This is a genomic window from Dactylosporangium salmoneum, from assembly GCF_039532525.1.
GTDB classification, from domain to species: domain Bacteria; phylum Actinomycetota; class Actinomycetes; order Mycobacteriales; family Micromonosporaceae; genus Dactylosporangium; species Dactylosporangium salmoneum.
Genome location: NZ_BAAARV010000100.1, coordinates 57,672 through 103,266, shown reverse-complemented (window position 1 = coordinate 103,266; position 45,595 = coordinate 57,672). Strand labels below are relative to the sequence as shown.

The window sequence follows — 45,595 nt, the reverse complement described above, 5'->3', positions numbered from 1 at the left end:
GGCGGCGTGGCCGAGCCCGGCAGGGGCGGCGGCGTGGCCGAGCCCGGCAGGGGCGGCGGCGTGGCGACCGATCCGGGCAGCGGCGGAGGAGTGCCGGGCAGCGACGGCAGCGTGGCGGCCGACCCGGGCAGGGGCGGCGGCTGCACCCCTCCGAACGGGGACGCGGGCGGCGCGTCGGGGACGCCGTACGCGGGGGCCGGGGGAGCGTCCGCGGCCTGGAACGAACCGGGCTGCAACGGGCTGGGCTGGTACGGGCCACCGGGCTGGAACGGGCCACCAGGCTGGAACGGCGACGGCGACGGGAACGGCTGCGGGCGCGGCGGCGGCTCCGGCTGGGGGAGCGGCTGGGGCTCCGGACGCGGGAACGGTCCGGGCGTCGGCTCCGGGTGCGGGGTCGGCTCCGGCTGGGGGAAGGGCTCGGGCTCGGGCGCCGGCGGGTACGGGTGCGGGATCGGCTCCGGCGCCGGCGACGGCGGGAACGGGGTGGGCTCCGGCGTCGGAATCGGCTCCGGGCCCGGGAACGGCGACGGGGCCGGACCCGGGATGGCCGGATCGGCGGGCTCGTCCTCGTCGGGTTCCGGCTCCGGCTCACGGCCCGGCTCGGCCGGCGGCGCCGAGTCAGCCGGGAGGGCCGCCGCGGCCCACGGGTCAGCAGAGGGCGCCGGCCCGGACGGCGAGCCGGCGCCGGCGGACGGTGCGGCCCACGGAGCGGCGGGCGAGGCCGGGTCGGCGGCGGACGGCGCGGCCCACGGATCGGCAGAGGACGGCGGCCCGGACGGCGAGCCGACGCCGGCGGATGGTGCGGCCCACGGCGCGGCGGGTGAGCCCGGGTCGGCGGCGGGCGGGGTGGTGCCGACGGCCGACGGGTCGGTGCCACCCGCGCGGTACACCGTCGGGGTGGCCGTCGCGGCGCGGGCGGCCTGGGCCGCCTCCTCGGCGCTGACCGTGTGCAGGCCGGGGACCGAGGCGCTGGCCCGGGCGGCCGCGGCGCCCGCGCCGGCCCCGGCGATGAAGCCGGCGGCGATGCCGGCCCTCGACTGGGCGCCCGGCAACGACGCGTCCGGGCCGGCCGGCGGCTCAGCGCCGGCGGCCGGGGCGAGCGGGTCGGAGGCTGCGGCGAGCGGGTCAGAGGCCGGGACGAACGGGTCAGAGGCCGGCGGCAGACCGGAGGAGCGGGCCGCGAGGGGCTCGGGGGCCACCGGCGGCGGGTACGTGCCCGGGAACGCCGGCGGCTCGGCGGCCGCGGGCTCCGGGGTCGCGGGCTGGGCCGGCCGGCCCTGCGCCGCGAACGGGTGGCGGATCGCCGGGGGCTCGGGCGCCGACGGCTCGGGGAGCGGGTACGCGGCCGGGGCGGGCACCACCGGCGGCTCGTCGGTGGCCGACGGTTCCGGGGTGGGCAGCGGGTAGGCGGCCGGGGCCGGGACCTCCGGAGCCTCGAAGGCCGAGGGCTCGGGCAGCGGGTACGCGGCCGGAGCCGGCACGGCGGGGGGCTCCGACAGCGGGTACGCGGCCGGAGCCGGCACGGCCGGGGGCTCGGGCAGCGGGTACGCGGCCGGGGGCTCGGCGGACGACTCCGGGGCGGCCGACGGGGTGGCCTGGGCCGTCCACGGCAGGGCGAACGCGTCCCAGGAGGACTCGGCCTGCGGGCGCGGGGCGCGCACGCGGCTCGGCAGCGGCGTGGGCTCGTCGCCCGGCGACGTGCTCGAGGCGGCGGGGTCGCCCGAATCGGGTGAGCCGCCCGGGGTGTCGGCGGCGTCCGCGGAGTAGACGCCGGCGCGGTAGGTGCCGGCCCCGTGGCGTGCCTCTGGGAAGGAATCCTGCGGGGCACTGATGCCGGCAACCGTCGCGCGGCCCACGATCGGGGTCAGCGGGGTGCTGGAGGGGGAGTCGGAGTCCAGGTCCGCGGCCGGGGCGAAGCCGCTGACGGGCGCGGGTCCGAACGGGTCGGCCAGACCACCCGAATTTTCGTCCTCGCCGCGCGGGGCCGGCGGGGAGACCGGGGGCGGGGTCGGGTCGGTGGGGGGCGGGCCGTACACGTCCGCGGCCGGCGCCAGGCTCGGCAGCTGGAAGGCCGGGGCGTCGTCGACCGACGCGGAGATCACGGCCTCGTCCGGGTCCGCGGTCGAATCAGGCGATGAGCCCCACAACGAGCCCGAGGACGAGCCCGACGACGAGGGGGCCCCGGGCTGGGCGCCGGCGAAGGGCTCCGGGGTCGGGACCGTGAACGGCGAGGGCGCGTCGGCGGCAGGTTCGGACGAAACGGGCGAGGAAGAGACAGGCGCGGAGGAAACCGGCGCGGGGGAGACGGGCGCCGAGGAGACCGGTGCGGGGGCAGGGGGCGGCGCGGCAGGACCCGGGTCGGAGAAGGCGGCCATCAGGGCCGCGACCTCCGGGTCGTCCTCCTCGCCGGAGCCCCCGGCCGACTCGAACGGGTTGGCGCCGGGCCACAGGGCGCCGTCGACCGGCGTCGGCGGCGGCTCGTAGGCCCGGTCCGGGAGCTCATCGTCGCCCGGCTCCGGCGGGAGCTCGGCGCCGACCGGCGGCGGTGGCGGCAGCGGCGGCAGGTCGGCGGCGTCCCCCGGTTCGGCCGAGGCCTCAGCGGACCACCCGGCCGGGGAGCCGGCCGCCGGAGCAGCCGGGGAAGGAGCAGCCGGAGAAGGAGCAGCCGGAGAAGCGGAAGAAGACGAGGAGCCGGGCTGCACCGCCTCGCCGTAGGCGCCGTACCGGGGTTCCCGTTCGTCCATCGTTCGCCTCCAGAACCGGGTGCCCTCGCGGGCATCGTCGCGCGACCGGCGGGCCCCCGCTCCGTCGGTCAACGGGTCCACGGTGCCACATCAAGTCACGCAACGCTGGATCGGAGTGCGTCGGGTTTTGGATCTGGAACCGCGAGAAAGAGCCGTCTGGCCGTCGGCCACCGAGCCGGGGGTCGGCGCCCGAAAAACGTCAGTTGCCGGAGGCGCTCACCGAGGTCTGGGCCTTGGCGCTCGTGCTGGCAACGGCGGAGTGTTCGGCGGCCGCGGAGGTCGACGTCTGGGCCGGCGGCGGGTCGCTCGGCTCCTTCGACGGCGGCTTGGACTCGCCGGTGGACGGCTGGCTCGACGGCGTGGTCGGGTCCGGCGAAGGCGTCGTCGGGTCCGGTGAAGGCGTGGTCGGGTCCGGCGAAGGCGTCCCGCTGCTGGTCGCGGTCGGCGTGGGCGTGGCGCTGCCCGACGGGGACGCGGAGCCGGTGGGCGACGCGGAGCCCGTGGGGGACGCCGAGGTGGAGCCGCCACCCGTCGGCGGGGTGGTGTGCGTCGTTCCGGGGGCCGGCACGGCGTCGAAAATCCGGGTGGCGCCGAACAGGCGCGACCAGCGGACCTCGGCGATCTTGACCTTCTGGCCGCTCGTCGGGGCGTTGACCATCTTGCCGCCGCCGATGTAGATGCCCATGTGGTAGATCGAGCGCCAGTCGTTCATGTTGGTGGCGAAGTACACAAGGTCGCCGGGGAGCAGCTGGTCGCCCGGGCTCTTCTTGCTCGGCTGGATCGCGTGCGTGCCGTGGTACATGTCGGCGGCCACGCGCGGCACGCGCACCCCGACCTGGCCGTAGGCCCAGTAGGCCAGGCCCGAGCAGTCGAACGTGTCCGGGCCCTCGTCGCCCCAGACGTACCAGGCGATGCCGACCTTGCTGAGGGCGAAGTTGAGCGCCCGGATGGCGTTGGGGTTGGCCACCATGCCGTCGATGACCGGGCTGTCGACCAGGCCGGGGGACAGCGCCTGCTCGGCGCGGTCCTGCTGGGCCTCGAGCTGCAGCACCAGGGCCTCGTTCTCGGCCCGCATCTGGACGTACTTCGTGTTCTGGGCCTGGAAGTCGGTGTCGATCGGCGTGTACGTCGTCTGGGCCGACTCGGCGGCGGACTGGGCGGCCTGCAGCTCCTGGCGCGCGGCCGACTCCGTCTGCTGGGCGAAGAGCAGGTCGCGGGCGGCCTGCTGGTCGCCGCCCTGGCTGCCCAGGCCCGGCGCGAGCAGCCCGAACTGGTGCAGGTCGTTGGCGTAGCTGTCGAGCGGGCCCAGGCCGGTGGCGCGCTTGTAGGCCTCGGCGGCGGCCGAGTCGGCCTTCTCCTTGAGGTCGGCGACCTTCTGGCTCGCGGCGGCGAGCTTGGCCTGGGCGTCGGTCAGCGAGTTCTGCGCGGCGCTGAGGTCTTCGGAGGCCCGGTTGCGTTTCTCCCCCAGCTGGGCCACGACCAGCTCGAGCTGGGCCAGCTCGGCGGCCTTCGGCCCGCTCAGGGCGCCCGTGGTGGTGGCCGGCGGAGCGGCGGTGGCCCCGGTGCCAGGCAGCGTCAGTTGGCCGGAGGCGACCGGGCGGGAGCCGGTGTCGGGCACGTCGCCGGTCGGGTCGGCGTAGGCCGGCCGCGCGATCAGCGTGCACAGCATCGTGCAGACGACGGCAGCGGTCATCACCGGGCCGCGGCGCAGCCGCATCCCCGAGAACGCGCGCGTCCGGACAACCTGCTGCTCAGCCCGCTCCTGCCGTGGCGGTGACTCCGGGATATCGCCCGGAAAAGCCGCCCTCAGCACCAGCCCGCTCATCGCCACCGTCCCCAGTCGGTCAGCCATGCCAATGGTCGATCGTGGTCGATCGATCAGTCGGTCTGCCGCCCGACCGTGTTCCTGCCCACTTTTTCTTACCGCACGAATGCAACATGCGTCGAGGGGTGATCAATGTCAGCTTCGTCGAAGGTGGGTGAATGCGAGACGAACGGGGCGGCCGACGTACGCTGGCGGACGTGGATGAAGGGTTGAAGCGCGAACTCGAGGCCAAGGTCACCGCCGGGGAGCGGCTCAGCAGAGAGGACGGGATCGCCCTCTACGAGAGCGACGACCTCGTCTGGCTCGGGCGCCTGGCCCACCAGGTGCGGACCGAGAAGAACGGCGACCGGGTGATGTTCAACGTCAACCGGCACCTCAACCTGACCAACGTCTGCTCGGCCAGTTGCGCGTACTGCTCGTTCCAGCGCAAACCGGGCGAGAAGGACGCGTACACGATGCGCATCCACGAGGCCGTCGCCAAGGCCAAGGAGATGGAGGGCGAGCAGCTCACCGAGCTGCACATCGTCAACGGCCTTCACCCGACGCTGCCGTGGAAGTACTACCCGAAGGTCCTGCGCGAGCTGAAGGGCGCCCTGCCCGGGGTCAACCTCAAGGCGTTCACCGCGACCGAGATCCAATGGTTCGAGAAGATCTCCGGCCTGCCCGCCGACGAGATCCTCGACGAGCTCATGGACGCCGGCCTGGAGTCGCTGACCGGCGGCGGCGCGGAGATCTTCGACTGGGAGGTCCGCCAGCACATCGTCGACCACGCCACCCACTGGGAGGACTGGTCGCGCATCCACCGGCTGGCCCACACCAAGGGCCTGCGCACGCCGTCGACCATGCTCTACGGGCACATCGAGGAGCCCCGCCACCGCGTCGACCACGTGCTGCGGCTGCGCGAGCTGCAGGACGAGACCGGCGGCTTCAGCGTCTTCATCCCGCTGCGCTACCAGCACGACTTCGTCGACTCGGCGGACGGCAAGATCCGCAACCGGCTGCAGGCCCGCACCAAGATGGCCTCGCCGGCCGAGAGCCTCAAGACCTTCGCGGTCTCCCGGCTGCTCTTCGACAACGTCCCGCACGTCAAGTGCTTCTGGGTCATGCACGGCCTGTCGGTGGCCCAGCTGTCGCTGAACTTCGGCGTGGACGACCTGGACGGCTCGGTGGTCGAGTACAAGATCACGCACGACGCCGACAGCTACGGCACGCCCAACACCATGCACCGCGAGGACCTGCTCAACCTCATCTGGGACGCGGGCTTCCAGCCGGTCGAGCGCAACACGAAGTACGAGATCGTGCGCGAGTACGACAAGCCGACCCCCCAGGCGCAGCGCCGCGCCGAGCCGCAGCAGGTCTGGGCCTGACGTTACCCTGGGTACATCATGTCGCCGTTTCTGAAATACTCGCTGGCCCGGCTCGGGCTGTTCGGCCTCGTCGCCTGCGTGATGCTGGTCGTGCCGCTCGACATCAGCGTGTTCCTCAAGCTGATGATCGCCCTGCTGATCACCGCGCCGCTGGCCTACTTCCTCCTGGCCGGCCTGCGCGCGCAGGCGGCCGAGCACGTCGTGGGGATCTCCCAGCAGCGCTCCGATAAGCGCGAACGGCTGCGCGCCGCCCTCAATGGGGATGATGATGGGGGTGAAAGCGCCACCAAATCGGACTAAAGCCACTTAATCCTTGGATGGTGCTCGCCACAGTCCAAGGGGGCTTGTTCATGGGTCGCAGGATCCTTCCGATGCTGGCGCTGACGGTCGTGGGAGCGGTGACGCTCGTCTCGGCCACCTCGGCAGGCGCAAGTCCGACCAGTCCGATTTATGCGCAAAAATCGGCATCATACGTCGTCGTCGGCGTCCTGGACCAGGGCGACAGCGTGAGGATCGGCCGTACCGGCGCGGCAATCGACAGCGTCGAGGACGGCCGCGCCAACATCACGGCCACGCCGGCGGAGGCCCGCAAGATCGAGCGCCTCGGCTACCGGGTCACCAGGGTGCGGACCGAGGGCTTCCCGCTCGCCGACTCCGCGTACCACGACTACGCGGAGATGAACGCCGAGCTGGACAAGGTGGTCAAGGCCCACCCGGCGATCGTGCGCAAGCTCAGCCTCGGCAAGTCGTACGAGGGCCGGGACATGCCGCTGATCAAGATCTCGGACAACGTGGCCGTCGACGAGGACGAGCCCGAGATCCTGTACGGCGCCCACCAGCACGCCCGCGAGCACATCACCGTCGAGATGGCGCTGTACCTGGTGCACCTGTTCGCCGACAACTACGGCAAGGACGCCCGGATCACCCGCCTGGTCAACAGCCGCGAGATCTGGATCGTGCCGGACCTGAACCCCGACGGCGGCGAGTTCGACATCGCCGGCGGGCACTACCACAACTGGCGCAAGAACCGGCAGCCGCTCGGGCAGGGCTACTACGGCGTCGACCTCAACCGCAACTGGGGCTACAAGTTCGGCTGCTGCCAGGGCTCCTCGTCGAACGTGGCCTCGGAGATCTACCACGGGCCGTCGGCGTTCTGGGCGCCCGAGACGCAGCGGCTGCGCGACTTCGTGCTGAGCCGGCGCATCGGCGGCAAGCAGCAGATCACGGCCGCCATCGACTTCCACTCGTACTCCGAGCTCGTCCTCTGGCCGTTCGGGTACACCCAGGACGCGACCGCTCCCGGCCTGAACGCCGACCAGCAGCGGACGTTCGCGGCCCTGGGCGCGCTCATGGCCAAGAGCAACGGCTACACGCCGGAGCAGTCCAGCAGTCTGTACATCACCGACGGCTCCGTCATCGACTGGCTCTGGGCCACGCAGGGCATCTGGGCCTTCACCATCGAGATGTACCCGACCTCGCCCGAGAACGGCGGCTTCTACCCGCCGGGGAGCGTGCTGGCCGCCCAGACCGCGCGCAACAAGGAGGCGAGCCTGCTGCTGGCCGAGTACGGCGAGTGCACCTTCCGCGTGATCGGCAAGCAGGAGCAGTACTGCTAAAGCATCCAGTCCTCGGTGAACTCGATCACCGCGAAGTGGCCTCCGGCCGGGTCCGCCACCCGCGCGTAGTACCCGGCCGAGGCCGCCTGCGGGCGCCGGGCCACGGTGCCGCCCAGCTCCACCACCCGCTCGCAGGCGGCGGCGCAGTCCTCCACCATGAAGCAGACCGTCCAGTGGTCGGGCACGCCCGGCGGGAAACGGTGGTCGATCGGCACCAGGCCGCCGACGGTGTCGTTGAGGTGGTGCAGCTCGAAGTACGGCTCGCCCTCGCTGTCGGCCTCGACCGTGTGCCAGCCGAAGACCTCCTTGTAGAAGGCGCCGGTCGCCTCGAGGTCGTGCGTGGCCAGCTCGTACCAGCAGATGGCCCCCGGCTCGAAGGAGACCTGGGCGCCGCCGAACCGGCTGCGCAGCCAGGTGCCGAAGAGCGCGCCGCCGGAGTCGGAGAAGGTCGCGGCGGTACCGAGGTCGCGCACGCTGGCCGGCGGCACCCGCACGGCGCCGCCGCAGCGCTCGACCTCCGCCGCGGTGCCGGCCGGGTCGTCGGTGGAGATCGAGATCAGCCAGGCCGCAGACCGGTCCGGGCGCCCGGCCCGAAGACCCGCGGCGGCCCGCCCGTTCAGCGTGAAGTGCCCGTCGGCGTTGCGCGCCCAGCCGAACAACCCGGTGTAGAACTCGGCCGCCGCCTCGACATCCGGGCTGACAAGCTCCGCCCAGCACGGCGTCCCAGGCGCGTAACCCCGAACTCGCATGTCGGAGATCCTGACATCCGCTCGCGCGTCAGGACAATCCGTCCAGTGGAGCGGGAAGCGGACGCGAATGCAGCACGTCCAGCCGGGAGACGGCGCGGGTCAGCACGACGAACAGCCGGTTGAGCCCGCGCGGCTCGGCCGCCACGATGTCGGCCGGCTCCACCACGATGACGTGGTCGTACTCCAGGCCCTTGGCCAGCCCGGCCGGCAGCACGGTGACCCTGGCGGCGCCGTCCGTGTCCTCCGGCCCGGCGAGCGCGATCCCCGCCCCCCGCAGCGCCTCGGTCAGCCCGTCCACGGCCGCGTCGGCCGCGATGACGCCGACCGAGCCCGGCTGGCCCAGCGCCTCGCGGGCCGCGTCGACGACGGCCTTGTCGATCTCGGCGACGGTACTGAGGGTCAGCGCGCCGTCCGTGCGCAGCGAGCGCGCCGCGGGCACGTCCACGCCCAGGGCCGGCAGCAGCCGGTTGGCCAGCGCCACCACCGCGGCGGGCACCCGGAAGCCGGTGGTCAGCGGCACGACCCGGGCCCCGGGCTTGCCCAGGTGCGACAGCAGCGTGCCCCAGTCGCGGGCGGCCCACGGCGCGGTGCCCTGCGCGAGGTCGCCGAGCAGCGTGATCGACCCGTGCTCGCTGCGCCGGGCCAGCACCCGCGCCTGCATCGGGGAGAGGTCCTGCGCCTCGTCGACCACGACGTGTCCGAACGACGGCACCCGGTCGATGAGCCCGGCCGCCTCGTCGATCAGCACCGCGTCGGCCGCGCTCCACTTCGCCGACTTGGCCGACTTCGGCGGCTTGGCCCAGCGCAGCGCCTCCCGCTCGGCCTCGTCCAGCAGCTCGTCGTCCGGGTCGGGATCGCTCAGTGCCTCGAAGACCAGCTGCTCCGGCGTGCAGGCCGGCCAGACGTGGTCGAGCACCTCGACGACCGGCGCCGACTTGCCCATCCGCCGCTGCCAGCCCTCGCTCGGCGAGTCCCCGCGCCGCGCCTCCGACTGGCGCATGAGCAGCGAGACGATCCGCGCCCGCACCCGCTCCCGCCCGATCGCGTACGGCGGGGCCTCCCGCCGCACGTCGTCGACGACCCGCCGCAGCGCGTCGACCGAGATCCGCCACCGGTACGACCCGTCGGCCACGGTGAGCGGCTCCTCGGGCCTCTGGATCTTGCTGAGCAGGCGCTTTCGCAGTACCAGTGCCATCTTCTCGTGGTTTTTCACCGCGGCCGCCGCGTCGGCGTCGACCCCCTTGACGGGCGTGCCCAGCAGCCCGTCGATCGTCGACTGCCGCACCTCGAGCTCCCCGAGGGTGGGAAGGACACTGGCGATGTACTGCAGGAATGCGCTGTTCGGCCCGACGATGAGCACCCCGGCCCGGCGCAGCCGCTCGCGGTGCAGGTAGAGCAGGTACGCGGCCCGGTGCAGCCCGACCGCCGTCTTCCCGGTCCCGGGCGCCCCCTGTACGCAGATGGATTCGTCCAGTTCGGCCCGTACGAGTGCGTCCTGTTCGGGTTGGATGGTGGCGACGATGTCGCGCATGGGCCCGACGCGGGGTCGTTCGATCTCGTCGAGCAGGATCTGGCTGGTGCCCTGTTCCTCGCCCCGGCCGAGGTGTTCGTCCTCGAAGCTGGTGAGCTCGCCCTTGACGAACCCGAACCGCCGGCGCACGTCCACGTCCTGCGGTTCGGCGGCGCTGGCCTGGTAGAACCGGCGCGACAGGGGCGCCCGCCAGTCGAGCACCATCGGTTCCCCGGCCGTGTCCGTGACGTGCCGCCGCCCGACGTGGTACTCGTGCTTCTCGATGTCGAGGCGCCCGAAGAACAGTGGCGTGTCGGGGTTGTCGGCGAGGTCGGCGATGCGCCGGGCGAGCGTTCGTCCGAGTGTCTCGGCGGCGAACGGGTCGCCGGCCACTTGGTCTCCGGTGGCGAAGAGGTCTTCGGCGCGTTCACGCATGCGGCGCAGCGCTATTCGTGATGCGTCGAGGTGGGCGCGCTCGGCGGCGAGCTCGGTTTCCAGTGCGGGCACGGTGATCCTCTTGGAGGTCCGGGTCGGCTCGCTCGCGTATCCGGGGGTTGTGCACCCGGCGCGTGGGGACGTCCGCTGCGGTGGCTACCTCACCGCGGCCGTCAAGCGGCCCACCAGCTTACGCGCTGCTGCGGGGTTGGCTCCACCGATTTACACGGTCGCCTGGTTGAACCGGTACTGCTCCCTTTCGGGGCGGCCGGCGTGGCACCCTTGTGGCAGGATCCGTCAGGGGGTGAGTCGCCGATGAGCGTGGCCGTGCTCGAGCATGTCGGTCCGTGGAGCGAGGACGAATACTTCGCACTCGGCGAGACCACGAATCGGATCGAGTTGTTCGACGGGAGTCTGCTGGTGAGCCCGGCACCGACCACGCGCCATCAGCACATTTCCAGGCGACTGGCCAACTTGATCGATACGCCGGCCGACGCGGCTGGTCTCTGGGTCTACGAAGCGGTGAACGTCCGCCTGGCGAGTGGACGGATATTCATTCCCGATCTCGTGGTGACGCCCATCGAGAACGTTACGATGATCGACGCACCGGATGTTGCGCTGGTAGGCGAGGTTGTCTCGCCTGGCAACGCGGGTGCCGACCGGCTGTTGAAGATGCAGCTCTACGCCGCTGCGCGGATCGAGTGGTACCTGCTTGTCGAGCCCGAGCAGCCGGACTCGGTGACGTTGCGGCTGCTGCGCCTTGACGGCCAGCACTACGTCGAGCATGCGGTCGCGAAGGACGGCGAGTCACTGACCGCCGACGGTCCGTTCGCGATCGAAATCGACACTCGCGCCCTGCTACGTCGCCGATAACGTGACGTTCCTGGGAGCCCCGGAAGTGCGTCAAATTCCGGGGTTGGGGTTCCCGGTCCCGGGCGCCCCCTGTACGCAGACCGACTCGTCGATCTCGGCCCGTACGAGTGCGTCCTGTTCGGGTTGGATGGTGGCGACGATGTCGCGCATGGGCCCGACGCGGGGTCGTTCGATCTCGTCGAGCAGGATCTGGCTGGTGCCCTGTTCCTCGCCCCGGCCGAGGTGTTCGTCCTCGAAGCTGGTGAGCTCGCCTTTGACGAACCCGAACCGCCGGCGCACGTCGACGTCCTGGGGGTCGGCGGCGCTGGCCTGGTAGAACCGGCGCGACAGGGGCGCCCGCCAGTCGAGCACCATCGGTTCCCCGGCCGTGTCCGTGACGTGCCGCCGCCCGACGTGGTACTCGTGCTTCTCGATGTCGAGGCGCCCGAAGAACAGTGGCGTGTCGGGGTTGTCGGCGAGGTCGGCGATGCGCCGGGCGAGCGTTCGTCCGAGTGTCTCGGCGGCGAACGGGTCGCCGGCCACTTGGTCTCCGGTGGCGAAGAGGTCTTCGGCGCGTTCACGCATGCGGCGCAGCGCTTCTCGTGATGCGTCGAGGTGGGCTCGTTCGGCGGCGAGCTCGGTTTCGAGTGCGGGCACGGTGATCCTCTTGGAGGTCCGGGTCGGCTCGCTCGCGTATCCGGGGGTTGTGCACCCGGCGCGTGGGGACGTCCGCTGCGGTGGCTACCTCACCGCGGCCGTCAAGCGGCCATTCACTCTACGCGGCGCGGCCGCCGGCCTCCACCGAATTTATGGACGCCCCCGCGTCGCCCGGAGGTTAAGGATATTATTAACCTGGAGGTGGTGTCGCGGTGGAGTGGGAGATCCTGATGACCGCGCAGGTCGAGGAGTTCCTCGACGCGATCTACAGCGTCGACAGGGACACACATCGCCTGGTCAATCAGGCCATCCTGGTGTTGGAGCGGAACGGGCCGAGCGAGGGCCGGCCGCTCGTCGACAGCATCACCGCCTCAGCGATCACCAACATGAAGGAGCTGCGGCCGCCTTCGACCGGACGGAGCGAGATCAGGATTCTGTTCGTCTTCGATCCGCGATCCGCGATCCTGCTCGTCGCCGGTGACAAGTCCGGTCAATGGAGCCGGTGGTATCGGGAGGCCATACCGGAAGCGGAGCAGCTCTACGCCACATACTTGAAGGAGCGAGAGGGGGAGATCGGGGATGAGCGGCGTTAAGCGGTGGCGGGATACCGATCACCTGGGGCGTGCGATCGAAACCGCAGGCGGCCCCGAGGCGTTCGACACTGCGGTCGGCGCGATGCGTGACGAGGCTCGGGGTTGGCGGCTGGCCGAGTTGCGGAAGCGGCGTGAGATGACGCAGGACCAGGTCGCATCCCGGATGGGTGTCTCGGTGGCCCGGGTGTCGCAGATCGAGGCCGGCAGCGTCTCCACGCAGGAGGTGCTCGCGCGGTACATCGAGGCGCTCGGCGGCACGCTCAAGCTGATCGCCGACTTCGGCGATGAGCAGCTCAAGGTCGCCTGACGAGAGCCCTGCGGTAGTGGGTCGAAGTGGGCTCGTTCGGCGGCGAGCTCGGTTTCGAGTGCGGGCACGGTGATCCTCGTGGAGGTCCGGGTCGGCTCGCTCGCGTATCCGGGGGTTGTGCACCCGGCGCGTGGGGACGTCCGCTGCGGTGGCTACCTCACCGCGGCCGTCAAGCGGCCATTCACTCTACGCGGCGCGGCCGCCGCTCCACCGAATCACGATTGCTCCCGCGCGCTTCCACGTCGGCGGCGAGGCGTTCGGGCTGGGTACGACGCCCGGCGGCGCCGACACGGTGATGCTGGCTCGGCCCGTCATCAGCTGACACGTGGCTGTTCGGGGGACCTCGGACATGGGCGTTCCTCGCTATGATGCCGATTCACATTCCGCGGGGGAGGCAATGTCGCATGTCCATGCCCGGTTCCGAAACTCCTGAGGGTCCTCCTGCTTCGCAGGCCGCTGCTGCCCCGGCGCCGGGTGACTACCCGGCCCTTCCCGGCGCCGACCTGCCGTCCGGCGACGGCTTCGCGGTCGGTGACGGTCCGGCGCCGGTGGACGCGACCCTGCTCGCCGGCGTTCCCGTGTCCGCCGGGGTGATGCTCGCGGACGGAGCCCCGCTGCAGGACGGCCTCGCACCGGCCCCACTCAAGCCCCGCCGCCGCCTCGGCGCGATCCTGGCCGCTGCCGGCGTCGCCGCCGCGGTGCTCGTGGCCGGCGGCGCGTTCGCCGTCGTCCGCTACTGGAACGGCCCGGTCGGCACCCTCCCCGAGGCGGTCATGCCGGCCTCGGTCGCCGCGTTCGCCCGCCTGGACCTGGCGCCCGGCATCGGACAGCGGGTCAAGTTCGACGCCCTGCTGCGCCGCGCGGGCGGCAGCGGCCCGAAGTCGGTCGACGAGACCAAGCGCCAGGCGTTCGGCGACCTCCGTGCCCCGATCTCCTACGACGACGTCGCCGCCTGGTTCGACGACCGGATCGGCATCGCCGTCTGGCCGGACGCCGCCGGCAAGCCCACGGTGCTCGCCGCCGTCGCCGCGAAGGACTCGGCGAAGGCGAAGAAGAGCCTCGCCGCCGTACAGCAGAAGCAAGGATCCGACCACTTCGGCTTCGCCATGCTCGACGGCTACGCGCTGCTCGCCTTCGCGAAGAAGGACTCTCAGCAGGCCGCCGACGCCGCCGCGAAGGCCCCGCACCTGTCGGCCGACCCGGCCTTCACGGCCGCCCTCGCCAAGCTCCCCGCCGACCAGCCCGGCCTCGCCTGGGCCGACCTGAGCCGCGCCGCCGCCCTGGAGTCCTCCGTCTCCGACCTGGTCTTCGCCGAGTCCCTCGGCGGCCCGGGCGCACCGTTCGGCGGGCCGGGCGAGCTCACGGCCACCCCGAGCGCCGCACCCATGCCCGAGATGTCCGGCACCCTGATCGCCGGCCTGCAGGCCACCGACGACGCGCTCGAACTGCGTGCCCGGTTCATCAACACCAAGAACGTCCCCTTCACCGGCACGGGCAACGGTGCCGACCTCATCGCCAACCTCGGCGCGCTCCCTTCCGACGCGCGGATGGTCGCCGCGGCCGACAGCCTCTCCGGCGACCTGTCCGCGTTCGGCGCCGAGGGCATGACCCTCACCGCGTTCCTGTTCCCCGAGGCCCTCATGGGCGCCGACGACCCGACCGCCTCCGACGAGTTCCCGTTCAAGCTTCCGCCGAACATCGACCCGAACGACGACGAGGCCGTCGAGAAGTACCTCAACGAGCACCCCGAGCTCTTCACCGACCTCCTCAAGGGCTCCATGGGCGACCCCGCCGCACTCAAGGGCGGCGAGTCCCTGGCCAAGGCCCTCCCCACCGCCAAGTCCTTCACGCTGACCGTCGCCGGTCCGGACAGCGACGACCACGGCTTCCCGGTCCAGCTGGACCTCCAGCTCCCCAGCGCGGCCGCCGCCACCCAGCTCAAGAACGACCTGGACACCGTGGTGACCACCGCCAAGGCCACCTGCACCGTCCAGGGCGACCACCTGGTCCTGCGCACAGCCAGGTACGCCGGCGCCCAGACCCCCCTCTCCTCCACCCCGCTCTTCAAGCAGACGATGCAGGGTGCCCTCCAGAACCCGACGGCCGCGATCTACGTGCCCGGCTCCGCCGACACGGCCCCGATCAAGTCCATGGGCCTGACCACGGCCCGCGACGGCCAGGACACCGTGCTCCTGGCCCGCATCCTCCTCTGACCCTCCCCCTAACTGGCCACACCGGATCCGAACAGGTGCCACCGCTCCGAGCGGAGCGGTGGCACTTCCGTCTCAGACCCGAGCCTCACCGCGGCGTCAAGCGGCCCACCACCGAATAATCGCCGAGGTTCCGGTCAGAGGCTTTCCGTGGACGTGGATGACGTCGTGCCGTGTACCCGTGAGGGTGACCTGGCCCTGCTGCGGGCGTACGAGCCGGTGATCCGGTACACGGCCGGCGAGCTGTTCCTGCCGACGGCCGTCGACGCCTACGTCGGCCAGGCCGGCCTGTGGCGCCGGCGCCCGGGTGAGCGGCGCGACGAATGCCTGGCCCGGCCCGGTGAGGTGACGCTGGAGCGGCTGGCCGCGGAGGGCAAGCGGTTCGCCGGGGACGGCCTGTACCTGCGCCTCGTCGACAGCCCGATGCACGGTGCCGAGTACCGGCGGTGGCGCCGCGAGGGGGCGCAGCCGTCGTTCCGGCCGAGTAGCCGCTTCGCGGCCGTCGGGCTGTTCGCGCGGCTCGTCGACGCCGGGCTCCGGCTGTCCCTTCTCCTGCGCGGGACGGTGCCCGGCGGCACCCGGGCGGCGGCACACCGCCTGTACGTCACGCGTATGCGGGCGAACGATCACCCCTACTACGCGAGAGTGTCCCGCGACGGCGGCTATGTCGCCTTACAGTACTGGTACTTCTACCCGATGAACGACTGGCGCTCGACGTTCAGCGGGCTCAACGACCACGAGGCCGACTGGGAGCAGGTGACGATCTTCCTCGGTGAGACGCTCGACGGCTCGCTGCGGCCGGCCTGGGTGGCGTTCTCGGCCCACGACGAGGTCGGCGACGACCTGCGCCGGCGCTGGGACGATCCGGACATCGAGTTCGTCGGCACGCATCCGGTGGTGTACGCGGGGGCCGGATCGCACGCCGGCGCCTACCTACCCGGCGAGTACGTGACGACCGTCCCCCTGGAGTGGCCGAACCGCCTCGCGGCCGGGTGGCGGCGGGTGGTCCGGACCCTGCTGCCCTGGGCCAGGAACACGCCGGAGACGACCGCCGGCATCCCGTTCATCGACTACCACCGCGGCGATGGCCCGGGCATCGGTGTGGGCGAGCACCGGGCCTGGCGTTCCGTGCTGGTCGACGACGATACTGCCTGGGTCCGCGACTACCGAGGCCTGTGGGGCCTGGACACGCGGGACCACTTCGGCGGCGAGCGGGCACCGGCCGGGCCCCGGTACGAGCGCGACGGGACGGTCCGGCCGGGCTGGGCGAACCCGGTGGCGTGGGCCGGCCTCGACGAGGAGTACCCGACCGCCGAGCACGGCGCCGTGCTGCGGGAGAGCCGCGCGACCTGGCTGGAGGGCCGCCTCGCCGAGATCGCCGCCGAGATCGACGTCCGCCGGCGGGCGTCGCGGGAGTTGCGGGCCAGTGACCGGGCCAGGACGGCCTACGCGAGCGGCGCCGGTGCGGACAAGGCCGGCCGCCGGGACAGGACCCGGGACGGCAGGGAGACCATCGCGCGGCTGCACGCCGAGCAGACCGGGCTCCGCGAGGAACTCGACGCGATCGTCCGCGCGAGAAGCCAGCCGCCCGTCGAGGCCCCGCACGCCCACCTGCGCCGCCGCGCTCTTCCGCTCACCGCCGACGCCCCACGCCAGCGGTTTCTGGCGATATGGTCGGCCGCCTCGGTGTCGGTCATGCTGGCCGGCGTCGCGCTCGTGGTGATCAGCCCACCCATCGGACTGCTCTGGTCGTTCGCCGGCCTGATGGCGCTCATGCTCGCGATCGAGGCGGCCGCCCGCGGCCGGCTGGTGCGGTTCGCGGCGACGATGGCCGCGGTCGGCGCCGCCGTGTTCGCCGTCCTGGGCGCCGTCGAGGTCGTGGTCCGCAACTGGCGGGCCGGCGCGGCTGCGGTGCTGATCCTCGCGGCATGTGTCCTGCTCGTCGGCAACCTGCGCGCGTGGCTGACGACCCGCTGAGGCAACGCGGTGACCGCGTAGGGGGCGGGGTCGCCGGCCTTGTGGGCCGGCGACCCCACCTTTAGGTGCTATCGCACGACGTTGTACGCGTTGATTTCACCCGCGCCGTAGAAGCCGTTGCGGTTGCCGCCCGAGCAGGTCGCCTCGTAGCCCTGCAGGCGAGGGACTGGGTTGTACACGCCGCTGGGGCAGGGCAGCGCGTCGGCGGTCCGCTCCAGGAAGGACGCGAGGGCGCCCGGCTGCATGTTGGGGTGGGCGGAGAGCGCCAGCGCGGCGACGCCGGCCGCGTGCGGCCCGGCCATCGACGTGCCCTGCTTGTAGCCCCAGCCGTTGGTCTTCGTCACGGTGTTGAAGGTGCTCGACAGGACACCGTCGGCCGACGTCGACGAGGCGCCGAGGGTCCGGAAGCGGGTGTCGCCACCGGGCGCCGCGACGTCCACGACCCCCTGGCCGTACGACGAGTAGTAGCTCTTCGCCCGGGTCGGGCCGACGGCCGACACGGTCACCACGCCGGGCGCCTCGGCCGGCAGGTCGAGGCAGGCACCGGTGATCGTGCGGTCCTCGACCGGGAAGCTGTTGTCGTCCGGGCTGCCGCTGTCGACGAACTTGTGCTGCAGGTCGACGTTGGAGTTACCCGCCGAGGCGACGTTGAGCACGCCCTTGTTCTGCGAGTACCGGATCGCGCGCTGCACGGCCATCCAGACCGGGCGCTGGCGCACGTCGTTACGGCAGTTGAACTCCCACGGGTCGATGTAGTAGCTGTTGTTGGTGACCCGCATGCCGTGGTCGGCGGCCCACAGGAAGCCGCACACCGCGGCCTCGGGGTAGATGAAGCCGTCGTCGTTGACCACCTTGACGGAGGCGACCTTCACGCCGGGGGCGACACCGGCGATGCCGACACCGTTGATGGCGCCCGCGATCGTGCCGGCGACGTGCGTGCCGTGGTCGGAGGTGGTCGGGTTCCAGGCGGCCTCGGACGTGTCGACCACGCCGCCGATGCAGGACGCGCTCTTGTCCTTCGCGATCTGCGTGGCGAGGTCGGGGTGCGTGCTGGAGATGCCGCTGTCGAGGACCCCGACGACCACGTTCGGGCTGCCGATGGTCACCTTGTGCGCCTGCGGAACGCTGATCTGGGCCATGTCCCACTGCAGGCCCGCCAGCGGCTCGCTGGTCGCGTCGCCGGCGGCCTCCAGCACGGCCGGGTCGGTGACCTCCACGGTGGCGCCGTCGTCGAGCGCGCTGCCGAGGCCCGCCGTGGACGCGACGGCGTCCACGCCCGCGCCCGCGACCGCGGTCTGGAACGCCGGGTTGGTCGAGCGGACCACGAGCACGCCGATCTGGCTGTAGTTCGCGACGACCGTGCCACCGGCCGCGGCGACCCGGTTGGCCGCCTTGGCCGTCGACTGGCCGTTTGGTGCGAGCACGAGGTACGTGCTTTCCGGTCCGGCTGCCAGAGCCTGCGTCGGTAACGCTGCGGCGGCCAGGACGCCGGCACCGACCGCGGCGGCGGACGCCGCTGCCAGCACCTTGCGACGGGATAGTCTCACGCTGAACCCCTCCGTTTTCGGACTGTTCGATCGACGTCGCGCTGTAAACACAACGTTCGTGAACGAGCGCCGTCGGGCGGGTCAGCGTTACATCAGGGCCACCGAGTAGCGGTTATGTCGCGGTTGGTCATGGTTTCGGCGAGGCTGCCGAGCGCACCGAAGCCGCGGGCCGGGATCAGCCCAGGAGGTGGCGCAGCTCCGGGAGGAGCTCGATGACCAGGAAGGCGCCGCCCGTGGGGTCGATGACGTGGGCGGCGTGGCCGATGCCGGCGTCGACCGGGCCGGCCAGGACCTGACCGCCCAGCTCGCGGGTGCGCGCGATGAACGCCGCGCAGTCCTCGATCGAGAAGATCGTGCGCCAGTGCTGCGGGGTGCCCGGCGGGTACTGCTCGCCCATCGGGCTGATGCCGCCGACGACCCGGTTGGAGGCGATCCACTCGTGGTAGTGGGCGTCGACGTCGGCGGTGCCGTCCTGCTCGATCCAGCCGAAGATCTTGCCGTAGAAGGCAGCGGTCGCGGCCACGTCCCAGGTGACCGTCTCGCTCCAGCAGATGGCGCCGGGCTCGTTGGCCACCTGGGCGCCGGCGAAGCGGACCCGCTGCCAGACGCCGAAGACGCCGCCGGCCGGGTCGGCCAGCAGGGCGGCGCGCCCGCGCGGGAGGATGTCCGCCGAGGGCTGCAGGACCGTGCCGCCGTGCTCGGCGACCAGGGCGGCAGTCGCGTCGGCGTCCTCGGTGGCGATGTACGTCAGCCAGGCGGTGCGGTTGCCGCCCGAGTCGGCCAGGCCGGCGACGACCTGGTCGCGCAGGAGGAAGACGGTGGCGCCGTCCTCGGTGCGGGTGCTCGTCCAGCCGAAGACGTCGCAGTAGAACGCCTCGGCGGCGGCCGGGTCGCCGCTGCTCAGCACCGACCAGCACGGGGTGGCGGGGGCATACCCTCGTACTCGCACCTGGCGATCCTCTCTGCGGCGGGGAGCCAAAGAGTACGCGACGCCGGGGTTTTCTTGATCGTCTGAAGGGTCACAGATCGCGATCGGCTCAGTGCTGGGTCAGCAGCTGTTTCGTCACGTCCCGGCAGGTCTTCACGCCGTAGTCCTTGCCCAGCGAGCTCGGGTAGTGCGCCATGATCCCGATGCTCCAGCCGTCGCCGAGCGCCATGCAGGCGATGTGCCACTGGCCGTCGTCGCGGGCCAGCCAGCCGTTCTTGATCGCCGTGGTCTTCTGCACGTCCGCCGGCAGCACCTCGATCGGCCCGAACCGGCCCGGGCCGCGCACGTTGCGCATCTCGTTGAGCAGCCATCCGGTCCACTTCGGCCCAGCCGCGCGGCCGTCGCCGATGCACTTGGCCAGCCGGGCGACGTCCCGGGCCGACATCTGGGTCAGGCTCCAGGAGTTCTGCGTCCCCTTCGTCTCGGTGAGGCCGCAGGTGGTGATCATGCGCTTGATGGAGGTGAGATTGCCGTTCTCCACGTGGTACTTGAACGTGTTCTCGGTCTCCGAGTCGCGGATCATCCGGGTCAGCTCCGCCAGGGCCGTGCTGCTGGGCTGCTTGTTCATGTCGCCCTGCCGGCGCAGCCAGTCCGCCGCCACCCAGGCCTTGGCCATCGACGCCGTGTCGCTCGTGGTGTACGGCTGGGAGCCGTACAACTGGTCGGCCTTCAGATCGTAGTAGGCCCACGACCAGTACCCCTTGACGTTCATGGTGACCGTCTGGGTGGGCGTGAACAGCGGTCCGGCCACGGTCGGGCTCGGGCTCGTCGCCGCCGTCTCGCTCGCGACGTCCGACGGCACGTGGGAGGCGTTGACCGAGACCGGAGTGTTCTCCGCGTGCTTCTCGCACCCGGCCACGAGCAGCAGGACGACCGCGAGCACAGCGAGGGGGCGTCGCATTCCAAGAGGGTATCCGCTGTGACAATGGCCGCCCCGCCCGTGTGGCCGCCGCTCGTTGGGGCAACATGGGCGATGTGCCTGCACTGCAGCGGCCCCGCGTCGGCCACATCCAGTTCCTGAACTGCCTGCCTATCTACTGGGGCCTGATGCGGTCGGGCGCGCTGATCGACGTCGATCTGCACAAGGACTCCCCGGAGCGCCTCAACACGGCCCTCGTCGCCGGTGACCTCGACATCGGGCCGATCTCCCTGGTCGAGTACCTCCGCAACGCCGAGGACCTGCTGCTCCTGCCCGACCTCGCGGTCGGCAGCGACGGCCCGGTCCTGTCGGTGAACCTGGTCTCCACCGGCCCGCTGGAGTCGCTGGACGGCCGCCGGGTGGCGCTCGGCGCGACCTCGCGCACTGGCGTGCTCCTGGCCCAGATGTACCTCGAGTCGCGCGTCGGCGTGCGCCCGCAGTACTTCAACAGCCCGCCCGACCTGGCCCGCATGCTCGACGAGGCCGACGCCGCCGTCATCATCGGCGACGTGGCCCTCCGGGCGATGCACGACGCCCCGCAGCACGGCTGGCAGGTCACCGACCTGGGCCTGGCCTGGCGCGAGTGGACCGGCCTGCCGATGGTCTTCGCCGCCTGGGCCGTGCGCCGCGACTTCGCCGCCGCCCACCCGGGCCTGGTCAAGGACGTCCACGAGGCCTTCCTCCGCTCGCGCGAGCTGTGCCTGACCGAGCTCGACGAGGTGGCCGCGGCGGCGGCCCGCTGGGAGACCCTCTCGGCCGAGACCCTGGCCACCTATTTCCGCGTGCTCGACTTCTCCCTGGGCGAGCGCCAGGTGGCGGGCGTGCGTGAGTTCGCGCGGCGAGCGGCCGAGCGCGGCACCGTCCCCCCGCTGCCCACCGGCGGCCCGGCCTTCTTCGAGGGCTGACCGGGGCGGTGAAGGCTCAGGCCTGGAGCTGCTTCGTCACGCTGGCGCAGATGTTCTCGCCGTAGGCCTGGCCCTTTGAGGCCGGGTACACGGTCAGGACGCTCAGGACCCAGTCCGTGCCGATCGCCATGCAGTTGACGTGCCACTTGCCGTCGCTCCTGGCGATCCAGCCGTTCTTCACGGCGGTGGAGGCCTGGTCGGCGGCGGGCAGGGCCGGGGTGATGCCGAACTTCTGGTCCTTGGCCACGTTGCGCATCTCGTTGAGCAGCCAGTCGGTCCACTTCGGGCCGGCGGCGCGGCCGTCGCCGATGCAGGCGCCCATGAGGGCGGCGTCGCGGGCCGAGACCAGGGTGCTGGCCCAGTCGATGTAGGCCTTCGAGTCGCTCAGGCCGCACATCTGGACCAGGCGGGAGATGCTCGCCGACTTGCCGTCCAGGCCCCAGAAGTACGACGCCGCGGCGTTGTCGCTGTTGCGGATCATCTGGGTGAGCTGGGAGAGGTTGGACTTGCTCGGGCTCGGGGTGCGGCGCAGGTAGTCGGCGGCCAGCCAGGCCTTGATCATGGAGGCGGTCCGCTGGGCGACGTTGGCGTTGGCCGAGCCGGCGCTGACGCCCGTGCGGCGGTCCAGCACCGTCCACGACCAGAAGCCCGTCGCGTTCACCGCCACCGGGGCCGGGTGCAGCAGCGCCAGCGGGAGGGCGGGCGCGGTCGGGGCCGCAGGGGCCGCTTTGCGGGTCGGGGCCTCGCTCTCCTCGGGGCTCTCCGACACCCCCTCCGCCGGCGCGGCGGCGTCGGACGTGGTGTCGAGGATGTCGCTGCCCCAGACGAAGGGCACACCGACCAGCAGGGCGGCGACGAGCAGCACGAACGCGGACAGCCCGACTCGCTTGCGCATGAGGTCGGAGGTCCTCCTTCAAATAGCGACGATGCCTGCCCATCCTCTCGTTCAACGGCCGAGGCCGCAGTCCGGGAGGCCTCAAAAGTCCCTGGTAGTTGCGTCGAAGCGATGTGACAGCTTCTTGCAGGAAGTGTCGGCGGCTGTAACACTTGAGTCGTGTACGGCAACGACTTCGCCCCGCTGCTCGAGCAGGTGGACAGCGCTGAGCAGGAGCTGCGGGAGTCCTCGGCGCGCGCGGTGGCCACCAGCGACCGGCTCGAGGAGTACTTCGACGCGATCGTCGCCGCGGACCAGAAGGTGGAGCCGCGGGACTGGATGCCGGAGGCGTACCGCAAGACGCTGATCCGGCAGATCGCCCAGCATGCCCATTCCGAGATCATCGGCATGCAGCCAGAGGGCAACTGGATCTCGCGCGCGCCCTCGCTCAAGCGCAAGGCGATCCTGCTGGCCAAGGTGCAGGACGAGGCGGGGCACGGGCTGTATCTCTACGCCGCCGCCGAGACGCTCGGCATCTCCCGCGAGGAGCTGGTCGAGATGCTGCTCGAGGGGCGCCAGAAGTACAGCTCGATCTTCAATTATCCGACCCTGACCTGGGCGGACATCGGCGCGATCGGCTGGCTCGTCGATGGCGCGGCGATCGTCAACCAGGTGCCGCTGTGCCGGTGCTCCTACGGTCCCTACGCGCGGGCCATGATCCGCATCTGCAAGGAGGAGTCGTTCCACCAGCGGCAGGGGTACGAGATCCTGCACACCCTGGCCAACGGCTCCGACGCCCAGCGGGCAATGGCCCAGGACGCGGTGGACCGGTGGTGGTACCCGTCGCTGGCCATGTTCGGCCCGCCCGACGGCGACTCCACGCACTCCGAGCGCTCGATGGCCTGGAAGATCAAGCGGTTCACCAACGACGAGCTGCGCCAGCGGTTCGTCGACATGTGCGTCCAGCAGGCCGGGGTGCTCGGGCTGCGGCTGCCCGACCCCGACCTGCGCTGGAACGAGGAGCGGGGGGCTCATGACTACACGCAGCCGGACTGCGACGAGCTCATGCGGGTGATCAAGGGCGAGGGGCCGTGCAACCGCCAGCGCATGGCCCACCGCCGCCGCGCCTATGAAGAAGGTGCGTGGGTGCGCGAGGCGGCCCGCGCGCATGCGGAGAAGCAGCATGTCTGAGCCGCTTTGGGAGATCTTCGTGCGCCCTCGCCGCGGGCTGGCCCACCAGCACGTCGGCTCCCTGCACGCCCCCGACGCCGAGATGGCGCTGCGCAACGCCCGGGACGTCTACACCCGCCGCCAGGAGGGCGTGTCGATCTGGGTGGTGCCGGCCGGGGCGATCACCGCGAGCAGCCCGGACGAGAAGGACGCGTTCTTCGACCCGGCCGCCGACAAGGTGTACCGCCACCCGACCTTCTACTCCGTCCCCGAAGGCGCTGAGCACATATGACGGCGACCGTGGGGCGGGTGCTGGAGCTGGGCGACGACGCGCTCATCGCGGCGCAGCGCCTTTCCGAGTGGTGCTCCCGCGCGCCCGAGATGGAGGAGGACATCGCGCTGGCCAACATCGCGCTGGACCAGCTCGGTGCGGCCCGCCTGCTGCTGACCTACGCCGGTGAGCTGGAGGGGCGCGGCCGGGACGAGGACGACCTGGCCTACCTGCGCGAGGACCGGGAGTTCCGCAACGCCCTGCTGGTCGAGCTCGACAACGGCGACTTCGCGGTGACCATCGTCAAGCTGCTGTTCCTGTCGGTCTTCCAGCGCCTGGTGTACGACCGGTTGCGCGCCGGCGACGACCGGCGCCTGGCCGGCATCGCCGCCAAGGCGGTCAAGGAGTCGACCTACCACGCCGAGCACGCGGCCCTGTGGACCGTGCGCCTCGGCGACGGCACCGAGGAGTCCCACCGCCGCATGCAGGCGGCGGTCGACGCCCTGTGGCCGTACACCCACGAGCTCTTCGCCGGCGGGACCGAAGGGCTGCGCGAGCCCTGGCTGGCCGAGGTCGCCAAGGTGCTGGACGAGGCGACGCTGGACCGGCCGGCCGACGGCTGGGCGCCCTCCGGCGGGCGGAACGGCGTACACACGGAGGCCCTTTCCAAACTGCTCGCCGAGATGCAGGTGCTGCATCGCGCACACCCCGGGGCGACCTGGTGAGCGCGCGCGACCTGGTGGCGGCGGTGCTCGACCCCGAGCTGCGCGTGGTCACCATCGAGGAGCTGGGCATCCTGCGCGGCGTCGACGAGCGCGACGGGCGGGTCACGGTGACGATCACCCCGACGTACTCCGGCTGCCCCGCCATGGACGCCATCCGCGCCGACATCGCGGCGGCGCTGGACGCCGGCGGCTTCCGCGACGTCGCCGTCGAGACGGCGCTGGCCCAGCCGTGGAGCACCGACTGGATCACGGCGGAGGGCCGGGAGAAGCTGGCCGCGGCCGGGATCGCGCCGCCGGCCCCGGCGACCAAGGTCAGCCTGACGCTGAGCGTGCGCTGCCCGCGCTGCGGGTCGCCGGACACCGAGGAACTGTCCCGGTTCGGGGCCACCGCCTGCAAGGCACTGTGGCGCTGCCGGGCCTGCCGCGAGCCGTTCGAGCAGGTGAAGCCGCTGTGACCGTCTCCGAGATCCGCCGGCCGGCCAAGCGCCGGCCCATGTTCCACCGCCTGGCCGTGCTCGACGTGGAGCGGCTGACCGACGACGCCGTCGCGGTCACGTTCGACGTGCCGCCGCCGCTGCGCGAGGTGTTCGGCTTCCGGGCCGGGCAGCACCTGACCGTGCGGCGGCACACCGGCGAGGAGGAGATCCGCCGGTCGTACTCCATCTGCTCCACCCCCTCGCAGCTGCGCGACGAGGGGGTGCTGCGGGTCGGGATCAAGCGGGTGGCCGGCGGCGCGTTCTCCACCTACGCGCTGGCCGAGCTCGCACCGGGCGACGAGGTCGACGTGCTGCCGCCGCTGGGCCACTTCACCACCGCGTTCGAGCCGGACCGTGCGCGGCACTACGCGGCGGTCGCGGCCGGCTCCGGGATCACGCCGGTGCTGTCGCTGGCCGCCACCGCGCTGCAGACCGAGCCCGGGAGCCGGGTGACGCTGGTGTACGGCAACCGCGCCGCCGGCACCGTGATGTTCGCCGAGGAGCTGGCCGACCTCAAGGACCGCTACCCGCAGCGGCTGCACGTCGCGCACGTCCTCTCCCGTGAGGCGCAGGAGTCGCCGCTGCTGTCCGGCCGGCTGGACGAGGCGCGCATCGGCGCCATCCTCGACGCGCTGCTGCCGCCGGACACGGTCGACGAGTGGTTCCTCTGCGGGCCGCAGGGCATGGTGCTGGACGCGAAGGTGGCGCTCAGCGTGCGGGGGGTCGAGGATTCCGCCGTACACACGGAGCTCTTCCACGTCGAGGATGCGCCCGTCCGTCCGCGGCCGGCCCAGCCGGAGACGCCGGAGTCCGGCGCCGAGGTCGAGATCCTGCTCGACGGGCGCGCGACCACCCTCACCATGGCCCACGACGAGCGGATCCTGGACGCGGCGCTGCGGGCCCGGCCGGAGCTGCCGTACGCGTGCAAGGGCGGCGTCTGCTCGACCTGCCGGGCCAAGGTCGTCTCCGGGAAGGTCGAGATGGCCCGCAACTTCGCGCTGGAGCCCGACGAGCTCGCCGCCGGCTACGTCCTGACCTGCCAGGCGATGCCGATCACGGACAAGGTCGTGGTCGACTACGACGCCTGACGGCCTCGACCGAGCCGGGAGCCCGCCGGGGCTCCGGGACCCGGGCGCGATCTAGATGCCGGCCAGCTCGGCCATGTCCTCGGCGGTCGGCTGCCAGGCGGCCGCCGCGGCGTTGGCCGCCACCTGCTCGGCCGTGGTCGCGCCGGCGATCACGCTGGCCACCGCCGGCTTGGCGGCCAGGCCGCCGATCGCGACGGTCAGCAGGTCGAGCCCGCGCCGCTCGGCGAACGCGGCGAGGCGCTCGATGCGGTCCCACGGCGCGTCGGCCAGGACCTGCCCGAAGCCCTCGCCGGCCAGGCGGGTGCCGGGCGGCGGGGCGTCGCCGCGGCGGTACTTCCCGGTCAGCAGGCCCAGTTCCAGCGGGAAGAAGGGGAGCAGACCGAGGCCGAAGCGCTCCAGTGCCGGTACCAGATCCGTCTCCACGCCGCGGTCGAGCAGCGAGTAGCGGTTCTGCGCGCTCACGAACGGGGTCAGGTGGGCGGTCCGGGCGATCCAGGCCGCGTCGGCGGTCTGCCAGCCGGAGAAGTTGGAGTGCCCGATGTAGCGGACCTTGCCTGCCCGCACCAGGTCGTCGAGCGCGGCAAGCGTCTCCTCGATCGGGGTCTCCGGGTCGGGCCGATGGATCTGGTACAGGTCGATGTAGTCGGTGCCGAGCCGGCGCAGCGAGGCCTCGGCGGCCTGCACGATGTAGCGCCGGCCGCCGCGGGCGCCCCAGTCCGGCCCGTTCTGCCCCCGCGGGTCCATGCCGAACTTGGTGGCCACGATCGCCTCGTCGCGGCGGCCGCCGAGAGCGGCGCCGAGCGCCTCCTCCGAGGCGCCGGCCGGGTCGCCGTAGACGTCCGCGGTGTCGAACAGCGTGATGCCCTGGTCGAGGGCGGCGCCGACGACCTGCGCCGCGCGGGCCGCGTCGATGCGCCGCCCGAAGTTGTTGCAGCCGATGCCGACCACCGAAACGGTCAGCCCCGAGCGCCCGAGGCGCCGGTAGTGCATGTCAGTCACTCTCGTGATCCTAGGCACGCCCGCTCGACGGGAACGCGGCTCTGGGTACGCTCTGGGTGTGACGAATCCGGTGATCAGCGAGATTCTGCAGCGTGCCGCGGACGGCGGGCGGATCGGCCCGGACGAGGCGCTGCTGCTCTACACGGACGCCCCGTTCCACGAGCTCGGCGAGGCCGCCGACACGGTGCGCCGGCGCCGCTACCCGGACAACATCGTCACCTACATCATCGACCGCAACATCAACTACACCAACGTCTGCGTGACGGCCTGTAAGTTCTGCGCCTTCTACCGCGCGCCGAAGCACGCCGAGGGCTGGACCCACGACACCGAGGAGATCCTGCGCCGCTGCGCGGAGGCGGTCGACCTCGGCGCCACGCAGGTGATGCTGCAGGGCGGGCACCACCCGGACTACGGCGTCGAGTACTACGAGTCGCTGTTCTCCGCCGTGCACACCGAGTTCCCCGACCTGGTCATCCACTCGATCGGGCCGTCCGAGGTGCTGCACATGGCCAAGGTCTCCGACGTCTCGATCGACGAGGCCATCGCCCGGATCAAGGCGGCCGGCCTGGCCTCGATCGCCGGCGCCGGCGCGGAGATGCTGCCGGACCGCCCGCGCACGGCGATCGCCCCGCTCAAGGAGTCCGGCGCCCGCTGGCTGGAGGTCATGGCGGCGGCGCACCGGCAGGGCGTCTCCTCGACCGCGACGATGATGATGGGCACCGGCGAGACCAACGCCGAGCGCATCGAGCACCTGGGGCTGATCCGGGACGTGCAGGACCTGGCCGTGGCCAACGGCTACTCCGTCGAGGCCGACCTCGCTGTTTCTCATTTGGAGAAGACCGCCGGGGGTTTCCGCTCCTTCATCCCGTGGACCTACCAGCCGGAGAACAACCACCTCAAGGGGCGCACGCAGGCCACCAGCCTGGAGTACCTGCGGCTGGTCGCGGTGGCCCGGCTCTTCTTCGACAACATCCCCCACCTGCAGTCGAGCTGGCTCACGACGGGCAAGGACGTCGGGCAGGTCTCCCTGCACCTCGGCGTCGACGATCTGGGCTCGATCATGCTGGAGGAGAACGTGATCTCCTCCGCCGGCGCCCGGCACCGCTCCCGCCTCACCGAGCTGGTCCAGATGATCCGCGGCGCGGACCGCATCCCGGCGCAGCGCGACACGCAGTACCGGCACCTGCAGGTCCACTGGACCGAGGCCGACGACCCGACCGACGAGCGCGTGCAGTCCCACTTCTCCTCGATCGCCATCCCGGGCGGCGGCACGGGCCGCTCGCTCCCGCTCACCCCGGTGGCCTCGAAATGAGCCGCGCCTCCCTGGACAAGGAGCCGCGCGAGGTCGCGGCGATGTTCGACGGCGTGGCCCGCCGCTACGACCTGACCAACACCGTCATGTCCGGCGGCCGCGATCGCATGTGGCGCCGCGAGACCCGCATGGCCCTGGACCTCAAGCCCGGCGAGCTGGTCCTCGACCTGGGCGCCGGCACCGGCGTGTCGACCTCCGAGCTGGCCCGCTCCGGCGCGTTCGCGGTCGGCGCGGACATCTCGGTCGGCATGCTGCAGGCGGGCCGCGAGAAGCGCCCGGAGGTTCCGCTCCTGGCCGCCGACGCCCTCCACCTGCCCTTCGCCGACGCCACGTTCGACGCGATCACCATCTCCTTCGCGCTGCGCAACATCGCCGACACGGACGCCGCCCTGGCCGAGATGGCCCGCGTGACCAAGCCGGGCGGCCGTCTGGTGGTGTGCGAGTTCAGCAGCCCGACGTGGCGGCCGTTCCGGACCGTCTACCAGGGCTACCTGGTCGGCGCCATCCCGCAGATCGCCAAGCGGGTGTCGAGCAACCCGGACGCCTACGTGTACCTCGCCGAGTCCATCCGCGCCTGGCCGGACCAGCAGGGGCTGGCCGCGCGCATCGCGGCGAACGGGTGGCGCAAGGTGGCCTGGCGCAACCTGACGGGCGGCGTGGTGGCCATGCACCGGGGCTTCCGCATCTAGTTCGGGGGCTTTGCCCGAAAAGTCCGGTGCCTTGCGCCGCGACTTTTCGGGCTTTTCCGTGTCTCGGTCGGTCGGCCGCTCTCCTCGCCTTGGTCGGTCCGGCGCTTGCCGTGCCCCGGTCGGTCGGGCGCCTTCCGTGCGTCGGTCGGTCGGGTGTCCTCTGTGCCTCGGTCAGTCGGGCGCTTGCCTTGCCCCGGTTGTCGGGGGTCCTCCGCGCCTCGGTCAGTCGGGCCCTCGGGCGCCGTCGGCCGTCGTCGACCCTTCACTGCCGCCAGGCGCTCCACCGCCGCCGGCCTTCCACCTTCGTCGGCCTTCCGACCTCCGCTGGCCTTCGACTGCTGCCGGCCTTCCACCTTCGTCGGCCTTCCGACCTCCGCTGGCCTTCGACTGCTGCCGGCCTTCCACCTTCGTCGGCCTTCCAACCTCCGCCGGCCTTCCGCCGCGCCCTGCCTTCCGGCGCCGCCGGGCCTGCTGGTTTGCCCGCGCCGCGGGCGCCCGAGGACGGGCACCTTCAACCCGCGGCCCGCCTGCTTTCCGTCGCGCGCGCATGGCCCCGAGAATCCGCTCGAAACCGGATATAAGACCTGTCAGGCGAAAAGTCCGAAAAGTCGCGACACGGAGTGCCCGACTTTTCGGTATAACAGCCGATCTGCGTCTTTCGGGCGTTTGCCGACGTGGGGAACGCCACGTCCAGAGCCGTCGCCGACCGGCTGACCAGGCCGGAGTGCCGCGGAAAGCAAGGAGCGCCCCTACTCACGATTGCCGTGCGGTGACCGTCCGTAGACGTACAAGCTATGCCTGTGGACAACCTCACCCGCGCCGGGCGACAAGCCCGCCATGGTGACCGACCGGGTGAAAAATTAGGGTCGCCTTACCGACAGTGGGGCTGTTCACGGTTCTAGACTGCTCCACGGATGACTTTGTGAAGACTTTCACGAACGCAGAATGAGTGGCCAGAAGGGGGTGACAGACGTGACCGACATCAGGAAAGACGCGGATGTCATCGTCGTCGGCGCCGGGCCTGGCGGTTCCGCCACGGCGTTCCATCTGGCCCGCCACGGGCTGCAGGTCCTGCTGCTGGAGAAGACCGAGTTCCCGCGCGAGAAGGTGTGCGGCGACGGGCTGACGCCCCGCGCGGTCAAGCAGCTGATCAAGATGGGCATCGACACCACCGAGGAGAAGGGCTGGCTGCGCAACCGCGGCCTGCGCGTCATCGGCGGCGGGGTGCGCCTCGAGCTGGACTGGCCCGACCTCGCCAGCTTCCCGGACTACGGGCTGACCCGGACCCGGATGGACTTCGACCAGATGCTCGCCACCGCCGCGACCGACGCGGGCGCCGTGCTGCGGTGCGGGACGAACGTCACCGGGCCGATCCTGGACCGCACCGGGCGGGTCGTCGGGGTCACCGCGACCGGGCCCGACAAGGCGCCGCTGGAGTTCCGCGCGCCGCTGACCATCGCCGCCGACGGAGTGTCCGGCCGGCTCGCCCTCGCGCTGGGCATCGCCAAGCGCGACGACCGGCCGATGGGCGTGGCGGTACGGCAGTACTTCCGCAGCGAGACCCGCCACGACGACGACTACCTGGAGTCCTGGCTCGAGCTGCGCAGCCGGGAGTCCGGCGACAACCTCCTGCCGGGCTACGGCTGGATCTTCGGCCTCGGCGACGGCCGCGTCAACGTCGGCCTGGGCGTGCTGAACAGCAGCGTCGCCTACGGCAAGACCAACTACAAGACGCTGCTCGCCGACTGGCTGGACAACACGCCGGCCGACTGGGGCCTGTCCGACCCGGCCAATGCCGACGGCAAGGCCCAGGGTGCGGCGCTGCCGATGGGCTTCAACCGGGTGCCGCACTACTCCCGGGGCGTGCTGCTCGTCGGCGACACCGGTGGCATGGTCAACCCCTTCAATGGTGAGGGGATCGCCTACGCCATGGAGTCCGGCGAGCTGGCGGCGGAGATCGCCGTCCAGGCGATGGCCCGCCCGCAGGGCACCGCGCGCGAGCGGGTGCTCGCCAACTACCCCACCGAGCTCAAGGCCCGCTACGGCGGTTACTACCGGCTCGGGAACGTGTTCGTGAAGCTCATCGGCAATCCGCAGGTCATGCGGATCGCCACGAAGCACGGCATGCCACACCCAACCCTCATGCGGTTCGTGCTGAAGCTCCTCGCCAACCTCACCGACCCGCGGGGCGGCGACGCGATGGACCGCGTGATCAACGCGATGACCCGGCTGGCGCCAGCCGCCTGATCATTAAAGGCACTGGCCAAAGCCACATTTGGGGTCCCCCGGACGAAGCCGTCCAGGCATTACCGAATAGTGTTAAACCGCATACAGCTTGAGTGGTCCCCCGGGGCTGACTGCCTCATGGGCTCGCCGAAAGGACGGAGCAGCACGATGTCGCTCGCGCCGTACGTACCGATTATCGGGCTCTTCGCCCTCGCCGCCGCGTTCGCCTTGTTCTCGGTCGCGGTCGCGCCCTTCGTGGGGCCGCGCCGCTTCAACAAGGCCAAGCTGGACGCCTACGAGTGCGGCATCGAGCCCACCCCGCAGCCCGTCGGCGGGGGCCGCTTCCCGGTCAAGTTCTACCTGACCGCGATGCTGTTCATCGTCTTCGACATCGAGATCATCTTCCTGTACCCGTGGGCCGTGAACTACGACGCGCTCGGCCTCTTCGGGTTCGTGGAGATGGTGCTGTTCATCGTCACCGTGTTCGTCGCGTTCGCCTACGTGTGGCGCCGCGGCGGGCTGGATTGGGACTGAGCCATGGGCATCGAGGAAAAGGTACCGACCGGCGTCCTGCTGACGACCGTCGAGAAGCTGGTGAACTGGTCGCGCAAAGCCAGCTTCTGGCCGGCCACCTTCGGCCTGGCCTGCTGCGCCATCGAGATGATGGCGACCGGCGCCGCGCGCTACGACCTGGCGCGCTTCGGCATGGAGGTCTTCCGGGCCAGCCCCCGCCAGGCCGACCTGATGATCGTCGCCGGCCGGGTGAGCCAGAAGATGGCCCCGGTCCTGCGCCAGATCTACGACCAGATGCCGGAGCCCAAGTGGGTGCTCTCCATGGGCGTCTGCGCCTCCAGCGGCGGCATGTTCAACAACTACGCGATCGTCCAGGGCGTGGACCACATCGTCCCCGTGGACATGTACCTGCCGGGCTGCCCGCCGCGGCCGGAGATGCTCATCGACGCCATCCTGCGCCTGCACGACAAGGTCATGGCCGAGCCGCTGGGTGACCGGCGCCGCCGCATGATCGAGGCGCGGGTCGAGCGCGAGGGCGCGCCGGTGGTGGCCCCGGGCGCGATGCCGTCGAGCTACCGCTTCGACAAGGCCAAGCGCGCCGAGTGGACCAAGGCCGCCGCCTCGGGTCGCGAAGAGCAGCTGCGCATCCAGAAGTGGATGGAAGAGCGGGCGAACCTGTCCGGAGGATCGAAGTGACTGAAGTAGAGCCGGTCGGCGCCGAGCTCGGCGCCCCCGCCCAGACGCCGCCGTCGGGCGGGGCCGGGCGCGGCATGTTCGGCGTGCAGGGCACCGGCGACACCTCGGGCTTCGGCGGCCTGCGCCGCCGGCGCGCGGCCGAGCTCGACTCCCCGCGCCCGTTCGGCGGCGAGTTCGACGAGGTCGTCGACGCGCTGGAGGAGGCCTACCCGGGCTTCAACGACGCGATCGAGCGGATCGTGGTCGACCGCGGCGAGCTCACGCTGCACATCGTGCCGGAGCGCATCGCCGAGGTCTGCCAGGCGATGCGGGACGACGCGGCGCTGCGCTTCGAGCTGTGCTCCTCGGTGTCCGGCGTGGACTACCTGGGCTCCGACGGCCGTCGGCTGCACGCGGTCTACCACCTGACCTCGATGACCTTCCGCCGCCGGGTCCGCCTCGAGTGCGCGGTCACCGTCGAGGACCCGCACCTGCCGAGCGTCACGCAGATCTACCCGACCGCCGACTGGCAGGAGCGGGAGACGTACGACATGTTCGGCATCATCTTCGACGGCCACCCGAACCTGACCCGGATCCTGATGCCGGACGACTGGGAGGGCTTCCCGCAGCGGAAGGACTACCCGCTCGGCGGCGTCCCGGTCGAGTACAAGGGTGCGGAGATCCCGCCGCCGGACCAGCGGAGGAGTTACCAGTGACCACCGATTACGCGGCCTCCCGCGAGACCACCGAGGGCCGGGTCTTCACCGTCACCGGCGGGGACTGGGACTCGGTTGTCAACGAGGCCGGCTCCGAAGAGCGCATCGTCGTCAACATGGGCCCGCAGCACCCGTCCACGCACGGCGTGCTCCGCCTGGTCCTCGAGCTCGAGGGCGAGACCGTCATCGAGGCGAGGACCGTCATCGGGTACCTCCACACGGGCATCGAGAAGAACCTGGAGTTCCGCAACTGGACCCAGGGCACCACGTTCGTGACCCGCATGGACTACCTGGCGCCGATCTTCAACGAGGCCGGCTACTGCATGGCGGTGGAGAAGCTCCTCGGCATCGAGGACCAGATCACCCAGCGCGCCAAGACGATCCGCGTGCTCATGATGGAGCTCAACCGGATCTCGTCCCACCTGGTCTGGCTCGCCACGACCGGCATGGAGCTCGGCGCCCTGTCGATGATGATCTACGGGTTCCGCGAGCGCGAGTACATCCTCGACATCTTCGAGATGGTCTCCGGCCTGCGGATGAACATGGCGTACGTCCGCCCGGGCGGCCTGGCCCAGGACCTCACGGACGAGGCGATCGTCAAGATCCGCGAGCTGCTCGGCTGGATGCCCGACCGCATCGACATGTACGAGGACCTGCTCTCCGGCAACACGATCTGGCGCGAGCGGACGCAGGGCGTCGCGGTACTCGACGCGACCGGGTGCCTGGCCCTGGGCATCACCGGGCCGGTGCTGCGCTCGGCCGGGCTCGGCTGGGACATCCGCAAGCAGCAGCCGTACTGCGACTACGAGACCTACGACTTCGAGGTCCCCACGGAGCCGACCGGCGACGCCTGGGGCCGCTACAAGGTCCGGCTCAACGAGATGCGCCAGTCGCTGCGGATCGTTCAGCAGGCGATGGACCGGCTGGAGCCGGGTCCGATCATGATCGCCGACAAGAAGATCTCGTGGCCCGCGCAGCTCGCGGTGGGCGGCGACGGCCTGGGCAACTCCCTGGAGCACGTCGCGAAGATCATGGGCCAGTCGATGGAGGCCCTGATCCACCACTTCAAGCTGGTGACCGAGGGCTTCCGGGTGCCGGCCGGCCAGGTCTACGTGCCGATCGAGGCGCCCCGCGGCGAGCTCGGCGTGCACGCGATCTCCGACGGTGGCACGCGCCCGTTCCGGGTGCACTACCGGGAGCCCAGCTTCGTCAACCTGCAGGCGATCCCGGCGATGGCGGAGGGCGGCCTGCTGGCCGACGTCATCGTTGGCGGCGCCTCGCTCGACCCCGTCATGGGTGGGTGTGATCGTTAATGGTGTTCAGTGAGGTCACGCGCGAGCGCGCGCAGCAGATCATCGCGCGCTACCCCGAGGGCCGCTCGCGCTCCGCGCTCCTGCCGCTGCTGCACCTGGTGCAGTCGGAGGAGGGTTACGTGTCCCCGGACGGCGTCGCCTTCTGCGCCGAGATCCTGGGGATCACCAAGGCCCAGGTGGGCGCGGTCGCGACGTTCTACACCATGTACAAGCGCAAGCCGACCGGCGACTGGCTGGTGAGCGTCTGCACGAACACGATGTGCGGCGTGCTCGGTGGCGACAAGGCCTACCAGGCCCTGAGCGAGTACCTCGGGGTCGGGCACGACGAGACGACGGCCGACGGCAAGATCACCCTCGAGCACGCCGAGTGCCTCGCGGCCTGCGACTACGCGCCGGTCATGACGGTCAACTACGAGTTCTTCGACCAGGTGACCGACGAGACCGCGCTGTCGCTGGTCAAGCAGCTGCAGAACGGTGACCGGCCGCAGCCCACCCGCGGCACCCGGCTCTGCACGCTCAAGGAGATGGCGGTGCAGCTCGCGGGCTTCGCCGACGACCGGGGCGACGACGTCATCGCCGACGGGCCGGCCGGGGAGCCGACGCTCTCCGGTAACCGCCTGGCCGAGCGCTTCGGGATCGCGGTGCCGGGCTTCGACCCGGAGACGCCCATCGCCAAGAAGGACGAGGCGAAGTCATGACGTACCAGCCCTCGCAGGAGTCGCTGTCGAAGCTCACGCCGGTGCTGACCAAGCGCTGGCTGTCGCCGGACGCGTGGAAGATCGACGTGTACGAGCGGCTCGACGGCTACACGGCGCTGCGCAAGGCGCTCAAGGCCCACCCGGACGACCTCATCCAGCTGGTCAAGGACTCGGGCCTGCGCGGCCGCGGCGGCGCCGGCTTCCCGACCGGCATGAAGTGGGGCTTCATCCCGCAGAACGACGGCAAGCCGCACTACCTCGTGGTCAACGCCGACGAGGGCGAGCCGGGCACCTGCAAGGACCTGCCGCTGATGATGGCCGACCCGCACGCGCTGGTCGAGGGCGTCATCATCGCCTCGTACGCCATCCGCGCCAACTTCGCCGCGATCTACATCCGCGGCGAGGCGGTGCACGCGGCCCGCCGGCTGCGCGCGGCTGTCCAGCAGGCCTACGCCAAGGGGTACCTCGGCGAGAACATCCTCGGCAGCGGCTTCTCCCTGGACCTGGTCGTGCACAGCGGCGCGGGCGCGTACATCTGCGGCGAGGAGACCGCGCTGCTCGACTCGCTGGAGGGCTACCGCGGCCAGCCCCGGCTCCGGCCGCCCTTCCCGGCGACGCACGGCCTCTACGCCTCGCCCACGGTCGTCAACAACGTCGAGACGATCGCCAGCGTGCCGTACATCGTGCTCGGCGGCTCGGCGTGGTTCCGCAGCATGGGCACGGAGAAGTCGCCCGGCCCGAAGATCTACTCGATCTCCGGCCGGGTGAACCACCCCGGGCAGTACGAGTGCGGCCTCGGCGTCACGCTCCGCCAGCTCATCGACCTGGCGGGCGGGATGCAGCCCGGCCACACGCTGAAGTTCTGGACGCCGGGTGGCTCCTCGACGCCGCTGCTCACCGACGAGCACCTCGACACGCCGATGGACTTCGAGGGCATGGCGGGCGCCGGCACGATGCTCGGCACCACGGCGGTGCAGGTCTTCTCCGACCTCGACGACGTCGTCTACGCCACCTACCGCTGGATCGCGTTCTACCACCACGAGTCCTGCGGCAAGTGCACGCCGTGCCGCGAGGGCAACTACTGGATGGTCCGCATCCTGCACCGCATCCTGGCCGGTCAGGGCACCCACCAGGACCTCGAGACGCTGCTGGATGCGTGCGACAACCTGCTGGGCCGCTCGTTCTGCGCGCTCGGCGACGGTGCGACCAGCCCGGTGACGTCCTCGATCAAGTACTTCAAGCAGGACTACCTGGACTACATCGAGGGCCGCAAGGCGCCGATGTTCCACGGCGAGCTCGTAGGAGCCCACTGATGACCGACGTTGCACCGAAGGTCGATCTCGTCAAGCTGACGATCGACGGCGTCGAGGTGGAGGTGCCCAAGGGCACGCTCGTCATCCGGGCCGCCGAGCAGATCGGCATCTCCATCCCGCGCTTCTGCGACCACCCGCTGCTGGCCCCGGCCGGCGCCTGCCGCCAGTGCCTGGTCGACGTCGAGGGCCAGCGCAAGCCGGTCGCCTCGTGCACCCAGCCGGTGGCCGAGGGCATGGTGGTCAAGACCCAGGTGACCTCCGACGTGGCCAAGAAGGCCCAAGAGGGCATCATGGAGTTCCTCCTGATCAACCACCCGCTCGACTGCCCGGTCTGCGACAAGGGCGGCGAGTGCCCCCTGCAGAACCAGGCGATGAGCAACGGGCAGGCCGAGTCCCGGTTCGTGGAGCACAAGCGGGAGTACCCCAAGCCGCTGCCGATCAGCACCCAGGTGCTGCTCGACCGCGAGCGCTGCGTGCTGTGCCAGCGCTGCACCCGCTTCTCCGACGAGATCGCCGGCGACAAGTTCATCGACCTGATGGAGCGCTCGTCCAACGAGCAGATCGGCGTCTTCCGCGGCGACCCCGACTCGCCTGAGTCGGACGCGCCGTTCAACAGCTACTTCTCCGGCAACACCATCCAGATCTGCCCGGTCGGCGCGCTGACCAGCTCGCAGTACCGCTTCCGCGCCCGCCCCTTCGACCTGGTCTCCACGCCCAGCACCTGCGAGCACTGCGCCGCCGGCTGCGACCAGCGGGCCGACCACCGCCGGGGCAAGGTCATGCGCCGCCTCGCCGGCGACGACCCGGCGGTGAACGAGGAGTGGAACTGCGACAAGGGGCGCTTCGCGTTCCAGTACGTCACGGCCACCGACCGCCTCACCACCCCGCTGGTGCGCGACCGCAAGACCGGTGAGCTGCGCACGGCCAGCTGGCCGGAGGCGCTGACGGTGGCGGCCGAGGGGCTCGCCGCGGCGAAGGCCAACGGCGGCGTCGGGGTCCTGGCCGGCGGCCGGCTGACCGTCGAGGACGCCTACGCGTACTCCAAGTTCGCCCGGGTGGCGCTGGAGACCAACGACATCGACTTCCGCGCCCGGCCGCTGTCGGCGGAGGAGACCGAGTTCCTCGGCTCCCACGTCGTCGGGCGGACCGAGGTGACCTACGCGGACATCGAGCGGGCCCCCGCGGTGGTCTTCGTCGGGCTGGAGCCCGAGGAAGAGTGCCCGATCATCTTCCTGAGGACCCGCAAGGCGTACCTCAAGCGGGCCCTGCCGAGCTTCGCGGTGGCCCCGTTCGTGAGCCGCGGCTTCGCCAAGATCGGCGCGACCGTCCTGCTGACCGCGCCGGGCGCCGAGGCGGAGGTGCTCGGCCAGTCCGAGCAGCTGCGCGAGGCGCTCTCGGCCGAGGGCGCGATCCTCTTCGTCGGCGAGCGGCTGGCGAGCGTGCCCGGCGGCCTGTCCGCCGCGGCCCGGCTGGCCGAGTCCACCGGCGCCCGGCTGGCCTGGGTGCCGCGCCGGGCCGGCGACCGGGGCGCGGTCGAGGCCGGCGTCCTGCCGACCCTGCTCCCCGGCGGCCGCCAGGTCTTCGACCCGGCCGCGCGCAGCGAGGTCGCCATCGCCTGGTCGCTCGATGCGGGCGTGCTGCCCAGCGCCTCGGGCCGCGACACCGACGGCATCGTCGCCGCCGCCCGCGAGGGCCGGCTCGGCGCGCTGGTCGTCGGCGGCGTCGACCCGGCCGACCTGGCCGACCCGACCGCCGCCGAGGAGGCCCTCGACAACGTCGGCTTCCTGGTCAGCCTCGAGCTGCGGATGAGCGCGGTGTCCAAGCGGGCCGACGTGGTCCTGCCGATCGCCCCGGCGGTCGAGAAGGCCGGCTCCTACGTCAACTGGGAGGGCCGGGTCCGCCCGTTCGGCACGGTGCTGAAGACCCAGGCCATGAGCGACGCCCGCGTGCTCGACGCGCTGGGCCGCGAGCTCGGCGTCCAGCTCGGCGTCGGCGACGTGGCCGCGGTCCGCGCGCAGCTGGCGGCGCTCGCGCAGCTGCCGCTGCCGGGCACGGTCTCGACCGGCACGATCGGCGCGGGCAACCCGAGCATCGTGCGCGGCACGGCGCCGGACGTCGCCCCGGGCGAGCCGGTCCAGCCGGGCCGCGGGCAGGCGGTCCTCGCCTCCTGGCACCACCTGATCGACGGCGGCTCGCTGCAGGACGGCGACGGCCACCTGGCCGGCACCGCCCGCCCCGCCGTGGTCCGGCTCTCCAAGAGCACCGCGGCCGACCTGGGCGTGGTGGACGGGGACGCGGTAACCGTCGGCACCGAGCGGGGTGCGATCACCCTGCCGGCGCTCGTCACCGACATGGTCGACGGGGTTGTGTGGATCCCGACGAACTCACCGGGCTCGACCCTGCGCCGCACGCTCGGCGTCACCGAGGGCGCGCTGGTCGAGATCAGCACTGGGGGTAGCGCAAAATGACGCCTCTCGCCGCGTACGGCAACCTGGACCAGTTCGGCAAGGACCCCTGGTGGCTGGTGCTCGCGAAGGTCATCGTGATCTTCGCGTTCCTGGTCGTCATGACGCTCTTCGCCATCTGGTACGAGCGCCGGGTCGTCGCCCGGATGCAGGTTCGCCCCGGCCCGAACCGCAACGGCCCCTTCGGCCTGCTGCAGTCGCTGGCCGACGGCCTGAAGCTGGCCTTCAAGGAAGACATCATGCCGCGGCTGGCGGACAAGGTGGTGTTCTTCTTCGCGCCGGTCGTCTCGACCGTCACCGCGTTCACCGCCTTCTCGGTCATCCCGTTCGGCCCGTCGGTGTCGATCTTCGGCACCCACACGCCGCTGCAGCTCACCGATATCCCGGTGGCGGTCCTGCTGGTGCTGGCCTGCTCCTCGATGGGCATCTACGGCGTGGTGCTGGGCGGCTGGGCCTCCGGCTCGACGTACCCGCTGCTCGGCGGTCTTCGCTCGAGCGCCCAGATGATCTCCTACGAGGTCGCGATGGGCCTCTCGATCGTCTCGGTCTTCATGGTGTCCGGCTCGATGTCGACCTCGCAGATCGTGGCGGCCCAGGCGGGCAACGGCAGCGCCGAGTTCCTCGGCATGCACTGGGACCTCCCGGCCTGGTACGCCATCCTGCTGCTGCCCAGCTTCCTGATCTACTTCACGTCGGCGGTCGGCGAGACCAACCGCGCGCCGTTCGACCTCCCCGAGGCCGAGTCCGAGCTGGTCGGTGGCTTCCACACCGAGTACTCGTCGCTGAAGTTCGCGCTGTTCTTCCTGGCCGAGTACGTCAACATGGTCACCGTCTCGGGCCTGTGCACCACGCTGTTCCTCGGCGGCTGGCGCGCCCCGTGGCCGATCTCCCTCTGGGACGGCGCGAACCACGGATGGTGGCCCGTGCTGTGGTTCACCATCAAGGTGCTGCTGCTGCTGTTCGTGTTCGTCTGGCTCCGCGGCACCCTGCCCCGGCTGCGCTACGACCAGTTCATGCGCTTCGGCTGGAAGGTGCTCATCCCGGCCAACCTGGTCTGGATCCTGACGCTGTCCGGCGTCCGGCTCGTGACGGGGCACAACGAGCTGAGCGCCGGCACCAAGACGGGCGTGTGGGTCGGCATCGGCGCGCTGCTGCTGCTGGTGATCGTGCTGGTCGGCCTGCAGCGGGCGCGCCGCGCCCCGGTGGCGGAGTCGACGCCGGTGGACCCGGGCGGCCGCGTCGGCGGCGAGAAGGGCTTCCCGTTGCCGCCGCTGAACCTCGAGGTGCCGCCCAGCCCGCGGGCCAAGCGCGTGATCGTCGAGCGGGAAACCGTCCCGACCGGCAAGGAGAGCTGACGTGTCTATTGGTGGAACCCTGAAGGGCTTCGGGGTCACCTTCTCGCACATGTTCAAGAAGGTGGTCACCGAGGAGTACCCGGAGCAGCGCAAGCCGCCCGCCCCGCGGTACCACGGCCGGCACATTCTCAACCGCTGGCCGGACGGGCTGGAGAAGTGCATCGGCTGCGAGCTGTGCGCTTGGGCCTGCCCCGCTGACGCGATCTACGTCGAGGGCGCGGACAACACCGAGGACGAGCGGTTCTCGCCCGGTGAGCGCTACGCCCAGACGTACCAGATCAACTACGCCCGCTGCATCTTCTGCGGGCTGTGCATCGAGGCCTGCCCGACCCGCTCGCTCACCATGAGCAACGAGTATGAGCTGGCCCGCGACAACCGCCGCGACCTGATCTTCACCAAGGAGCAGCTGCTCGCGCCGCTGCTGCCGGGGATGGAGCGCCCGCCGCACGACATGCGCCTGGGCGACACCGAGAAGGACTACTACGTCGGCTCGCTGGAGAACCCCGGCACTTCCGCGGGGGCCGAGCGGTACAAGGGGGTCCACTCGTGACCACTGACCTGGCGGTGCACACGCTGGCCTCGGCCGGCGACGTGAAGGGCGGTGAGGCCGTCACCTTCTGGATCCTGGCCCCACTCGCCGTTCTCGGCGCCATCGGCATGGTCTGGGCCCGCAACGCCGTGCACTCGGCACTGTCGCTGATCATCACGATGCTGTCCCTGGGCGTGTTCTACATCCTCCAGGCCGGCCCGTTCATCGGCATGGTGCAGATCATCGTCTACACCGGCGCGATCATGATGCTGTTCCTGTTCGTGCTGATGCTGGTCGGTCGCGACTCCTCGGACTCGCTGATCGAGACCCTGCGCGGGCAGCGGATGGCGGCCAGCCTGCTGGGCATCGGCCTGGCGCTGCTGCTGGGCATCGGCCTCTACCGGGCGCTCGGCGACGTCAGCCCGAAGGGCCTGAGCGAGGCCAACGCGGCCGGCAACGTCATCGGCATCTCCCGGCTGCTGTTCACCCGGTACGTCTGGGTCTTCGAGGTCACCTCGGCGCTGCTGATCACCGCCGCCGTCGGCGCGATGATCCTGGCGCACGTCGAGAAGCGCAAGGAAGACAAGGTCAGCCAGCCGGAGCAGATGCTGGCCCGGTTCCGGCCCGGCAACTACCCGGCCCCGAAGCCCGGCCCCGGCGTCTTCGCCGGCTCGGACTCGGTGGCCACGCCGGCCCGGCTGCCCGACGGCACGCCGTCCGACCGCAGCATCTCCAAGATCCTGCCGACCCGGGAGTTGACGTCCGCTGACGTCGCACCGAAGGGGACCGAGAAGTGACACCGACGTACTACATCGTCCTCGCGGCGATCCTGTTCACGATCGGCGCGGTGGGCGTACTCATCCGCCGCAACGCCATCGTGCTGTTCATGTGCATCGAGTTGATGCTGAACGCGGCCAACCTCGCGCTGGTCACGTTCAGCCGGATCAACGGCACGCTCGACGGGCAGATCATGGCGTTCTTCGTCATGGTCGTGGCGGCGGCTGAGGTCGTCGTCGGCCTGGCGATCATCATGTCGATCTTCCGGACTCGGCGCTCGGCAAGCGTCGACGACGCGAACCTGCTGAAGTACTAAAGGAGCGGGTGGTGGAAACAATCGCCTACTCGGCGGCGACGGGGTGGCTGCACTCGTTCTGGCTGCTCCCGACGATCCCGCTGGCCAGCGCGGCAGTGCTGCTGCTGCTCGGCAAGCGGGCCGACCGCTGGGGTCACTGGCTCGGCGTGCTCAGCGTCGCGGTCTCGTTCGTCCTCGGCCTGACGTACTTCTTCTCGCTGCGCGGGCTCGAGAACCGCAACGGCGTCGAGCTGAAGCTGTGGGACTACATCGGCGTCGGGAGCTTCCACGTCGACATGGGCCTGCTCTTCGACCCGCTGTCGGCGATGTTCGTCCTGCTCATCACCGGCGTCGGCTCGCTGATCCACCTCTACGCGGTCGGCTACATGGAGCACGACCCCGGCCGGCGCAAGTTCTTCGGCTACTTCAACCTGTTCATCGCGGCGATGCTGTTGCTGGTCCTCGGCAACAACTACGTGATGCTGTACTTCGGCTGGGAGGGCGTCGGCCTCGCCTCCTACCTGCTGATCTCCTTCTGGTACCTGCGCCCCAGCGCGGCCACCGCCGGTAAGAAGGCGTTCCTGATGAACCGCGTCGGTGACGCGGGCTTCGCGATCGCGATCTTCATCATGTTCGCGTACCTCGGCACGGTGAACTACTCCGAGGTGTTCAACAGCGTGCACGGCCTGGGCAAGGGCACGGTCCTGGCGATCGCCCTCCTGCTGCTGCTCGGCGCGGCCGGCAAGTCCGGCCAGTTCCCGCTGCAGGCATGGCTCCCGGACGCGATGGAGGGCCCGACCCCGGTCTCGGCCCTGATCCACGCGGCCACGATGGTGACCGCGGGCGTCTACCTGATCGCCCGCTCGCACCCGATCTTCGACGCCTCGCCCGACGCGCAGACCGTGGTGGTCTGCGTCGGCGCGCTGACGCTGCTGATCGGCTGCATCATCGGCTGCGCCAAGGACGACATCAAGCGGGTGCTCGCCTGGTCGACGGTGAGCCAGATCGGGTACATGTTCCTGGGCGTCGGGCTCGGCGGCGGGGCCTACGCCCTCGCCCTGATCCACCTGCTCGCGCACGGCTTCTTCAAGGCCGGCATGTTCCTCGGGGCGGGCTCGGTCATGCACGGCATGCACGACCAGACCGACATCCGCCGCTTCGGCGGGCTCTGGAAGTACATGAAGATCACCTGGGTCACGTTCGGCCTGGGCTGGCTCGCGATCATCGGCATGTTCCCGTTCTCCGGCTTCTTCTCGAAGGAGCCGATCATCGCGGCGGCCTTCGAGCGTGAGGGCTGGCAGGGCTGGCTCTTCGGCGGTGCGGCCCTGCTCGGCGCGGCCCTGACCGCGTTCTACATGACGCGGCTGTTCTGGCTGACCTTCCACGGCCCGGAGCGCTGGACCGACGACATCAAGCACCCGCACGAGTCGCCCGCGGTCATGACGATCCCGCTGATCATTCTGGCTGTCGGCTCGGTCGCGGCCGGTGGGCTGCTGGCCTCGTCGGTGCCCGACTGGCTGACGCCGGTCTACGGCGCCGAGCACGTCACGCACGAGCCGGTCATCGCGCACTGGCTGATCACCACGCTGTCGCTGGTGTTCACCGTGGTGGCCGCCGCGCTCGCGATCGTGCTGTTCAACAAGGGCACGGCCCTGCAGGAGCAGCCCGCCGGTGCGCTGGTCACCGCCGCTCGCCGCAACCTGTACACGGACTCGTTCAATGAGATCGTGTTCGAGGCGCCGGGCCGGTACCTGACCCGGGCCCTGGTCTACCTCGACAACCGTGGCATCGACGGGCTGGTCAACGGCCTTGCCGCGGGCATCGGCGGCGGATCGGGCCGAATGCGCCGGGCCCAGACCGGGTTCGTGCGCTCGTACGCCCTGTCCATCCTCGGAGGTGCGGTGCTCGTGGTGGCCGCCACGCTTGCGGTGAGGTTCGGATGAGCCACTTCCCTTACCTGACCGTCCTCACGGCCGCGCCGCTCGTCGGCGCGGTGGGGGTCGCGCTGCTGCCGAAGGACAAGCCCGAACTCGCCAAGCGCGCCGCGCTGGCCTGGTCGGTCGTCGTCTTCGGCCTCGGCGTCGGCCTCTGGACCCAGTTCAAGCCCAACGGCGACCGCTTCCAGATGCGCGACTCGTGGACCTGGATCCCGCAGTGGGGGGCCAAGTTCACGTTCGCCGTGGACGGCATAGCCCTGGTCATGATCGCGCTGATCGCCCTGCTCGTGCCCCTGGTCATCCTGGCCTCCTGGCACGACGCCGAGCAGAGCAAGCGGTCGGTCCCGGCGTACTTCGCCCTCCTGCTCGCCCTCGAGTGCACGATGATCGGCGTCTTCGCCGCCCAGGACGTGTTCCTGTTCTACGTGTTCTTCGAGGTCATGCTCGTGCCGATGTACTTCCTCATCGGCTCCTACGGCGGGCAGCACAAGCAGTACGCCGCGGTGAAGTTCTTCCTCTACTCACTGCTCGGCGGCCTGTTCATGCTGGCCGCGCTGGTCGGGCTGTGGGTGCTGGGCGGGCAGACCTTCGACTGGCAGACCCTGGTCAACGCCGACTTCTCGGTCAACACCGAGCGCTGGCTGTTCCTCGGGTTCTTCGTCGCGTTCGCGATCAAGGCGCCGTTCTTCCCGTTCCACACCTGGCTACCCGACGCTGGTGGGGCCGCCCCGGCCGGGGCCGCCGCGCTGCTCGTCGGCGTCCTGGACAAGGTCGGCACCTTCGGCATCCTGCGGTACTGCCTCCCGCTGTTCCCGCGGGCGTCGAAGGAATTCGCCTGGCTCGGGCTCACGCTCGCGCTCGTCGGCATCATCTACGGCGCGCTGGTGGCGATCGGGCAGAAGGACCTCAAGCGGCTGGTGTCGTACACCTCGATCGCGCACTTCGGCTTCATCGGCGTCGGCATCTTCGCCTTCACCACCCAGGCCGGCACCGGCGCGGTCCTCTACATGGTCAACCACGGCCTGGCGACCGGCCTGCTGTTCCTGGTCGTGGGCATGCTGGTGGCCCGCCGCGGCAGCGCCCTGGTGACCGACTTCGGCGGCGCGGGCAAGCTCATGCCGGTGCTCGCCGGGATCTTCTTCATCGCCGGCCTCGCCTCCCTGGCGCTGCCCGGCACCTCGCCCTTCGTCTCCGAGTTCCTGGTCCTCATCGGCACGTTCACGGTGAACAAGACGGTCGCGATCATCGCCACCGCCGGCATCATCCTGGCCGCCGGTTACGTGCTCTGGATGATCCAGCGCACCACGCAGGGCACCCCGAACCCGAAGCTGGCCGAGATCAAGGCCATGGGTCGCGACCTGTCGGTGCGCGAGGCCGTGGTGGTCGCTCCCCTGATCGCATTGATCCTGCTGCTGGGCTTCTACCCCAAGCCGCTGACCGACGTGATCAACCCGGCGGTGAAGGCGACCATGCAGGACGTCGGCAGGACCGACCCGAAAGCCACCGTGGGTACCGTGGAGGCCGGCAAGTGAACGACAAACTCCAACTGCCGCATCTGGACTACGCGGCCCTCGCCCCGATGCTGATCCTCTTCGGCGTCGCGTGCATCGGGGTCCTGGTCGAGGGCTTCGTCCCCAAGCGGGTGCGGCACAGCGTCCAGCTCACGCTGGCGCTCGCCGGCCTCGTGGCCGCGCTGGTCATGGTGATCCGCCAGGGTGACAAGCCGGTGATCACGGCCGCGAGCGCGGTCGCGATCGACAAGCCGGGCCTGTTCCTGTCGGGCGCGATCATCGTGCTGGGCATCGTGGCGCTGCTGCTCATCGGCGAGCGCACGCTGGAGCCGGGCGGCGCGTTCGTAGCGCAGGCCGCGGTCACCGCCAACACCGACCGCGACCGCGAGCAGGCGGCCCGCGTCGGCGGCGCGACCGAGGTCTTCCCGCTGGCGATGTTCGCCCTCGGCGGCATGCTGCTGTTCAGC

General features: G+C 71.1%; 39 protein-coding genes and 3 pseudogenes (1 of these 42 running past the window's edge). 32 read left to right on the top strand and 10 right to left on the bottom strand.

The features are described from left to right. A partial coding sequence (locus tag ABD352_RS48720) for a hypothetical protein (protein ID WP_344619464.1) occupies positions 1–1,856 on the bottom strand: 1,856 nt, incomplete at its 3' end. Between ABD352_RS48720 and ABD352_RS48715 the strand changes: the two genes are divergently transcribed. Continuing rightward, positions 1,831–2,484, top strand: coding sequence for a hypothetical protein (locus ABD352_RS48715; protein WP_344619463.1), 654 nt, complete (start codon positions 1,831–1,833; stop codon positions 2,482–2,484). The genes ABD352_RS48720 and ABD352_RS48715 overlap by 26 nt on opposite strands. A 459-nt stretch (positions 2,485–2,943) precedes the next feature. Here the strand turns inward: ABD352_RS48715 and ABD352_RS48710 are convergent, their stop codons facing one another. Beyond that, positions 2,944–4,596, bottom strand: a complete 1,653-nt coding sequence (locus ABD352_RS48710; RefSeq protein ID WP_344619462.1) for an NlpC/P60 family protein — start codon at positions 4,594–4,596, stop codon at positions 2,944–2,946. Positions 4,597–4,766: 170 nt separating this feature from the next. Here ABD352_RS48710 and mqnE point away from each other — a divergent pair, with 170 nt between their 5' ends. The 3 genes and pseudogenes from mqnE to ABD352_RS48695 form a co-directional block, all read left to right on the top strand. Continuing rightward, positions 4,767–5,936, top strand: coding sequence for an aminofutalosine synthase MqnE (mqnE, locus tag ABD352_RS48705; RefSeq protein ID WP_344619461.1), 1,170 nt, complete (start codon positions 4,767–4,769; stop codon positions 5,934–5,936). A gap of 18 nt (positions 5,937–5,954) precedes the next feature. Then, positions 5,955–6,236: a DUF4229 domain-containing protein gene (locus ABD352_RS48700; RefSeq protein ID WP_344619460.1), complete on the top strand. Its 282-nt coding sequence runs from the start codon at positions 5,955–5,957 to the stop codon at positions 6,234–6,236. 50 nt (positions 6,237–6,286) lie between these two features. Further along, positions 6,287–7,549, top strand: a pseudogene (locus ABD352_RS48695) (M14 family metallopeptidase); the annotation flags it as partial. On the opposite strand, the gene ABD352_RS48690 reads toward ABD352_RS48695, so the two are convergent. After that, entirely contained in the window at positions 7,549–8,301 is a 753-nt protein-coding gene (locus tag ABD352_RS48690; RefSeq protein WP_344619459.1) for a VOC family protein, read from the bottom strand. The pseudogene ABD352_RS48695 and the gene ABD352_RS48690 sit on opposite strands and share 1 nt — an antisense overlap. 28 nt (positions 8,302–8,329) lie before the next feature. Further along, positions 8,330–10,324 (bottom strand): HelD family protein, encoded by a 1,995-nt coding sequence (locus ABD352_RS48685; RefSeq protein WP_344619473.1) that lies wholly within the window; start codon positions 10,322–10,324, stop codon positions 8,330–8,332. A 237-nt stretch (positions 10,325–10,561) separates the two neighbouring features. On the opposite strand from ABD352_RS48685, the gene ABD352_RS48680 reads away from it, so the two are divergent. After that, a complete protein-coding gene (locus tag ABD352_RS48680; RefSeq protein WP_344619458.1) occupies positions 10,562–11,119 on the top strand; it encodes a Uma2 family endonuclease in 558 nt (185 codons plus the stop codon). A gap of 33 nt (positions 11,120–11,152) precedes the next feature. Here the strand turns inward: ABD352_RS48680 and ABD352_RS48675 are convergent. Next, positions 11,153–11,761, bottom strand: a pseudogene (locus tag ABD352_RS48675) (AAA family ATPase); the annotation flags it as partial. Between the two features lie 206 nt (positions 11,762–11,967). Between ABD352_RS48675 and ABD352_RS48670 the strand changes: the two are divergent. The 4 genes from ABD352_RS48670 (at position 11,968) to ABD352_RS48655 (ending at position 16,842) form a co-directional block, all read left to right on the top strand. Next, on the top strand, positions 11,968–12,348 hold the full coding sequence (locus ABD352_RS48670) for a type II toxin-antitoxin system RelE/ParE family toxin (protein ID WP_425553950.1): 381 nt from the start codon (positions 11,968–11,970) through the stop codon (positions 12,346–12,348). A gap of 82 nt (positions 12,349–12,430) precedes the next feature. Continuing rightward, on the top strand, positions 12,431–12,655 hold the full coding sequence (locus tag ABD352_RS48665) for a helix-turn-helix domain-containing protein (protein WP_344619457.1): 225 nt from the start codon (positions 12,431–12,433) through the stop codon (positions 12,653–12,655). Positions 12,656–13,059: 404 nt separating this feature from the next. Next, positions 13,060–14,868 carry a hypothetical protein gene (locus ABD352_RS48660; RefSeq protein WP_344619456.1) on the top strand — a complete coding sequence of 603 codons (1,809 nt, stop codon included), beginning with the start codon at positions 13,060–13,062 and terminating at the stop codon, positions 14,866–14,868. Positions 14,869–15,033: 165 nt separating this feature from the next. Then, positions 15,034–16,842: a hypothetical protein gene (locus ABD352_RS48655; RefSeq protein WP_344619455.1), complete on the top strand. Its 1,809-nt coding sequence runs from the start codon at positions 15,034–15,036 to the stop codon at positions 16,840–16,842. Positions 16,843–16,910: 68 nt separating this feature from the next. Here the strand turns inward: ABD352_RS48655 and ABD352_RS48650 are convergent, their stop codons facing one another. From ABD352_RS48650 to ABD352_RS48640, 3 genes are all read right to left on the bottom strand, one after another. Next, on the bottom strand, positions 16,911–18,389 hold the full coding sequence (locus ABD352_RS48650) for a S8 family peptidase (protein WP_344619454.1): 1,479 nt from the start codon (positions 18,387–18,389) through the stop codon (positions 16,911–16,913). Between the two features lie 175 nt (positions 18,390–18,564). Next, on the bottom strand, positions 18,565–19,338 hold the full coding sequence (locus tag ABD352_RS48645; RefSeq protein WP_344619453.1) for a VOC family protein: 774 nt from the start codon (positions 19,336–19,338) through the stop codon (positions 18,565–18,567). 88 nt (positions 19,339–19,426) lie between these two features. Then, positions 19,427–20,278 carry a serine hydrolase gene (locus tag ABD352_RS48640; RefSeq protein ID WP_344619452.1) on the bottom strand — a complete coding sequence of 284 codons (852 nt, stop codon included), beginning with the start codon at positions 20,276–20,278 and terminating at the stop codon, positions 19,427–19,429. A gap of 74 nt (positions 20,279–20,352) precedes the next feature. On the opposite strand from ABD352_RS48640, the gene ABD352_RS48635 reads away from it, so the two are divergent. Further along, complete coding sequence (locus ABD352_RS48635; RefSeq protein ID WP_344619451.1) at positions 20,353–21,201, top strand: menaquinone biosynthetic enzyme MqnA/MqnD family protein; 849 nt, start codon at positions 20,353–20,355, stop codon at positions 21,199–21,201. Between the two features lie 16 nt (positions 21,202–21,217). Here ABD352_RS48635 and ABD352_RS48630 read toward each other — a convergent pair whose 3' ends face one another. Beyond that, a complete protein-coding gene (locus ABD352_RS48630; protein WP_344619450.1) occupies positions 21,218–22,096 on the bottom strand; it encodes a hypothetical protein in 879 nt (292 codons plus the stop codon). A gap of 159 nt (positions 22,097–22,255) precedes the next feature. Here ABD352_RS48630 and paaA point away from each other — a divergent pair, with 159 nt between their 5' ends. Genes paaA through paaE form a run of 5 tightly spaced genes read left to right on the top strand, consistent with a single transcriptional unit; the run spans position 22,256 to position 25,805 of the window. Further along, positions 22,256–23,266 carry a 1,2-phenylacetyl-CoA epoxidase subunit PaaA gene (paaA, locus tag ABD352_RS48625; protein ID WP_344619449.1) on the top strand — a complete coding sequence of 337 codons (1,011 nt, stop codon included), beginning with the start codon at positions 22,256–22,258 and terminating at the stop codon, positions 23,264–23,266. After that, the gene (gene paaB / locus ABD352_RS48620; RefSeq protein WP_344619448.1) at positions 23,259–23,537 is read left to right on the top strand and encodes a 1,2-phenylacetyl-CoA epoxidase subunit PaaB; all 279 of its coding nucleotides are present in this window, start codon (positions 23,259–23,261) and stop codon (positions 23,535–23,537) included. The genes paaA and paaB overlap by 8 nt, the downstream gene beginning before the upstream one ends. Continuing rightward, positions 23,534–24,241 carry a 1,2-phenylacetyl-CoA epoxidase subunit PaaC gene (gene paaC / locus ABD352_RS48615; RefSeq protein WP_344619447.1) on the top strand — a complete coding sequence of 236 codons (708 nt, stop codon included), beginning with the start codon at positions 23,534–23,536 and terminating at the stop codon, positions 24,239–24,241. Before paaB ends, paaC begins: the two co-directional genes overlap by 4 nt. Beyond that, positions 24,235–24,696, top strand: a complete 462-nt coding sequence (paaD, locus tag ABD352_RS48610) for a 1,2-phenylacetyl-CoA epoxidase subunit PaaD (RefSeq protein ID WP_344619471.1) — start codon at positions 24,235–24,237, stop codon at positions 24,694–24,696. Before paaC ends, paaD begins: the two co-directional genes overlap by 7 nt. Beyond that, on the top strand, positions 24,693–25,805 hold the full coding sequence (gene paaE, locus ABD352_RS48605; RefSeq protein ID WP_344619446.1) for a 1,2-phenylacetyl-CoA epoxidase subunit PaaE: 1,113 nt from the start codon (positions 24,693–24,695) through the stop codon (positions 25,803–25,805). Before paaD ends, paaE begins: the two co-directional genes overlap by 4 nt. 51 nt (positions 25,806–25,856) lie before the next feature. On the opposite strand, the gene ABD352_RS48600 is transcribed toward paaE, so the two are convergent. Further along, on the bottom strand, positions 25,857–26,795 hold the full coding sequence (locus tag ABD352_RS48600; protein WP_344619470.1) for an aldo/keto reductase: 939 nt from the start codon (positions 26,793–26,795) through the stop codon (positions 25,857–25,859). A gap of 67 nt (positions 26,796–26,862) precedes the next feature. On the opposite strand from ABD352_RS48600, the gene mqnC reads away from it, so the two are divergent. The 17 genes and pseudogenes from mqnC to nuoN all read left to right on the top strand — a co-directional run. Then, positions 26,863–28,116 (top strand): cyclic dehypoxanthinyl futalosine synthase, encoded by a 1,254-nt coding sequence (gene mqnC / locus ABD352_RS48595; RefSeq protein ID WP_344619445.1) that lies wholly within the window; start codon positions 26,863–26,865, stop codon positions 28,114–28,116. Continuing rightward, entirely contained in the window at positions 28,113–28,805 is a 693-nt protein-coding gene (locus tag ABD352_RS48590; RefSeq protein WP_344619444.1) for a demethylmenaquinone methyltransferase, read from the top strand. Before mqnC ends, ABD352_RS48590 begins: the two co-directional genes overlap by 4 nt. Positions 28,806–29,786: 981 nt before the next feature. Next, positions 29,787–31,052, top strand: a complete 1,266-nt coding sequence (locus ABD352_RS48585) for a geranylgeranyl reductase family protein (protein ID WP_425553952.1) — start codon at positions 29,787–29,789, stop codon at positions 31,050–31,052. A 147-nt stretch (positions 31,053–31,199) separates the two neighbouring features. Then, positions 31,200–31,565, top strand: coding sequence for an NADH-quinone oxidoreductase subunit A (locus ABD352_RS48580; protein ID WP_344619442.1), 366 nt, complete (start codon positions 31,200–31,202; stop codon positions 31,563–31,565). Positions 31,566–31,568: 3 nt separating this feature from the next. Next, positions 31,569–32,240: a NuoB/complex I 20 kDa subunit family protein gene (locus ABD352_RS48575; protein ID WP_344619441.1), complete on the top strand. Its 672-nt coding sequence runs from the start codon at positions 31,569–31,571 to the stop codon at positions 32,238–32,240. After that, entirely contained in the window at positions 32,237–32,935 is a 699-nt protein-coding gene (locus ABD352_RS48570; RefSeq protein WP_425553949.1) for an NADH-quinone oxidoreductase subunit C, read from the top strand. Before ABD352_RS48575 ends, ABD352_RS48570 begins: the two co-directional genes overlap by 4 nt. After that, positions 32,932–34,248 carry an NADH-quinone oxidoreductase subunit D gene (locus tag ABD352_RS48565; RefSeq protein ID WP_344619440.1) on the top strand — a complete coding sequence of 439 codons (1,317 nt, stop codon included), beginning with the start codon at positions 32,932–32,934 and terminating at the stop codon, positions 34,246–34,248. The genes ABD352_RS48570 and ABD352_RS48565 overlap by 4 nt, the downstream gene beginning before the upstream one ends. Next, positions 34,248–34,937, top strand: a pseudogene (nuoE, locus tag ABD352_RS48560) (NADH-quinone oxidoreductase subunit NuoE); the annotation flags it as partial. The gene ABD352_RS48565 and the pseudogene nuoE, both read left to right, overlap by 1 nt. Before the next feature lie 5 nt (positions 34,938–34,942). After that, positions 34,943–36,259 (top strand): NADH-quinone oxidoreductase subunit NuoF, encoded by a 1,317-nt coding sequence (gene nuoF, locus ABD352_RS48555; protein WP_344619439.1) that lies wholly within the window; start codon positions 34,943–34,945, stop codon positions 36,257–36,259. Next, positions 36,259–38,727 (top strand): NADH-quinone oxidoreductase subunit G, encoded by a 2,469-nt coding sequence (locus tag ABD352_RS48550; protein WP_344619438.1) that lies wholly within the window; start codon positions 36,259–36,261, stop codon positions 38,725–38,727. The genes nuoF and ABD352_RS48550 overlap by 1 nt, the downstream gene beginning before the upstream one ends. Further along, the gene (gene nuoH, locus ABD352_RS48545; RefSeq protein ID WP_344619437.1) at positions 38,724–40,079 is read left to right on the top strand and encodes an NADH-quinone oxidoreductase subunit NuoH; all 1,356 of its coding nucleotides are present in this window, start codon (positions 38,724–38,726) and stop codon (positions 40,077–40,079) included. Before ABD352_RS48550 ends, nuoH begins: the two co-directional genes overlap by 4 nt. A 1-nt stretch (position 40,080) precedes the next feature. Beyond that, the gene (gene nuoI / locus ABD352_RS48540; protein WP_425553948.1) at positions 40,081–40,629 is read left to right on the top strand and encodes an NADH-quinone oxidoreductase subunit NuoI; all 549 of its coding nucleotides are present in this window, start codon (positions 40,081–40,083) and stop codon (positions 40,627–40,629) included. Next, complete coding sequence (locus ABD352_RS48535; protein WP_344619436.1) at positions 40,626–41,405, top strand: NADH-quinone oxidoreductase subunit J; 780 nt, start codon at positions 40,626–40,628, stop codon at positions 41,403–41,405. Before nuoI ends, ABD352_RS48535 begins: the two co-directional genes overlap by 4 nt. Beyond that, complete coding sequence (gene nuoK, locus ABD352_RS48530; RefSeq protein ID WP_190254991.1) at positions 41,402–41,701, top strand: NADH-quinone oxidoreductase subunit NuoK; 300 nt, start codon at positions 41,402–41,404, stop codon at positions 41,699–41,701. Before ABD352_RS48535 ends, nuoK begins: the two co-directional genes overlap by 4 nt. Before the next feature lie 8 nt (positions 41,702–41,709). After that, positions 41,710–43,623: an NADH-quinone oxidoreductase subunit L gene (gene nuoL / locus ABD352_RS48525; RefSeq protein ID WP_344619435.1), complete on the top strand. Its 1,914-nt coding sequence runs from the start codon at positions 41,710–41,712 to the stop codon at positions 43,621–43,623. Further along, positions 43,620–45,149 (top strand): NADH-quinone oxidoreductase subunit M, encoded by a 1,530-nt coding sequence (locus ABD352_RS48520; RefSeq protein ID WP_344619434.1) that lies wholly within the window; start codon positions 43,620–43,622, stop codon positions 45,147–45,149. Before nuoL ends, ABD352_RS48520 begins: the two co-directional genes overlap by 4 nt. Next, positions 45,146–45,595: the start of an NADH-quinone oxidoreductase subunit NuoN gene (gene nuoN, locus ABD352_RS48515; RefSeq protein ID WP_344619433.1), read on the top strand. It continues 1,086 nt past the right edge of the window; only the first 450 of its 1,536 coding nucleotides appear in the window; the start codon lies at positions 45,146–45,148; its stop codon lies off the right edge, out of view. The genes ABD352_RS48520 and nuoN overlap by 4 nt, the downstream gene beginning before the upstream one ends.

What these genes read in the sequence shown, in the direction of transcription:
- ABD352_RS48665 (WP_344619457.1), top strand. Translation starts at nt 12,431, where the DNA reads ATGCGTGACGAGGCTCGGGGTTGGCGGCTGGCCGAGTTGCGGAAGCGG.
- ABD352_RS48680 (WP_344619458.1), top strand. Translation starts at nt 10,562, where the DNA reads ATGAGCGTGGCCGTGCTCGAGCATGTCGGTCCGTGGAGCGAGGACGAA.
- ABD352_RS48640 (WP_344619452.1), bottom strand. Translation starts at nt 20,278, where the DNA reads ATGCGACGCCCCCTCGCTGTGCTCGCGGTCGTCCTGCTGCTCGTGGCC.
- ABD352_RS48690 (WP_344619459.1), bottom strand. Translation starts at nt 8,301, where the DNA reads ATGCGAGTTCGGGGTTACGCGCCTGGGACGCCGTGCTGGGCGGAGCTT.
- ABD352_RS48520 (WP_344619434.1), top strand. Translation starts at nt 43,620, where the DNA reads ATGAGCCACTTCCCTTACCTGACCGTCCTCACGGCCGCGCCGCTCGTC.
- nuoF (WP_344619439.1), top strand. Translation starts at nt 34,943, where the DNA reads ATGACGTACCAGCCCTCGCAGGAGTCGCTGTCGAAGCTCACGCCGGTG.
- ABD352_RS48630 (WP_344619450.1), bottom strand. Translation starts at nt 22,096, where the DNA reads ATGCGCAAGCGAGTCGGGCTGTCCGCGTTCGTGCTGCTCGTCGCCGCC.
- ABD352_RS48700 (WP_344619460.1), top strand. Translation starts at nt 5,955, where the DNA reads ATGTCGCCGTTTCTGAAATACTCGCTGGCCCGGCTCGGGCTGTTCGGC.
- ABD352_RS48660 (WP_344619456.1), top strand. Translation starts at nt 13,060, where the DNA reads ATGTCCATGCCCGGTTCCGAAACTCCTGAGGGTCCTCCTGCTTCGCAG.
- ABD352_RS48600 (WP_344619470.1), bottom strand. Translation starts at nt 26,795, where the DNA reads ATGCACTACCGGCGCCTCGGGCGCTCGGGGCTGACCGTTTCGGTGGTC.
- paaB (WP_344619448.1), top strand. Translation starts at nt 23,259, where the DNA reads ATGTCTGAGCCGCTTTGGGAGATCTTCGTGCGCCCTCGCCGCGGGCTG.
- nuoH (WP_344619437.1), top strand. Translation starts at nt 38,724, where the DNA reads ATGACGCCTCTCGCCGCGTACGGCAACCTGGACCAGTTCGGCAAGGAC.
- ABD352_RS48590 (WP_344619444.1), top strand. Translation starts at nt 28,113, where the DNA reads ATGAGCCGCGCCTCCCTGGACAAGGAGCCGCGCGAGGTCGCGGCGATG.
- ABD352_RS48580 (WP_344619442.1), top strand. Translation starts at nt 31,200, where the DNA reads ATGTCGCTCGCGCCGTACGTACCGATTATCGGGCTCTTCGCCCTCGCC.
- ABD352_RS48550 (WP_344619438.1), top strand. Translation starts at nt 36,259, where the DNA reads ATGACCGACGTTGCACCGAAGGTCGATCTCGTCAAGCTGACGATCGAC.
- ABD352_RS48715 (WP_344619463.1), top strand. Translation starts at nt 1,831, where the DNA reads ATGCCGGCAACCGTCGCGCGGCCCACGATCGGGGTCAGCGGGGTGCTG.
- ABD352_RS48710 (WP_344619462.1), bottom strand. Translation starts at nt 4,596, where the DNA reads ATGGCTGACCGACTGGGGACGGTGGCGATGAGCGGGCTGGTGCTGAGG.
- paaC (WP_344619447.1), top strand. Translation starts at nt 23,534, where the DNA reads ATGACGGCGACCGTGGGGCGGGTGCTGGAGCTGGGCGACGACGCGCTC.
- ABD352_RS48575 (WP_344619441.1), top strand. Translation starts at nt 31,569, where the DNA reads ATGGGCATCGAGGAAAAGGTACCGACCGGCGTCCTGCTGACGACCGTC.